Genomic DNA, 57,671 nt, shown 5'->3' on the forward strand with positions numbered 1-57,671 from the left:
GCCGGTGCCGGTGCAGCGGCGGCCGGGGCCACCGGGGGCGTGACGGGCGCCGCGGCCGGTGCCGGTACGGCAGCCGCCTCCTTCCACAAGTTCAGCATGGCGTTGCCCGGCCCGACCTGGCGCGCGTCCGTCACGCCCAGCCGGCGCAGCGTCATCAGCGTATCCCACCAGCGCACGCCGCTGCTCAGCTGGCGCAGCAGCACCGGTTTCGGGTCCGCCGGGAACGGCTCGCCGGTGACGTTGGCCACCACCGGGATGCGCGGTGGTGCCAGCGTGACGGCGTCCAGTACGGCCGCGTACTGGCGTGCGGCATCGTGCATGTAGCGCGAATGGAAGGCGGCGCTGACCGCCAGCGGCACGACGCGCGCCGCCTTCGTTGCCCGGGCATGGGCGCCCAGCCGGTCGAGCGCGTCGAGCGCGCCGGCGACGACGGTCTGCGCCGGGGAGTTGATGTTGGCGATGTCCAGGTCGTCGGCGCAGCCCGCTTGCCGCAGCAGTTCGCGCACCGCGTCCGGCGCCAGGCCGATGACGGCGGCCATGCCGCCGCCCTGTGCCTGGCTCATCAGCCGGCTGCGCGCGACGACCAGGCGCAGGCCGGTGGCGAAGTCGAAGCAGCCCGCTACCTGCAGGGCGTTGTACTCACCCAGGCTGTGGCCGGCCAGCCAGTCCGGCACGGCGCCCGCGCGCAGGGCCCGGCACGCTTCCAGCGCATTCACCACATACAGCGCAGGCTGCGTGAACTGCGTACGCCCCAGCTGGCGATCCGGATCGTCCAGGCACAGCTGGGCGATCGAGTACCCCAGGATGGCATCGGCCTGCGCCACCATGTCGGCGAACTCGGCAAACAGCTCCTTGCCCCCCATGCCCTTGGATTGGGCCCCCTGGCCTGGAAACAGCCAGGCAGTAACGTCCTTGTGCGCCATGTGCAGCCTCGATTCAGTTGGAAGATACCTGCGCCATGGCAGCCGGTTCGTAGCGTTCCCACAAGCCGTCGAGCACGCGGCCGGGGCCGATCTGCGCGCCGTCGTGCACGCCCTGTGCACGCAGCCAGGCCATCGTCGCCACCCATTGCACCGGCTTCAGGATCTGCGCTTCGAGGATCGTGCGTACCGTGCCGGGCTCGTAGAGCCGTGCCGTGACGCTGGACACGACGGGATGGACCGGATCGTGCAGCTCGAACTGGTCCAGTTCCCGGTTGAAGCGCTGCGCCGCCTGCGCCGCATAGCTGGAGTGGAAGGCGCCCCCCACATGCAGGTGCACGGTACGCGCCAGTTCGCGTGCCTGGATCGCATCGTCGAGCAGGGTGATCTCGCGCTCCGGGCCGGACATCACGGTCTGCGTCGGCAGGTTGTAGTTGGCCACTTCCAGCGCGCCCAGGCCCAGTTCGTCGACCAGTGCCGTCAGCTGCGCGACTTCCAGGCCGATCACGGCCAGCATGGCGCCCGTGCCGGCCGTGGCCATGCACTGGGCCCGGCGGTGCACGATGCGCAGGCCCGTTTCGAAGTCGAAGGCGCCGGCGGCATACAGCGCGCTGTATTCGCCCAGGCTGTGGCCTGCCAGGTAACGTGGCCATGGCTCGCGGCGGCGGCGCTCCAGGAACATCAGGGCATTGACGACATACAAGGCCGGTTGGCAATACTCGGTGCGGCCGAGCCGGCCATCCGGGTCGCGCAGGCACAGCTCGCGCAGCGAATAGCCCAGGATCGCATCGGCCTTGGTCACCAGGCCGGGATACAGGTCGAAAACCTGCGCACCCATGCCGCGCCGTTGCGTCCCCTGGCCGGGAAAGAGCCAGCAGTTGCTCATGCTTTTCCTCCCGCGCCGCCCTGGGCTTCCCAGGGATAGCGCTGATGTTGGGCGAAGTCGGTAAGGCGCTGGCGCACTTCCGGCGCCGCCAGCAGGCTGTCGAGCTCCTGCAAGGCGTAGTTGCGCATCGGCTCGTTGATGATCCACAGGCCGTTCAGGTAACGCTTGGCCTTGCCGATCGCTTCCGGCGCCACCATGCGCAGGCGCTGCAGCAGCTGGGCCAGCGCGCGCTCGTCGGTGGAATCGACCAGGCCGGCCGCATGCGCCGCGACGGCGTCGATCGGCAGCGACGACAGCGTCAGCCGCTGGCATACCTGCACCCCGACGCGGCGGATCAGGAATGGTGCCACCACGCAGGGCAGCAGGCCCCACAGGATTTCCGGCAGGCTGAACTGGCTACGGGGCGTGGCGAACACAAAATCGCTGGCCGCGGCCAGGCCGACGCCGCCACCGCTGGCCTTGCCGTCGACGATGCTGATGACGACAACGGAACTGGTCGTCAGGCGCTGCAGCAAATCCATGAAACGGCGCCCGCCAGGGCCGCCGGTGCCGTCGCCGGCACCGCCACCTTCGGCGGCCGCGACCAGGTCCATGCCGTTGCTGAAGTAGCCGCCGGAGCCTTCGATGAGGAAGGCGCGCGCGGCGCAGTCGGCTTCGCAGGCCAGCAGCGCCGCCCACAGGCCTTCCACGATCTCGGGCGTCAGCTTGTTCTGGTTGTCGCCCGCGTTGAGCGTGGCGCGGTGCCAGCCCTGGCCCCGTTCGATGGACAGCCCCATGGTCATATCCGGCGTCATACCCAGCGGTATTCGCGGTGGAAGTTGCTGATGCCGGCGAGGACCAGCAGGCCGCTGCCCTCGTAGCGCGCGCGCAGGATGTGCGCATAAGCGCCCAGGTCCGGCCGCAGGTCCTGTACGCCCGCCATGCGCTGCAAGCTCAGGTTGCTGATCGCTTCGTACTCGTCCATGCTGAGCGGCCAGCGCTCGGCGACGTGCCGGGTCGTTTCCAGCGCACGGAATTGCCGCGCGCCGTCGGCGGTAATGACGCCGCTGTAGAACTCGGACGCGCAGCCGGAACCGTACGAGAACAGGCCGACCCGCTGCGCGCCAGCGATATCGCCATATTCCAGCAGCGAACACAGGGCAAGATACAGGGCGGCGGAATAGATATTGCCGATCGACTGGCACAGGCGGATCGACGGTTCGACGCGGCGGCCGAAATCGGCGTCGATATCACCGGGGGTCATGCCGGCCGTCTTGCGCAACAGGCGCCGGTGGGCCGATTTCACCATGCCGGCGAACGGCGTGTGCAGCACCAGATGGTCGAACGAGCGGTTCACGTCGACGCCTTCCACCACCTGGCAGTAATGGTCGTAGCTCGCTTCCAGGCAGGCCATGTACGAAAGGATCGACAGGTCGCTGTCGCCGGCCTCGAGGTCGGCGCGCGGACGCAGCGTGTCCATCACTTCGAAGCTGTGGTAGCCGTTCGCGCCGAAATCCACGGCCAGAAGGCGGGCGTCCTGGCCGACGATCATCGCCACGGCCCCGGCGCCCTGGGACGGTTCCCAGTAGGTATTGCGGGCGGCCACGCTGGAGGCATCGGCCGCGATCACGAGAGCCTTGACGGGACGCGGGCTGGCCTGGACAAACGACAGCGCCATCTGCAGGGCCGCCGTGCCGCCGTAGCAGGCATGCTTGACTTCGAAGGAGCGGCAGCGGCGCGACAGACCCAGATAATGCGCGATATAGGTGCTGATCGGCTTGCCGAAATCCAGCCCGGATTCCGTGCCGACGATCACCAGCTCGATCATGTCACGCTCGGCCTGGGATAATGCGTCGATCAGCGGCTTGGCCGCATTCACGGCATTAGTGACCGGATCTTCGATCGGGGCATTGACGGATTTACGATCCATCAGCAAATTGCCCATCCGGGAAGCTTCCAATTGACGCGCCGCGAATAACTCCGCCGCCCCAAGGGACATTCGTCCCACATAAGGACGAATCGCCTCTATCCCTAAAGCCATAGACTCTCCATAATTCTGATATTGCCGGCATCGACCCTGTTCGGGGACGCCGCTCAAAGCAGTTGAACCGATATCTCGTCGAAAAAACGACGACAATCCAGAAACACCACGATCAAAATGTATTACGAATACCCGCTACGCCAGGCCGGCGCAGTGTATGTCCACATCTACAGCTTTAGAGAAACACCGCGGACCGATCTGGTCCGCGGCGCTCTTATTCTTTTACAGCACGTCCTGTGCGCAGGCGGCGGTAGCGCCGACCACGTTGGTTGCTGCAACTGCGATACCTGCCGTTGCCAGCAGTGCGACCAGGACTACGGATGCGAGCTTTTTCATTTGAACTCCTGTTGTTTTCACTGATTACACCACCCAGACCAATTCCAGATGGCAAGAAAATATTATCAAGCATGAAATACGGCGTCAATCTCTATCGAAAATTATCATATCGATATACATAAATACAACAAGCGATAAAAATACGATGGAAAGGTGGATATGCGGAGGAAATGATGCTAGCCACGAGGTGGTAAAACGAAGGCGGGGATTTGAATGGAGAGCCGGCCCTGATAATATTATCAGGGTCCAGCGCTAATAGCGGCCGCGAATAATGATTCGCGTCCGTGCGGGGATAACCCACATAATTTTTTACCCCAATACCCGCCCGCTCCGTTCGCCTGCGGACGGCGACGGAACCAGGCCCGGGATTGGCGCCAGCGCTAGCTGTGCGTGCGGCGCGCCGCGCGCATGGCCGGCACGACACCGCCAGCGATGCCCGTCAATACACCCAATACGACGGACAGCATGACGATCTGCGCGGTCGGGTGGAAGCCGACGACGACTTGCGACCACGTATTAATATTGAGAATCGAAAGTTTCACCTCACCCATCAGCATGCATGCCGCGATGCCTGCCAGCGTGCCGGCAAGGGCGACAATCAGCGATTCGAATAAAAATGAAACGAATATTGCCCACCGGGTAAACCCCAGCTTTTTCAGCATGGCGATCTCGGGCCCCCGTCGTTCGATGGTCGATGAAATCATGATCGCCGTGCCGATAATCGCCGCCAGCGACACGAAGCCGCCGATCACGCCCCCCAGCGCCGCGATCATCTGTTTCGGCTTGGTGGCCTGCGAATCGTTGAATTCACTCTCCCGATACACGCCCAGCGGCAGTTTGCTGGCCGCCAGGGCGCGCCGCAGCGTGGCGTAGGCCTCGTTGTCCGTCGCGCTCAGCCGGGCCCGCACCGTCGAGAAGATGCCTGGCCGGCTGAACAGTTCACGCAACACCGTCAGGTCACCCCACACTTCCGATTCGAACGCCGTGCCTTCCGCTTCGAAGATCCCGACCACATGCATATCGCCGGTCTTGCCGATACGGAATCGATCACCCACGTTCAGGTTGGCGAACCGGCTCGAGGCACGGATGCCCGCCAGCACTTCCTGCGTTCCGGCCACGGGCATCCGCCCCTCGACCAGGCGGAACTCAGGCCGCAACGCGGGCCCGTTCGGCGGCATGGCGCGCAATTGCAGGCTGCCGCCGCCGGGCGCGCCCAGCTTGTCGAACAGCTTGATGATGACGAATTCCTCGACGACGCTGGCGGGAACGATGCCCGGCAGGCCTTTCAAGACGGGCAGCATGTCTTCCGTCATCATGCTCGTCATCTCGCTGCTGGCCCCCAGGCTGCGGAAGATTACCGTGTCGGCCCGGCCTGTGTGGGCCACCACCTGGTTGACGCCGGCGTGCAGCATCTGCACCAGTGTGATGACGAAGATGAAGACGGCAATGCCGAGGAAGGCAGAGATGGTCGTCGTGCGGCGGGCCAGCAGGCTTTTCAGGTTATAGACCAGTGGCACCATGTCAGTCGACTCCTCTCAAGGTATGGACAATATTGCCGCGCAGTGCCTGGAGCGTGGGCACGGTAGCAGCCGCCATGGCGATCAGGGCTGGCAGCGCGATGCCGGCCAGTGCGGCGGACGGCGGGATATTGAACGATGGGAACAGGGTGCCCATGCTCGCTTCGACATCGCCGGCGACGCCGAAATCGATCAGTGCATAGGCCACCATGACGCCGAGCAGCCCGCCCAGCGCGCCGACGATGGCCGCTTCCCACAGTGCCATCTGGACGATGGCGCCGTTGCCGAAGCCCAGCGCGCGCAGCACACCAAGCTGGAACGTGCGCTCGCGGACCGTCACGATCACGGCGTTACCCAGGATTAATGCCGCGATTGCCAGCAGGACGAGGGAAATGAAGTTGATCGCGTCGAGCGCGCTGGCGAAGTTGGCCATGAACATGCCGACCATGCTTTTCTCCGTCATCGACTGCGTTTCCACGCTGTACGGAGCGAAGTGGGCGTCGATGGCCTTGGCGATTTCCTTGCTGCGGTCGTAGTCGACCAGGCTCATCATCCAGCTGATCTGGTCCTTGCGGGGATCGCCCGCCGGCAGACCGTTGTTCAGATAGTCCCAGTGCAGCAGGAAAACATTGTCAGCGAAGGTCTTGACGTCGGAGCGGTAGATGCCGCTGATGCGGACCTTCCACGTGCCGGGGAAGTTGCGGCCCTCCAATGTCAACAGGTCGCCCACCTTGTAGTTGAGCGTTTTCGACAGTTTTTCCGAGATCAGCGCACCCTGGCGATCTGCCTTCCACTGGCGCAACTGCTCCGGGTCGACCTTGGCCTCGGGGTAGACGTCGAAATATGCATCGTCCACCGCCAGCTTGGGATAGCCCTGCAGATTTTCGGCCAGGTTGACGTCATGGGATTCGAAAAACACCGAATAGGTGGTGGCCTTGATGCCATCCATGCGCTTGAGCTCGTCGACATAGCTCTTCGGCAGCGTCAGCGCATAGGTGGTCTTGTTCCACACGGCGACCCGGTCGTCGCGCCGTTCTTCCATCGAGGCAGCCCACGCTGCCGACACGGTACGCAGTACCAGCAGGCAGATGATGACGAGCGCGACGGCCAGTACCGTCCAGAACACGCGCCGCGCCTTGTGCCGCAGGTTCTGGAACACGAGCAGGGCGATGCTCATGCAAATACCCCTTTGTCGATATAGCGTGTATGGCTTGCATGGCGGGCTGCCGCCGGATCGTGCGTGACCAGCAGGATGGTCTTGCCCGATTCCTTGTTGAGCCGGTCGAACAGGCGTAGTACTTCGTCCGCGTTTTCCCGGTCGAGACTACCGGTGGGTTCGTCGGCGACGATCAGCGCAGGGTTGTGCACGATGGCCCGGGCGATGGCGACCCGCTGCTCCTCGCCGCCGGACAGCTCGCGTGGGTAATGTCCCATCCGCTCGCGCAGGCCGACCTGGCCCAACGCGGCCTGGACCAGCGCGCCGCGCTCCTTCTTGCCGACCTTGTTCAGGATCAGCGGCAGTTCCACATTCTGGTAGGCCGTCAACACGGGGACCAGGTTGTTGGACTGGAACACGAAGCCCACATTGCGCGCGCGCCAGGACGTCAGTGCGGCGTCGCGCATGCCCGCGATGTCGATACCATTGATAAAGATCTTGCCCCGGCTCGCGCGGTCGAGGCCGGCGATAATATTCAGCAAGGTCGTCTTGCCGGAACCGGACGGGCCCATCAGCGCGACGAAGTCGCCGGCGCCCACCTCAAGCGACAGCTCGCGCAGGACGCTGACAGTGCGCAGTTCGCTCGTGTATTCCTTGGAGACGCCTTCCAACTTGATGGTCAGGGCATTGAGCACGCCCGCATCGGTCCTGCTGTTCATGCACACCTCGGCTGTATAAACGGTTCGAAAAGGTCCGCGACAGCGGGCCGGTTGGATCAGAACTGGTCCTGCGCATGCAAGCTGCTGTCGCCGTGGCTGACCCGGGGCGGGTGCGGCCATTCACGGCGCGATACATTGACGGCGCGGTCGGCGGGCAAGCCGAGCGCCATTGCCTCGACGTGCTCTGCCGTCGCGTGCTGCACCAGCCACCAGGCAGGTCCCACGCCGGCCGGGCGGGAAACCAGGCGCGGCACGGGCCCGGCCTCGAAGGCCAGCTGGGCGAAGGGCAGATACAGGCCCAAGCCGACCGCCTTGGCGACGGCCTCCTTCAGGGTCCACAAGCGCATCAACCGATGCGCCTGCTGCGCCGATGGGGCGGACCGCACCCAATGCTGCTCTGTCACTGCGAGACACTCCTGCTGCAACAACGCTGTCTGCGCCCGCCCGCCCACCGCCTCGACGTCGATGCCGCAGTCCAGGCCGGTACTGACGACGCAATTGACGCGCGTGGCACAGTGAGAAATATTGAAGCGCAGGGCCGAGCCGAGCCGGTGATCCAGTTCAGGCCGGCCGTGCGCCCCGCTGACAAAGAACCAGTCAGCCGGCCCGTGCCCCGGGTCGTACGCACTCAGTGCATGGCGCAGCAGGCCGTGTGCGGCCAGATAGGCGCGCCGGTCCCGGGCAAAAACGAAGCGCTCCGCCCGCTCAAATTCCGCATTGCTGCAAACCTGGGCCAGTGCCGTGAATGTCGCCGGCTCCAGCGCGGCCAGGCCGACGCTCCACCAGAATACCCTGGGCACTTCGGGCATCAGGCCCTCCGCCACTCCAGCGTCAGGGTGGATTTCATCGGATCGGTGGCGTCGGCCGCGATCGTGCCGTTGCCGGAGGCGCCGGCGAAGGTCCCGGTAGGGCTGTCGGCAACGACCTGCACGGCGATCTCGGCACTGCCATTGTCGAACAGGCCTTCGTGACGCAGGACCACCGTGCCGCTCTGGCCGCCATACGACGCGTCGATGTGTTCATAGCCGACGAACGCGGCCTTGGAAGGGGTCAGGTAGAACATCGCGTACTCCACCGTCGAGCTGCCGGCCAGGGGGGCGGCATAGTCGTAGGTCACCACCGCGGTGGTCATCTTGCGGCCGCTGCCGTCCTCCTGCACCGTTGTTTCGTCCCAACTCTTCATCGTTCGCACAGCTTCGAGCAACTCAGCCATAAAAAACCTTTCGAGAAATCTTTATTGATTTAACGCATCAAACGCATGCCGCGTCAAAATGACAGGGAGCAACAATCCGAATTATTCTATCAGCAACTATCAAGTTGGCTACCTGTCATTTCTATTTGTTGTTTTTTTGAATACAGCTTGCCACGGCTGCCGATTTGTCCTCATTATGTGCGGTTGTGCGGGCGTGAATGCGCTCGAGTATGTGAGGTAAGTGCTTTATTTGGTGGAGGCACCGCCATTTGCGAAAACGGGCCGCCGCCAACGCTGTCGCCTCTCCATTTTGGGGGAGGCCCAAAAATCCTTGACTTTTCGATATTCGAAAAAGTACTATCGTCACGTTTCTTTTGTGTAGCAGCGCCTTACTGAATACCCGGCATCCGGGTAATGCGGATGTAATAATGCGAGAAGGATCGATGATGCGGGAGGAGCGATAATGCGCTATGCATGCATGCTGCGCGGAGTCAATGTCAGCGGGCAGCGCAAGCTGACGATGAAGGAGCTGGTCGCCTTCTGCACGCAAATTGGTTTTTCCAACGCCGAGAGTTATCTCCAGAGTGGGAATATCATCCTCGATTCGGATTTATCGGCGCACGAAGTGGAATCCAGGCTGGAACAGGGTATCTGCAGTCAATTCGGTTATGACGACGTGGATGTGCTGGCGTTGAATGCCCAGGAACTGGGCGCCGTCATTTCCAGCTTGCCGGCCGGATGGCAGGATTACGACACCTCGAAACTGCATTTCACTTTCGTGAAACGCGCGGCCGCTGCGCGATCGAAACCCGCAGGCAAGGATAATGATTTCGCCCCGGATGAATATATGCTGGGCCGCGATGTCGCTTACGTGCATTGCCCGAACGGTTATGGCCGAACCAAGCTCAATAACAGCTTCTTTGAACGGTTGTTGAACGCTCGTGCCACGACCCGCAACTGGAACACCACGCAAAAGCTGTACGAACTTGCCAGCGGCTAGCCGCGTTCCACCCAACCACCCGAGTTTCCCGATTTGCCGCTGCCCCGCTGGCGACGCCCCTCTATCGCCCGGATTTTTCCCGTGATTTAAGGATATCGCATGAATAAAGCACTGCAAGCCGAACTGCAAGGCGCCAACTGGTCGTTTGCCCCACCCGCGCTGGCCCAACTGGCCGACCCTGCCAACGTACTGCACTCGCTGAACGCGGGGATGCTGATCCATCGCGTCGCGCAGGTGAACTACGATTACATGGCCGAAGCGCGCAGCTTCTCGCTGGACCTGCAGGGCTACATGAACGCCAAGCTCAATCCGGATGCGACCGTGTTGGTGTACGAAGAGATCCTCGGCAACCAGGGCCGCATGCACTGGCTGCTGCACATGAAGCACCCCAGCGACTATGGGCGCCTGCTCCACCTGGTCGACCACGACAAGGCGTTCCAGGACATCTACCAGGGTGACCGCCTGCCGCAACGGGGCGGCGGCAACTGGGAGCGCATCTTCCTGCAGGGCAGCTTCCGCGAAAAGGTCATGGTGCCGCAGCATGGCCTGGCCCGCGAAGCGCTCGACGAAATTCCGCCCGGTCATTTCCTGCCGCCGGCCCGACACCAGATTTCGGACGCCAACGTGCCCTTCCTGGATTCGGCCAACGCCGGCGCGATCGTGCTGCGCAGCTTCCAGGCACGCTACGAATCGCGCGACCTGGCCCGGTACTTCCTGAACGAGTGGCAAAGCCATGTCAACCAGCGCCTGCCGGGCGCCGTCACCAGCGCGCAGTTCGAGGAAATGTGGGGCCGGCAGGACCAGCTGCACCTGCTGATCCATCTGCGCAACCTGGACAGCTACGCCGCCCTGCGCCAGCTGGAATTGACCGATACCGGGCTGCACGCCCTGATGCAAAAGCCGCGCGTCAACCTGGCCGGCCAGGACCTTGCCTGGGGCGGCCTGTTCGAAACGGGCTCCGTGCACGACACCGTGCTGCTGCCGGTCGCACCAAAAACCCCAACCCCATCACTTTCACAGCAGGAGCAGGCATGAGTACGGTAATCAACAGCGCGTTCACGATCACGGCATGGGATGAGCAGGAAAACGGCGACTGGGAAGGCGGCAAGCTGACGCGCACCCTGGCGACGAAGGACTTCAAGGGCGAACTGGTCGGCACTGCCGTGCTGGAAGCGGTGATGCTGCGCCTGGACGGCGACAAGGGCGTCATGTCGTACGTCGGCGTGGAACGCATCTCGGCCCAGATCGGCGAGCGCAAAGGCACGTTCATCATGACGCACAACGCCCAGGCCGCGGGCCAGGAGCGCAAGGCCGACTGGAAGGTACTGCCCGGTTCCGGCACCGGCGACCTGGCCGGCATCTCGGGCCACGGCGTGATCACGCCGGACCACAACTTCATCCTCACCTGCGAATTCGCCGCTTAAGTCATGGGCCCGCTCGATCCGATTCGCCGGCTTTACCGCAGCATGCGCGCCGGTCCTGCCGCCGCGCCGGACGTGTCAGCCCGCCAGGCGGCCATCGCCGTGGCGGCAGTGGAAGCACCCGCCGGCCCGGCCCCGGCAGCCGCGCCAGCCGGCTTGACCGTACCGCGGCTGCTTGACGCGCGCGCTGCCGCGATGCCGGACCACACACCGCTGGCCGTGCTGACCGAACCTGGACTGAGCTATGCGGACTGGCTGGCGAAATCGAGTGCGGCCGCCGCCGGACTTGCCGCCGCCGGTTGCGGCACCGGCACGCGCGTCGCGCTGCTGTATGACGGCCTCGACTGGCTCGACTACGCCATCGCCTACATGGCGGTGCTGCGCTGTGGCGCCACCGTGCTGCACATGAATGCGCACATGGCGGATGCGGAAATCCTGCGCCGCCTGGCCGAGTGCGAGTGCAGCTGGATCGTCCATTCGGCGTTCGTGGCCGCACCGGCCGGTTTCGCCGGCCGCGTGTCGACCGTGGCCGACTTGGCGGCTCGCGCAACGGGGAACTTTGTCGCACCCGCCATCGCGGCGGACGCGATCGCCGAAATCCGCTACACGTCGGGCACGACGGGGTCGGCCAAAGGCTACCTCGTGTCACACGCCAACCTGACCTACGGCCGCACGCTCGACACGATGCAGGAACTGGCACGCGCCTCGCGCATGCTGGTGCCGATGACCCTGGGCAGTTCCACCAGCGCGACGATCCTGACGATTGCGGCGACTTCGGCCGTGCAAATGGTGCTGTGCTCGCCATTGGACATCGAACGCATGGGCGAGCTGATCGAAAGCGAAAAGATCAGCGCGTTCATGCTGACGCCCCACATTGCCGGCGACGTTATCGAGAGCCGCCTGCATGAGCGCTATGACCTGTCGTCGGTCCGCCTGGTGGCATCGGCCTCATCCCTGTTGAGCCCACCGGTGGCCGAGGCGCTGCTGGCGATGATGCCGGGTGCGACCTTGCAGATTGCCTGCGCCCAGTCGGAAGCCAGCCCGGCACTGCTGACCCACACCTTCGACCCGGCCCGGCCGTTTTGCGTGGGCAAGCCAAGTCCGGCCACGGAAGCATGCATCGTCGGTGCGGACAATGCCGAACTGCCGCGCGGCCAGATCGGCGAACTGTGGCTGCGTACCCCGGCGCCGAAGCGCCTCTTCCTGGCCGCGCCTGCCGTCAATGCCCAGCTGCTGGAGGACGGCTGGTACCGTACCGGCGACCTGGCGCGAATGAACGAGGACGGCTCCGTGGAGTTCTTCGACCGCCGCGTCGACGCGCTGACGCGGGACGGCCACCTGATTTCGTCCATCCACATGGAATCGTCGTTCCGCCGCCAGCCCGGCGTGCGCGACGCAGCCATCGTGGCCGTGCCGGGCCGCGACGGTGCCGGCCGCATCGTCGCCTTCGTCGTGCTGCGCGATCCCAACGGCTTGCCGGCCCTGCGCGACAGCCTGCGCGAGGCACTGCCGCCGCAGCATTATCCCGACGCGTTTATCGCCGTGTCGGCACTACCCCGTACGCAGAATGGCAAGGTCCTGAAACGGCAGTTGCGCCTGCATTCGGGGATTCGCTGACACTCTTTCGAACAATCAACCTCACCGAGCCATGACATCCGAGACTTATGACCTGATCGTGGTGGGCGCGCGCGTGGCCGGGTCGTCGGCCGCGCTGCTGGCCGCGCGCGCCGGACTGAAGGTATTGCTGGTCGACCGGGCCGCCTTTCCGTCCGACACCCTGTCGACGAACTACATTCACCAGCCGGGCTGCGCGCGGCTGGCGCGCTGGGGTGTGCTCGATCGTGTCATTGCCTCGGGAGCGCCCGCGATCGCGCGAACCCGCTTCCAGGCCGAAGACATCGTCGTATGCGGCGGCATCAGCCCGGACTACGTCCAGCGCGAGGCCTACGCGCCGCGCCGTTTCGTGCTCGATCCGATCCTGCTGGAGGCCGCGCGCGAAGCAGGCGCCGAAGTACGGCAGAATTGCACCGTCCTGCAACTGATCGAACAGGACGGGCGGTGCAAGGGCGTGGTGCTGCGCGATCGCGACGGCGCCACGCGCGAGGAGCGGGCCAGGCTCGTGGTCGGTGCCGATGGGATGCGTTCCACCGTCGCCCGCCTGGCCGGCGCGGAAATCACCGTCGAACATCCCACGCTGACGTGTGCCTACTACAGCTTCTGGGAAGGCATGGCGCCCGACTACGAGCTCTACGAAGGCGACGACCTGTGGGTCGGTGCCGTGCCGACCAATGACGCCGTCCTTGTCGCGACCTATTTCCGGCAGGAGGAATTTGCCCGCATCCGCGCCGGGGCGATGGACGCCCACCTGCTGGCGGTGCAAACCTGCGCGCCCGCGCTGGCCGCCCGCATGCGCTCTTGCCGGCAGGCAGGGAAATTGTGGGGTACGGGCGAGCAGCGCAACTTCTTCCGCCGCGCCAGCGGACCGGGCTGGGCACTGATCGGCGACGCGGGCCATCACAAGGATTCCATCAGCGCGCGCGGCATCACCGATGCCCTGATCCAGGCCGAACTGCTGGTCGCCAAGATCGGCCGGCACATCGATTCGGACCAGGCACTGGACGCGGCGCTTGCCGGATTCGGCGCCGACCGCGACAGCCTGATGATGCCCGGCTACCTGGCCACGCTGGCCGTGGCCACGTCGTCCACGAAAGCGGGACGGCTGAACCTGCTGCGACAGGTGGCGCGCACACCGCAGGCGACCCATCTTTACTTCGATGTCGTGGCCGGCATCCGCGCCGGGACCGACCTGCAGGCCCTGCTGCAACGCGAACTGGCCCGCGCCGCCTGAGCCCCAGGCCGTGGCGCCACGGCGCCATGGCCGCGGCAGCCCCCGTGCCGTGCCACCCGACCGACCCGAATACTGGTATTATGTACAGTATTCGCGGGTCATGCCCTGTCTTGCCGAAATGCGCCGACGATGCCTTGAAATTGCGGCAGTTGGCATCAGTTGGAGGGATCGGGCGGCCGCCATGGGTCATGGCGGCACCACTTGTCGGAATCGAAACGCCGCCGTTCACGCACTGTATCCGACAGCATCGTTGTCCGAACCCCGCTATAGTTGCAGTCCGGCCGGCCCCGCCATCGTGGCATTGCTGGTTTTCTGGCTGACCCTCAGGATTACTCAAGGCACACATACATGGAAGAAATCCGCATCCGCGGCGCGCGTACGCATAATCTGAAGAACATCAATCTCGATCTGCCGCGCAACAAGCTCATCGTCATCACGGGCCTGTCCGGCTCGGGCAAGTCCTCGCTGGCGTTCGACACGCTGTACGCGGAAGGCCAGCGCCGCTATGTCGAGTCGCTGTCGGCTTACGCGCGCCAGTTCCTGCAGCTGATGGAAAAGCCGGATGTGGACCTGATCGAAGGTCTGTCCCCGGCCATTTCGATCGAGCAGAAGGCAACGTCGCACAATCCCCGCTCGACCGTCGGCACCGTCACCGAAATCCACGATTACCTGCGCCTGCTGTATGCCCGCGTCGGCACGCCGTATTGCATCAACCACCCGGACCATGCGCTGTCGGCGCAGTCCGTGTCGCAGATGGTCGATGCCGTGCTGGCCATGCCCGAAGGCACCAAGCTGATGATCATGGCGCCCGTCGTGGCCAACCGCAAGGGCGAGCACGTCGACCTGTTCGAAGGCATGCAGGCCCAGGGCTTCGTGCGCTTTCGCGTGCAGAGCGGCACGCACGACGCCAGGATCTACGAAGTGGACGACCTGCCGAAGCTGAAGAAGACGGAAAAGCACACGATCGACGTCGTCATCGACCGCATCAAGGTCACTCCCGACCTGAAGCAGCGCCTGGCCGAAAGCTTCGAGACGGCGCTGCGGCTGGCCGACGGCCGCGCCGTGGCCTATGAGATGGACACCGGTGTCGAGCACGTGTACTCGAACAAGTTCGCCTGCACGTCCTGCGGCTATTCGCTGCAGGAGCTGGAGCCGCGGCTGTTCTCGTTCAACAACCCGATGGGCGCCTGCCCCGAATGCGATGGCCTGGGCCATATCGAGTTCTTCGATCCGAAGCGCATCGTCGCCTTCCCCAACCTGTCGCTGGCCTCCGGTGCCGTGAAGGGCTGGGACCGGCGCAACCAGTTCTACTACCAGATGCTGTCCAGCCTGGCGAGCCATTACGAGTTCGACCTGGACAAGCCGTTCGACCAGCTGTCGGCCTCGGCGCAGAACGTGGTGCTGCACGGCTCGGGCAAGAACAGCGTGCCGTTCACCTATGTCAACGAGCGCGGTCGCACCATCGTCAAGGAGCACACCTTCGAAGGCGTCGTGAACAACCTGGCGCGGCGCTACCGGGAAACCGACTCGATGGCGGTGAAGGAAGAGCTGGCGAAGTTCATCAACGAGAAGAAGTGCCCCACCTGCGCAGGCGCGCGCCTGCGCGTGGAAGCGCGCCACGTCAAGGTCGGCACGGGCAAGCAGGAAAAGGCCATCTACGAGATCGCCGAGAAGCCCCTGCGCGATACGCTGTCCTTCTTCGAGCAGCTGAAACTGAAGGGCGCCAAGCGCGACATCGCCGACCGCATCGTCAAGGAAATCGTGTCGCGCCTGACCTTCCTGAACAACGTCGGCCTCGATTACCTGTCGCTGGACCGCTCCGCCGACACGCTTTCCGGTGGCGAGGCGCAGCGTATCCGCCTGGCCTCGCAGATCGGTTCCGGCCTGACGGGCGTCATGTACGTGCTGGACGAGCCGTCGATCGGCCTGCACCAGCGCGACAACGACCGCCTGATCGACACCTTGAAACACCTGCGCGACATCGGCAACAGCGTGCTGGTGGTGGAGCACGATGAAGACGCGATCCGCACCGCCGACTACATCGTCGACATGGGCAAGGGCGCCGGCGTGCACGGCGGCGACGTCATCGCGGCCGGTTCGCTGAAGGACATCCTGAAGAACAAGGAATCGCTGACGGCCCAGTACCTGAACGGCTCCTTGAAGATCGAGGTGCCGAAGAAGCGCCACCAGGCCGACCCGAACCGCCAGCTGGTGATCACGGGCGCCACCGGCAACAACCTGAAGAACCAGACCCTGACGGTGCCCGTCGGCCTGCTGACGTGCGTGACGGGCGTTTCCGGTTCCGGCAAGTCGACCCTGGTCAACGACACCTTGTACCCTGCCCTGTCGCGCCACCTGTACGGCTCGCAGACGGAACCGGCGCCGCACGACGCCATCAGCGGCCTGGAACACTTCGACAAGGTCATCGCCGTCGACCAGGCGCCGATCGGGCGCACGCCGCGCTCGAACCCGGCCACCTACACGGGCGTGTTCACGCCCATCCGCGACCTGTTCTCGACGGTGCCGACGGCGAAGGAACGGGGCTACAGCGCCGGACGCTTCTCGTTCAACGTCAAGGGCGGCCGCTGCGAAGCCTGCCAGGGCGACGGCGTACTGAAGGTGGAAATGCACTTCCTGCCGGACGTGTACGTGCCGTGCGACGTCTGCCACGGCAAGCGCTACAACCGCGAAACCCTGGAAGTGCACTACAAGGGCAAGAGCATCACGGAAGTGCTGAACATGACGGTGGAAGACGCCCACGAGTTCTTCAAGCCCGTGCCGACGATTGCGCGCAAGCTGCAGACCTTGCTGGACGTGGGCCTGGGCTACATCAAGCTGGGCCAGAGCGCCACTACCCTGTCCGGCGGCGAAGCGCAGCGCGTCAAGCTGTCGCTGGAACTGTCCAAGCGCGACACGGGCCGCACCCTGTATATCCTGGATGAGCCCACCACCGGCCTGCACTTCCACGATATCGACCTGCTGCTGAAGGTGATCCACCGCCTGCGCGACCAGGGCAACACGCTCGTCATCATCGAGCACAACCTGGACGTCATCAAGACGGCCGACTGGCTGGTCGACCTGGGTCCCGAAGGGGGCGCCGGCGGCGGCCGCATCATCGCCACCGGCACGCCGGAGGACGTGGCGAAGAACCCGGAAAGCGTCACCGGCAAGTACCTGGTGCCGCTGCTGGCGCCGCCTTCGAAGAAGAAGCAGGCCGCCGCGTAAGACCCCTCACGGCAGCAGGCCAATCGATGCCGGCATGGGAATGTCGGCATCGCTTACATGGGCCGCGCCGGCCCGCGTCGATGTCCCCGCCCGGCTGGTTCCAGCCCCTTCAAGCTCCTCGGTACGGTTATTGCAGAACCGGTTCCATGATGGCCACTCCGGTCATCGCGGAACGAGGAGGTTCGAATGAAAACACTGTTATGGCGATCGCTGCTGCTGATCGTCACCTTTCTGTGTGTACATGCGCAGGCATCGCCGATTCTTTACCTGCAACCGGAGCGGCAGACAGCGCAACCGGGCGCGCCGGTCGTCATGGGCCTGTGGATTCGCGATCTCGATTTTCCTGCCGACACGGTGGGCGCCTTCGATGTCGAACTGAATTACGACGACGATTTCCTGCGGCTGGCATCGGTGCGCTTCGGTCCTGCCCTGGGCGCGCCGTCCGAAAGGATCGAGCAGATCACCGTCGGTGTGCCTGGCGACGACCCCGCCAGCGTGCGCATGGTCGTCGTCTCGCTGCTGGAAGCGTCCCCCGACGACTGCTATTTTTGCCAACCCGGCCCTTACCTGGTGGATCTGCAGTCCGACATGTTCCAGCTGGCCACCCTGACCTTCGATTGGATTCACGCCGGTCCCGGCACGACCACCGTCGACTTCTCCTATGCCCTGCTGGCGGATGGCTACGGCGAAATACTGCCGGTGGCCGCCCTGATCCCCGCCCAGGTCGGCATCCCGGAGCCGGGCACGGCCATGCTGGTCGGGATGGGTTTGCTGGCAATGTTGTGCGGCCGCCGGCCTGGCGCCGGGACGCCGGTACGCCGGCGCCTGCCGGCACTGTGGGCCGTCGTGCTGTTGACTGTGGCGGGAACGGCCGGGGCCCAGCCGGTGCGGCCCGGCACCCACCAGCCTTTCCTGCTGGTGGCCACGAACACGCCGACGCTGGACGCCTATTTCATTCGCGGCGACGGTGCATATGACCGCGTCGCCGTCGGCGGCACGCCCAATGGCGCCAGGCTCGCCGAAATGGCGATCGCCGATTTCGATGGCGACGGCACGCTCGATTTCGTGGCCGCCAGCAACGAGAATCCTGCCCGGCTCTACCTCTTCCGCAGGACGGGTGCCCACAGCTTTACCCAGCCGATCCTGATCGGCAGCCTGGAGTATGACGAGAAAGCGGCGTATCAGATCCGGCGCCGCCGTCCGGAACTGGCGCCGGACTACGGCATGGGCCTGATGGCAGGGGACGTGGACGCCGATGACGACATCGATATCGTCGAGACCGTCAATGACAACCTCGGCAGCGCCACCCCCGGGATTGGCCACGGCAATGTATGGCTCAACGACGGCAGCGGCACCTTCACCCGAAAAGCGGGTGCTTTCGAATTTCCGTCCTTCGGCTACGCCCTCGGTATCAGCACGACGCTTGCCCACCTCGATGGCGACCGCTATCCGGACCTGCTCGTCAGCGAAGGGGATGGTGAAAGAACCTCGGATCTGTACGTACTACGTGGCAGTGCGTCGGGAACGTTCGGTGCGCCGGTCCGCCTGCTGGGCTTGCCCCACGCCGCCACCTTCCTCAGCGTCGGCAATATCGACGACGGCGGCGCGGATATCCTGGAAGGCATGGACGACGATGGCGATCCCGGCCAGATCTACGGCTTGCTGCGTTCCCGGGACGGCAGCCTCGATCCCACGCCTGTCGACATCGTTGACACGAGCCAGGTGGAAAGCGGCAACGACATGCCCGGCAGCGGCAGGTTCCAGCTCTACGATGTCAATGGCGACGGCGTGCTCGACATCGTCGCCGCCCCGGCGCTGGCCGGCCCCGTCGCCGACACCCTTGCCAGGGCAAGGCTCGAGTACTACCAGGGCCTGGGCGACGGCCGCTTCGGGCCGGCGCAGGTGATCGCGCCGGAAATACTCGTCAATACCGGCTTTACGGCGCCGGTGCAGCCGCTGGACCCGCCCTGGCCACGCTTCATGCTGGCGGCCAAGGGGCAACCGACGCTGGACGCCTATTTCACGCTCGACGGCACCCGGCTTGCCGCGCCCGTCGCGGTAGGCGAATCGCCCGCCGGCGCCGTGCTGGCCGAAACCGCGGTAGCCGATTTCGATGGCGACGGGCAGCTCGATTTCGTCGCCGCGGCCAATGAGCCGAACGGCGAGGTGTACCTGTATCGCAGGACGGGGCCGCTAACCTTTGCCGAACCGGTCCGTATCGGTGCCCTGGCGGACGATCCGAAAGTGAACTACCAGTTCGCCAGGGGGCGCCCCGACCTCGCGCCCGACTACGGCCTGGGCCTGATTCCCGTCGACCTGGACGACGATGGCGACGTCGATCTGCTGGAAGGGGTCAACCGCGACTTCGGCGAAAACCTCTACTGGATCGCCGGCGGCAATGCCTGGCTGAACGACGGCGCTGGCAACTTCACCGTCACGCAGGACACCTTCGACTTTTCATCGCTTTCCACCGGCTGGACGCTGGCCATGAGTGCCACCTTGGGCGACCTGAACGGAGACGGCAAGCCCGATATGCTCGTCAGCGAACAGTCCAGCGGCGGCGACGTGCGATCGCGCGTGTATGCATTGATGGGCGGTGGGGACGGCACCTTCGCTGCGCCCTCGCTCGTATTCACCACGCCGCATCCGGCCACGTTCATCAGCATGGGCGATGTCAACAATAACGGCACCACCGATGCGCTGGTCGGCATGGATGACGACGGCGACCCGGGACAGGTCTACGTTTACATCGGCTTCGGCGATGGCACTTTCTACGAGGAAGCGCAGGCGGCGTTCGATACCGCGCCGGCGACCGAAGGGGGCAGCGACGAAGCGGGCGGCGGCAAGTTCCAGCTGGTCGACCTGACCGGCGACGGCGTACTGGACGTGGTGGCAAGTCCCGCCCTCGAAGGGCCCGTCGACGACGTGCTGCCGCCGGCCTGGCTCCGGGTGTACCGCGGGCGCGGCAATGGCCGTTACGACCTGCTGACCCAGGCGCCCGGCACCATGCTGGTCAATACGGGCTTCTCGGCGCCGTATGCCCGTCCGGCACCGGGCTTCCTGCGTTTCGACTTGAATGGCGACGGCAATACCGACCTGCGCGACATGGCGTATCTGACGGGGCCGCGGCAGCCGGCGATACGCCCGTACGATCCGCTGGAAATGAACCACGACGGCTTCATCGACGTGGCCGATGCACGCCTGCTGGTACTGCGCTGCACGGCCCCGCGCTGCATCCGCTTGCCGCGGGATTGAGCACCAGTTCGGGAAGCCGCGCGGCAAGCACGGCTTCCCGCCCCGAACGCCGGCCGTCAGGCCGCCGTACGGCTGGCCCGCAGCCACCCTTCCAGCTGGTCGAACCGGTCGAAGCCCCAGAACGGTTCGCCATCGGCAAGCACGAACGGCACGCCGAACACGCCTTTCGCCAGCGCCGCATCGCACTCCCCTTTCAGCGCTTCCTTGATCGCCTCGCCGTGCATGCCCTGCACCAGCGCGTCGGGGTCCGCGCCCACTTCCGCGCCGATGCGCAGCACCGCTTCTTCCTTGCCGATATCGATGGCTTCGCTGTGATGGGCCGCCAGGCAGCGCCGCGCGAACGCCACCGCCATCGGCTCGCCATGTTCGCGCCGCAGCCACAGCATCGCGCGCGGTGCGGCCAGCAGCAGCTGCGGCGGCAGCTCCGGCATGCGGAACGGGATGCCGTGCAGGCGCGCCGTACGCGCCATGTCATGCACCATGTACGGCCCCAGCAGCGGGACGGTGGGACCGGGCCGGCCGCCCGTCACCTTGAAGAAGACGGCCAGCAGCACGGGATGCCAACGCACCGTGCGGCCGTGGCGGGCCGCCAGTGCGTCGATGCGCGTCGAGGCGAAGTAGGCGTACGGCGAAGCGAAATCGAAATAGAAATCGATGGGGGCGTTCATGAGCTCTCCTTGGTTGACAGCGGTATTACCAGCAGTGGCCGAAGTCGTCGTTCGACTCCGGAATGGCACGCAGCACGTCGGCTACGCGGTGACGCAACAGGAAATAGATACCGAATATGCCGAGACCGGCGGCGGCCGGCAGCGCCAGCCCTATCAGGATGTTCATCGCTCGCTCCATTTCGCACACCCGTGCGAAACAAGGTCCAAAAAACGGGATGGCGCACCATCCCCTCGTTGTTTCTGCCTATTACTCCAGTTCGTTGAAACTGCGATACGTGGAGATCAGCCGGTTGAACGCCCGCTGCATGCGCTTCGGTGCCGCCGCGTCGCGCAGGAAGCGCACGTCGTGCATCACGCCGATGATCAGGCTGTAGATCTCGAACACCAGCTGTTCGGGGTCCGTGTCCGGGCGCAGGTGGCCGGCATCCATGGCCTGCAGCACGGTGCGGCGCATCGACGCCCGCCAGCGCGACACGCCCTGCTCGACCCGGTCGCGCAGCGGCCCTTCCAGGTCGTCGAATTCGAAGGCACCCGCCGTGTACAGGCAGGAATTGCGCGTGCCTTCCTCGGTGACCTTCTTCAGCCACAGCTGCACCTGCTGCACCAGGCGCGGCAGGCCGGCCGGCTGCTGCAGGGCCGGCATGAAGACCTCCTGGGCGAAGCGGCGGTCGTATTCGTCCAGCACGGCGCCCTGCAGGCTTTCCAGCGAGCCCACGCGGGAAAACACGCCGCTCTTGCTGATACCGGTGCGCTTGGCCAGCTCGCCCAGGGACAGCTTGCCGATGCCGTCCTGCGCGGCCATGTCCATGGCGGCATCCATGATGGTGGCGTAGGTTGCTTCGCTTTTGGCCGAGGTGTTCATGCGTGAAACTTTAGCACAGGTGTGCGAAATAACAAGCATATTTTTGATTGCCAGGATGCGACAATGGCGCTTTTGCCTGCCGTACCCATGACGACTCCCTCTTCTACCGCACGCATCGTCTGGCCCCTCGTTATCGGCGTGCTGTATGGCATGTCGCTGCGTCTCGGCCTCGCCAGGGACCCCACCGGTCTGTGGAAGATCGTTTCGACCGCCTTCCTCATTGTCACGCCGTTCTCGCTGGGCGCGCTGGCGGTGCTGATGGCGGCGCGTGTGGGCCCGACGACGCCCCGGCGCGATGCCGGCGTGGCGGCCAAGGCGATGCTGCTGTTTCTCGTGACGATGTTCGTCTCCCTGCTGGAAGGACTGCTCTGCATCGTGCTGGTGCTGCCCGTCTTCATGCTGGCCTCCGTGCTGGGCGGCATGCTGGCCGGTTGGCTGCACCGCCACGCGCAAGCCGGCAAGGGGACGGTGTCGGCCATTGCCCTGCTGCCGCTGCTGTGCGGCCCGCTGGAAGCCTCCCTGCCGCCGGCGCAGAGCGAGCAGGTCGTCTCGACGAACCTGCATATCGACGCGCCGCCCGGCGTCGTGTTCGACCAGCTGGCCGACGTGCGCCGGATTCGGCACGATGAGCTGGGCTTTGCCTTTGTTCACCTGATCGGCTTGCCCAAGCCCATCGAGGCCGACATGCAGGGCAGCGGCCCCGGGGCCGTGCGTGTGTCGCGCTGGGAAAAGAACGTGCATTTCGAGGAGATCATCACCACGTGGGAGCGGCCCCGTGCAATGCACTACCGCTTCCACATTCCGCCCGGCGGCATTCCGCGCGATGCGCTGGACGAACATGTGGAATTGGGCGGCGCCTATTTCACCGTGCTCGATGGCGGCTACGATCTGGCGCCCGCGCCCGGCGGGGGCACCACGCTGACGTTGACGACGCGCTTCCTGAACAGATCACAGCTCAAGCTCTATGGCGACCTGTGGGGTCGCATGGTGCTGCAGGACTTCCACCGCGCCATCCTGGGCCTGATGCGCTCGCGCGCGGAAGCGGCAAAGGCGGTCGCGGCGGCTTGTGCGCCGGCCACGTCAAGCGCACCGTACACTTGTACTGCTCAACCGTTCCTTACACAACCATTTAAGGTGGCATCGCATATGCAGACCAGCACGCCGGCAGAGGCACGTTGATGGCGGCCATTGCGCCGTGGGCCCAGGCGGCCGGCTGGGGCCTGCTGGCCGGTGCCGCGCTGCTGCTGGGGGCCGCCGTGGGCTACTGGATCAAGGTGCCGCAGCGGCTGATCGCCGCCATCATGGCCTTCGGCAGCGGCGTGCTCATTTCCGCGCTGTCGTTCGAGCTGATGGACGAAGCGTTTGCCCAGGGCGGCTTCCAGTCCACCGCCATCGGCTTCCTCGGCGGCGCGCTGGTGTACACGGCGGCCAACCGCGTGCTGACCGCCCATGGCGCGAAGCACCGCAAGCGCTCGGGCGGCCACCAGCCCACCCAGGCCGACAACGCCCACAGCGGCACGGCCATCGCCATCGGCGCGCTGCTGGACGGCATACCGGAGTCGATCGTCATCGGCCTGTCGATGCTGAAAGGCGGCACCGTCAGCGCCGTCACGGTGGCGGCCATCTTCCTGTCGAATATCCCGGAGGGCCTGTCCAGCGCGGCAGGCATGAAGAAGGCCGGGCGCAGCATGGCCTACATCTTCGGCATCTGGGGCGGCATCACGCTGGCATCAGGCGCCGCCGCACTGGCCGGCTACACCCTGTTCAGTGGGCTGGCGCCGGAACTGATCGCCGCCACGACGGCCGTGGCCGCCGGCGCCATCCTGGCCATGCTGGCCGACACGATGATTCCCGAAGCCTTCGAGGAAGCCCACGATTTCGCCGGCCTGATCACCGTCGCCGGCTTCCTGTGCGCCTTCGCCCTCAGCAAGCTGGGCGGCTAAGCTCGGAAAATTCGGGGACTGTCCCCGAATTTTCCTAGGCCGGCGGGGCAGCAGCGCGTAGGTGCCGGCCGCGCCCAGGCGCCCGATCGTCTCTCGAAGGCGAATGCGACTAGAATGGGGTGATCCCACCGTTTGCACACGAGCGGTGCCTGCAGGGCCCATGCGAACGGAAGTTGAACGATGGAAAACCAGAGTTACTCCAGTTCTCCCCGCCCGGCGGATGCCGGCGCGAGGCAGCCTGCCCCGGCTCACCTTGGCGACATGCTTGATAGCCTGAGCGATGGCTTCATGTCCATGGACCGGTCGTGGCGCTTCACCTATCTCAACCATACGGCTGAACGCTACTTGCAGCAGAAGCGGGAAAATCTGCTCGACCGCGACATATGGCAGTGTTTCCCGGAGTTGGCAGACTCCGACTACGGCCGCGTTTATCGGCAGACGGCGGCAACTGGACAGCCCGGCCGGCACACTGACTATTACGCACCGCTCAAGACCTGGTTCGAGGTGCGCTCATTTGCCCACGACGAGGGCATCACCGTGCTCTTCCGCGACGTCACATGCGACCACCAGCACGAGGCGCAGCTGGAATTTGAAGCCAATCACGACTACCTGACCGGCCTGCCCAATCGGCGTAAGTGCATGGAAGTGCTGTCACACGCGGCCACCGAGGCTGCTTGTGCGGACTTGACCCGTGGCGTTTCCCTGGCGGTGCTGTTTATCGACCTGGACCATTTCAAGGAAGTCAACGACGCCTGCGGTCATGCAGTTGGCGACGGGCTGCTGCGCGACTTTGCGAACAGGCTGCTCGCGATGCTCGAACCTGCTGTCTTCGCCGCGCACGTGGGGGGCGATAAGTTTGTTCTCTTGTTGTCCAATACGACCGAAAGCGCCGCAGAAGCGTTAGGGCACGCGGTGCTCAGGGAGTTCGTCACGCCATTTGAAGCGGGCGGAAGAGTCGTGTCGCTGTCCGCCAGCATTGGCATCGCGCTGCTGAGAGAAGCATCGGAATCAGCCGAGACGCTGCTGAGTCACGCTGACACGGCCATGTATGCAGCGAAGTCATCTGGCCGGGCCCGGGTGCGCATGTTCGATGAAGCACTCGACCGGGGCATGCGTGATCGCCTTGCCTTGCGCATGGATCTTCGCGAGGCGTTCGCGGCGAAGCAGTTCGAGCTTCATTTTCAGCCCCAATTAGCACTCGCGGACGCAGCCCCGGTTGGCGCCGAGGCGCTACTTCGCTGGCGCCACCCTGAAAGAGGTCTGCTCGCGCCGGCCGCATTTCTGGAGGTATTACTCGACTCGACCTACGAACAAACCCTCGTCGACTGGCTGATCAATGCAGTTTGCGAGCAAATTGGCGCATGGCGGCGCCTGGGCGTATGCAATCTGCGGATCGGCTTCAATTTATCGGCTCGACAACTGCTGGCGACGGGACTTGTGGATAAAATACTCCGTATCGCGAGCGCACATGACGTCTCCCCTGCCATGCTCGACGTCGAAGTCACGGAGGACTCCCTGATTAGCGATATGGAAAAGGCCACGTCGGTTCTTGCCGCGTTGAAGCAGGCAGGCATATCCACATCGCTGGACGACTTCGGCTCCGGATACTCCAGTCTCGGCTACCTGGTCCGATTACCTATCGACACACTGAAGATCGACAGGTCGTTTGTCCAGGCACTCGTCGTTTCAGAGAAGGCATCGGCGGTCATCCGGGGCATTGTCGGCCTCGCCCGGTCCCTGGGCATGAAAACGGTCGCGGAAGGCGTCGAGACCGAGCGCCAGGCCGCAGAGCTGAAGGACGCCGGGTGCGATGTCATCCAGGGCTATCTAATCAGCCGCCCACTTCCATCGCATGCCCTTGCGGAATTCATGCAACTGTCGGCGGGACGTCGAATGCCTGGCTAGGCGCTAGGCCGGCGGGGCCAGCAGCGCGTAGGTGTCGGCCGCGCCCATCTTCTGCGCGGCCTGGGCGGCCGTGCTGCCGCTGGCGTCGACGGCTTCCGGGTTGGCGCCGCGCGCGAGCAGCAGTTGCGCCATCTCGACACGGTTGAACATGGCCGCGAACATCAGCGGCGTGCGGCCATCCGCGCCGGCCCCATCGACCTGGGCACCGTGTTCCAGCAGCAGGGTGGCAATCGCCAGGTCGCCCTTGAAGGCGGCGCCCATCAGCGGCGTCTGGCCGGCGTCGTTGCGCAGCTCGGGGTCGGCGCCATGTTCGAGCAACATGCGGGTGGTGTCGGCGTGGCCGTTGTAGCTGGCCAGCATCAGGAGGCTGTCGCCCCGCTCGTTGCGCAGATTGCGCGGCAGGCCTTTTTCCAGCAGCAGCGCCAGTTCGCCCGTCTCGCCGCTTCGGGCGTACTGGACGATCTTCTGCGCGAAGGCGAGGGTGGCTTCGTCGATTTCGGCGGCCGTGGGGGCGCCCGGTTCGTTCGCTTGCATGCGGTACTCCTTATGATGATGGAGCACAGCATAACGCCGATCGGGCGCCCTTGCCCGCACGATCTCAGCCGTCGATACGGATCGTCAGGCCCGTGGCGCTGTATTCCGGCGTGGCCTTGTACCCATCGACGACGATGGTGCCGTACACGCCACGGCGCGCGCCGGCCGACAGCACCGCATAGCTGCTGCCCACCTGCGGCTTGAAGCCGTTGCCGAACTTCAGGCGCAAGGTGCCGCCGGCAATGGTGGCCGTGCCACGGACGGCGATGAGGCCCGCATTGGCGCCATTCATCGTGATTTCCAAGGTGCTGCCGTTTAATTGGGCGTAGTTACCGCCGATGACGAGCTGGCCCGGCGCTACGCTGGCCAGCATGCCGCCGCCCACGTACACGTCGCCCGCGCCCAGCGCCGTGTTCGATGCCGCCTCCAGTGTGCCGCCATCGACCTGGGTGCCGCCGACCCAGCTGTTATTGCCATGCAGCGCCAGCCTGCCGCTGCCCTTCAAGGTCAGCTTGCCGCCGCCGCCGATATCGTTGCGCCAGGCGTCCATGGCGTAAAAGCCGCCCCGGGCGGCGTCCATCGCCACCACCACGTTGCCGGTGAAGGCGCCGTAGCCGTCGGCGGCGGCGAACAGGTTCAGCCGTCCCCACCCTTCCGGGTCGTCCATCACGGGGTAGCCGGAGGGCAGCGCGGTGCTGCGCAACACCGCGCGGCGCTGCATCGCATCCAGGTAGGGCAGGCGCGTTTCCAGGATCGCTTCAGCGCCCTTCGGCACGCTGGCCGCCACGTTGCCGGCCTTGATCTGCGGGAAGCCGTACGTCATGCGGCGCAGGTAGTTGGCGCGGTTGACGGTGCGGTCGGCATAGCGGTCGGCCGTCGATGGCGTGTGGGCGTAGGCATGCAAGGTGTTCGCGTTCGTGCCGGTCTGGGCCATGACCCATTTGTGGGCGTCGTCGTAGGCCTGCCGCTTCAGTGCGGCGTTCGCCGGGTCGTTCAGGTTGCCGGCGAAAATGGCCTGGGCCAGGATGCGCCCGCCCATTACATCCAGCGGCGAATGCATGCCCGACAGCACGCGGTTCTCGGCCAGTTCCGTGCCCCGCACCAGCATTTCCTGGAAGCGCTCGGGCATCGCATAAGCCATCGACAGCGCGTTCATGAAGCCGGCGTTCGAGTGGCCGCTGGGGAAGCCGCCGTCCGTCGACGGTGTCTGGCTTTTCGCCGGCACGAGGGCCGGGGCCACCAGCACGTCGGCCGACCAGCGCCACGGCCGTGGGTACTTGTAGTAGCGCTTCGACGGTTCGGTCGAGCCGTTGTTGCGCATCGCATTGATCATGCGTACGACGGCGCCGAACTCGGGCGTGTTCGGGTCGCCGGCGCCGTTGCCGCCGTCGTCGTACTTGACCGTCGTCGCGTCGGCCGGCACGCCGGTGATCGTCGTCGTCGCCTTCGAGCCGGCACGCCAGGCCGCCGTCAACGGGCCGAGGCCGTCGACGATGCTGTAGGCCTGGTTCTGGCGGTCGTCCATGTAGGCCGCCGTCGCCTGCGCGGCCGTGCGGCGGGTGGTGGCGTCGATGACGTACTGGATATTCTGGCGATGGATGGCATCGTTGAGCACCGTACCCTGGTCCGGCAGGCCGCTCCACGTGCTGACGTCCACCGTTTCCGTCACAGGCTTCCACAGCTCGCGGAAGCCCGCCAGGGTGCGCACGCCCACGTTCACGTCCATCGTCAGGAAACTCTGCTGGTTCGACGCGGCATTGTCGACGAAGGCGGCCGCGGCCGGCAGCGGCACGTTTTCCACGAAGCCCGGATCGACCGGCGCGGCGGGTGCACCCGAGACGGGGGAGACATCGACGCCGCCGCCACCGCCGCAGGCGGACAGCAGCAACAGCACGGCGGAGGACAGGACGGAACGGGACAAGGCAGCAGACATGGATACTTTCGGCAATGACATTGCAGCGCATTATTCCGCGCCGCTGTGACAAGCCGATGACGGCCCGATGACGTCAGTCCTCGTCGACCTCGCAAAAGCGCAGCCGGTTGCCGAAGGGGGCGGCGATTTCCATCTGCCGGCCCCATGGCACGGCGGTAACGGTGGGGTGGGCATAGCCATAGTTCTTCGCGGTCAGCTCCTGCTGCCAGGCGTCGATGCCATCGACGGGCACGAACACGGTGGAGCCGGGCGTGGCGTCGCCGTAATGCTCGGACAGGTGCAGCACCAGGCCGCTGCGGCTGACCTGCCGGTACAGCGGCATGCCGGGCGCGAAGCGGTGTTCCCAGTCCAAGGTGAAGCCGAGGAAATCCTGGTAGAACTCGCGCGCCTTGTCCTCGGCGAAGATGCGCAGGATGGGGATGGCGGGGGACAGGTTCCAGGACGGGGTGTTCATGTGTTCTCCTCGGTGCGTGGGAGGCACAGCATAGCGCAAGCGGCGGCCTTGACAACAAAAAAGCGCACCCGCAGGTGCGCTTTCCGGTTGCAAAACACCAGCCTTAGTTGGCCAGGCGCTGCTCCAGCTTGGCCTTGTTGTCGGTCAGTTCCTTCGGCAGGCGATAGGCCAGCTTGTCGAACAGTTCCGCATGCAGCTTCAGCTCTTCGCGCCAGGCGTCCTTGTCGATGGACGTGATGGTCTCGAACTCTTCCGGCGAGAACGGGATGCCGTCCCAGTGCAGGTCGCCGTAGCGCGGCGTCGTGCCGAACAGCGTCTCGATGCCGCCGGCCTGGCCTTCGATGCGTTCCAGCATCCACTTCAGCACGCGCATATTGTCGCCGAAGCCAGGCCACACGAAGTGACCTTGCTCGTCGGTGCGGAACCAGTTGACGCAGAAGATCTTAGGCAGCGCGGCCGGGTTCTGGGCCGTGATTTTCGAACCCAGGTCCAGCCAGTGCTGGAAGTACTCGCTCATGTTGTAGCCGATAAACGGCAGCATGGCGAACGGGTCGCGGCGCACGACGCCCATCTGGCCGGCGGCAGCAGCGGTGGTTTCCGAGCCCATCGTGGCGGCCATGTAGACGCCTTCGACCCAGTCACGCGCTTCCGTGACGAGCGGGACCGTGGTGGAGCGGCGGCCGCCGAAGATGAAGGCCGAGATCGGCACGCCGGCCGGATCGTCCCAGGCCGGGTCGATGACGGGGTTCTGCACGGCCGACACGGTGAAGCGCGCGTTCGGGTGCGCCGCCTTGGTGCCCGAGGCCGGCGTCCAGTCCTTGCCCTGCCAGTCGATCAGGTGGGCTGGCGCTTCCTTCGTCATGCCTTCCCACCACACGTCGCCGTCGTCGGTCAGCGCGACGTTGGTGAAGATGGTGTTCTCGCGCAGCGAGGCCATGCAGTTGAAGTTGGTCTTCTCGTTGGTGCCCGGCGCCACGCCGAAGTAGCCTGCTTCCGGGTTGATCGCATACAGGCGGCCATCGGCGCCCGGCTTGATCCAGGCGATATCGTCGCCGATGGTGGTGATTTTCCAGCCCTTGAACGACGCTGGGGGAATCAGCATGGCGAAGTTGGTCTTGCCGCAGGCCGAAGGGAAAGCAGCGGCGATGTAGTGCTTCTTGCCTTCGGGCGATTCCACGCCCAGGATCAGCATGTGCTCGGCCAGCCAGCCGGCGCCGCCCTGCTTGGCTTCCTGGTAGCCCATGTTCGAGGCGATGCGCAGCGCGAAGCATTTCTTGCCCAGCAGTGCGTTGCCGCCGTAACCGGAGCCGTAGGACCAGATTTCACGCGTTTCCGGGAAGTGGACGATGTATTTGGTGGCGTTGCAAGGCCACGGCACATCCTTCTGGCCGGCGGCCAGCGGCGCGCCGACGGTGTGGATGCACGGCACGAATTCGCCGTCTTCACCCAGCACGTCGTAGACGGCCTTGCCCATGCGCGTCATCGTGCGCATGTTCACGGCCACGTAAGGCGAGTCGGACAGTTCCACGCCGATATGGGCGATCGGCGAACCCAGCGGGCCCATCGAGAACGGCACGACGTACATCGTGCGGCCGGCCATGCAGCCGTCGAACAGGCCGTTCAGCGTGCCGCGCATTTCGGCGGGGTCGGTCCAGTTGTTGGTGGGGCCGGCGTCTTCCTTGTTGGCCGAGCAGATGAAGGTGCGGTCTTCGACGCGTGCCACGTCGGTGGGGTCCGAGCAGGCCAGGTAGGAATTCGGGCGCTTGGCTTCGTTCAGCTTCTTCATGGTGCCGGCCGCAACCATCTCGCCGCACAGGCGATCGTATTCTTCTTGCGAGCCGTCGCACCAGTAGATGCGGTCCGGCTTCGTCAACGCGGCCACCTCGGCCACCCAGTTGATCAGCTTTTGCTGTTTAATGTAAGCTGGTGCGTTCATCGTTGCAACGCCTCCCATAAGGGGCTGATTCATAGTACCTCCAATGCCAATTAAGAATTCGTTTCTCGGCAGGATCGTCGTCAGCTTGTGGCTTGCGCTCGGAGTAGCATTCGAAATGCTTCGGCACGGAATACGGCGGTTCTGTCGCTGCGCCGTCGCCGGCGCGCTTCCGGCCGGATAGGCGGAAGTTGGAACACAATCGAGGGAAGATGGGCGGCACTGCCGAGATATAGCGTTAAAAGCGCTGACTGATGACGTTGACCGCGCGCGGCTCGGGCGAGCCCGTGGCGCTGCTTTTGCAGCGCACGCGGGCCAGGGCTGGATCGCGCTGCGGGTCTCGACGTGCTCAGCCGTCTACTTCCCCGATCCGGCCGATTGTACACCTGCACCCGAACCTTTCAGACAAAAATGTAGGAAAAATGGTTGACCAATGTAGTAGGCTATTCGAGATATTCACGATCCTGTTATTTCCCTACCAATTAATCACGAAACCTGGCTATCTGACATGAAAATTGCAATTCTCGACGACCATCAGGACGCTGTCCGCGAGCTGGAATGCTTCGGTCTGCTGGACGATCATGACGTCAAGGTCTTCAACAATTCCATCCGCGGCGCCGGCCAGCTGGTGGCCCGGCTGACGCCGTTCGACGCCATTGTGCTGATCCGCGAGCGCACGGAACTGTCCCGCGCCCTGCTGTCGAGGTTGCCCAACCTCAAGCTGATTTCCCAAACGGGCAAGGTCAGCGGCCATATCGACGTGGCCGCCGCCACCGGGCTGGGCATCGCCATCGCGGAAGGCGTCGGCTCACCGGTTGCCCCGGCCGAGCTGGCCTGGGCCCTGATCATGGCGGCCCAGCGCAAGATCGTGCCCTACGCCGCCAATTTGAAGGGCGGCTTGTGGCAGACGGTATCGACCAGCCAGCCCTTCAACACGCTGGGCACGGTGCTGCGGGGGCGCACCCTGGGTATCTGGAGCTATGGCAAGATCGGCAAGCTGGTGGCCGGCTACGGTCGCGCCTTCGGCATGGACGTGATGGTGTGGGGTGGCGACGCCAGCCGCGCTGCCGCCGTGGCCGACGGCTACCGGGCCGCGCCGTCGCGCGAAGCGTTCTTCGAGGAAGCGGACGTGCTGACCCTGCACCTGCGCCTGGCCGACGCCACCCGTGGCATCGTCACGGCCGAGGACTTGGCACGGATGAAGCCGGACGCCCTGTTCGTCAACACCAGCCGGGCCGAACTGGTGGAAGACGGCGCCCTGGAAAGCGCCCTGCGTGCGGGCAAGCCGGGTGCCGCGGCGCTCGATGTCTTCACCAGCGAACCCCTGCCGGAAGATTCCCCGCTGCTGCGCATGCCGCAAGTGCTGGCCACGCCCCACCTGGGCTACGTCGAACGTGACAGCTACGAGCTGTACTTCCGCCACGCCTTCCAGAACCTGGTCGACTTCACCAACGGCAACTGCAAGACCATCCTGAACCCCGACTACGTCCAGCACGTCAAGGCGCTTTAACGGCTCAGCCTGTGTCCACCCTGGGGTCAGACCCCGACGTAGACATGACCTCAACCGCAATTTACAGCTGTGTTCGTGTCCGTGTCGGGGTCTGACCCTATGGTGGACACGACCTCAACCGTAAATTACAGCTGTGTCCGTGTCCGGGTCCGAACAGGGCAATTGCCGCTATGCGATTGCCCGCTTTGCAGCAAGGAGCAGGGCTCCTTGAAACCCTGCTTCGCGCCCACGGTGGGCAGGAGCACAGCCGTACAGGGGGAGCTTGCGGATTTACGCTTCGGGAATGCCGGTGAGATTGATACGGCGGGCGGGCATGGCGTGGACTTTCGACCACAGGCCGGCCCAGCCGGGTGGCCAGCCGATGTCCGGGCCGTTGTAGACGGGCAGGCCGGCGCGGACGGGGATGACGGGAACGGGCGGCATCTCCGTCAGCGGGGCGCCGTGCGGGCGCTGCATGTCCAGGCTGTACATATAGCCCGGCAGCAAGAGGTCGCACACCTGGGCGAACCAGGCCGTATGGTCCTCGTCGCGGCCCAGGGCCTGGGCCAGGCCCTGCGGGTCGAACTTCGCCAGCGCATGCACCAGCTCTTCCGTCGTGGCGGCGGGATTGTCGCCCCAGCCCATTACGGGGTTGACGTTGTAGTCCGCGCCCGAGCCGTACCACCCTTCGCGCCAGGAACGCTGCATCCAGTCGCGCGTGCCGGTAAACAAATGCCAGCGCCAGTGCAGCCCGGACGGCTTCGGCCACGAATACAAATACAGCTTCTGGTAACCGGCCTGGTGCAGCGCACGCACCATCGCCATCAGCCGCGCGTGGGGCATGCGGTCCGGCGGTGCGCGGCGGAACAGGATCGCTTCGCCGTCGGCAAACTGCACCTCGTCGGTGGACAAGTTCAAATCCAGGGTGCGTGACTCGCTGCCGAAGCGGGCCGCGATCCAGCCCGTCAGCAGGTTGACGGCCGTGATCACGCCGTAGCCGCGATGACGGTGAAAAATGACGGTGCCGGGAGCGAGCGCTTTCATGATTGTTGCAGAGAGACTTCCAACGTGATACGGGGAAATGGTTCAAACGTGGCCGACTGTCGCCGCGGGGCCAAGCTCATTGCAATAGTTTTCTAGTGTACTCAACGTGCCCGCAAGACGCCAGATGAGCGCGGACAAAGTTTTGGTGGTTCCGTCCCCGCCACGCAGGCTATCATTGGGCATTTCTGCAACTACTTATCTGTACGACCATGACACTGCGCATCATCGCCACCGGCGGCACTTTCGACAAGCATTACAACGAACTGAACGGCACCCTGGGCTTCGCCGACAGCCACCTGCCGGCCGCGCTGGCCCGGGCCCGGCTGACCGTCGACGTGCAGCTGGAGCTGCTGCCCCTGCTCGACTCGCTCGACATGCAGGATGCCGACCGCGCCCGCGTGCTGGCCGCGTGCCAGGGTGCCGCCGAGCGCGCCATCGTCATCGTTCACGGTACGGACACGATGCCGGAGACGGCGGCCGTGCTGGGCGCTGCCGGCCTGGACAAGACGATCGTCCTGACGGGCGCCATGATCCCTTACGAGATCGCCAACTCCGACGCCCTGTTCAACCTGGGCTTTGCCTGCGGCGTGGCGCAAGCCCTGCCGCCGGGCGTGCACGTGGCGATGAACGGGCGCATCTTCGCCTGGGATAACGTGCAGAAGAACCGCGCAGCTGGAGTCTTCCAACCCAAGTAACGTTTGAAAGGAACGTCAATGCCCGACTGGACTGCCGGCTATGTTGCCGACATTGGTTATACTTACGGCACCTATGCCGAACTGAATCCCCAACGTATCCGCCTGGCCTTCCTGATGGCGGGGCTGGTACCACCCGAAACCGGTACCGCCTGCGAACTCGGTTTTGGTCAGGGCATGAGCGTCAACATCCACGCCGCCGCGTCGACCACGACGTGGTACGGCACCGATTTCAATCCATCCCAGGCCGGGTTCGCGCGCGAGCTGGCGGTGGCCTCCGGCGCCGATGCCCACCTGTATGACCAGTCCTTCGAACAGTTCTGTTCGCGCACGGACCTGCCCGACTTCGACTACATCGCCCTGCACGGCATCTTCAGCTGGATTTCCGACGAGAACCGCGCCATCGTCGTCGACTTCATTCGCCGCAAGCTGAAGGTCGGCGGCGTGCTCTACATCAGCTACAACACCCAACCCGGCTGGGCCGCCATGGCGCCGCTGCGCGACCTGATGGCCGAGCACGCCAACGTGATGGCGGCGCCCGGCGTCGGCAGCACGGCCCGGGTCGAACAGAGCCTGACGTTTGTCGAGCGGCTGCTGGCCACGGAACCGCGCTACCTGCGCGCCAATCCCATGGCCAAGGCCCGTTTCGAGAAAAGCAGGAGCCAGGACCCGGCCTACCTGGCCCATGAATTCTTCAATCGCGACTGGCTGCCTGTGACGTTCTCGCAGCTGGCGCGCTGGCTGGAACCGGCCAAGCTCAACTTTGCCTGCTCGGCCAATTACCTGGACCACCTCGATTTCATCAACCTGACGGCGGAACAACGCCAGCTGATGGCCGACATCGACGACCCCGTGTTTGCCCAGACGACGCGCGACATCATCGTCAACCAGTCGTTCCGCCGCGACTACTGGGTACGCGGTGCGCGCAAGCTCGATACCATCGCGCTGGACGAGCAGATCTTCCAATGTCGCGTGATGCTGCTCACGAACCGCGAAGCCGTGCCGCTGAAGGCCACCGGCACGCTGGGCGAAGTGAGCCTGAACGAAGAGGTGTATGGGCCGCTCCTGGACCGGATGGCGGGGCATGAGGCCTTGAGCATCGGCGACCTGATGGCATATGGCAATACCATCAAGCTGAGCCGGTCGAAGGTACTGCAGGCAGTTTTCGTGCTGGTGGGAATCGGTGTGGTGGGCATGTTGCAGGACCAGCACACAATCGACCGGGCGACGCCGCAGGCGCAGAAGCTCAACCTGCACCTGTGTGCGCTTGCAAGGGGCGGCAGCCAGGTACAACACCTGGCTGTGCCGGCAACGGGCGGGCCGTTGAAGGTGGATCGCTTCCACCAGCTGTTCATCCTGGCGCGCTCGATGGGCAGCCGCGACGCGCAGGACTGGGCCGCTTATGCAATGTCGGTGCTGAGCAGGATGGGCCATCGCTTGACGGTCGACGGCAAGCCCATGGAGTCTGACACGGAACAGCTGGAGGATCTCCTAAACCGGGCCACGGTGTTCCGTGACAAGATCCTGCCGATCCTGGTGAAACTGGGCGTCGTGGCGTGACCGGCCGGCGGCGTGCAGGCACGCCGCCGGGACATCAGGCCTTCGCTTCGCCACCCAGGGCGTCGACCACGTCCTGCAGCAGCTTGGACAGTTCGCCCGTCATCAGCATGAAATCGCCGTCGAAGCGCTCTTCATCGTTGCGGGTAACGGCATCGTTTTCCTTCAGCACGTCGAGCGGCTTGACGCTCTTGATGGCCAGCGCCTCGGTCAGCACGAAGGAAATCTTGCTGTCCCACGTCATCGCCAGGCGCGTGCACTGCTTGCCGGCCGCGATATGGCGGCGCACTTCCTCCGGCTCCAGCGTGTGGCGCACATAGCGCACGGCAGCCTTGCTTTCGCCGGTGGCGCGCAGTTCCGTGTCCATGTCGACGGTGAAACCGGCCGGGGCTTCGTCGTCCTGCAGCCAGGCCGTCATCACGCCCACGGGCGAGCGCTGCACGCGCAGGCTTTCCAGCGGCATGCGGTCGACTGCCTTCAACAGCAGCTTGATGACTTCATCGGCCTTGGCCGGGCTGGCGGCATCGACGACGAGCCAGCCGTTGACGGGGTCGATCCACGTGAAGATATTGCCGCGGATGGTGAAGGCGCGCGGCAGCAGTTCGTCGTGCACGCGCTCCTTCAGTTCCTTCATGGCTTTCTTGCCGGGAGCGAAACCTTGCTGTTCCTCCATCTCGGCCGCGCGGGCCTTGGCGACCTGGTTGACGACGGTCGACGGCAGCAGTTTTTTCTCGGTGCCCAGCAGGATCAGCATCTGCTTGTTGACGACATGCACCAGCGACTCATTGCCGCGCGGCGAGTCCCAACCCTGGCGCATCATTTCATTGCTGCTGGCGGGCGTGAACGCGTGTGGACGGAGCGCTTCTTCAAGTTGTTCGGGAGTAAATGCCCATGGCGCGGGCAGGCGGTAGATCTGGAGATTCTTGAACCACATATGCTCTGATGACCTTGTTCAGCTCGTTGCAAAGCGTCACATTTTACACCCGGCCCGGTTGCCGGGCCATCGGCATATTTCAGTGCCATGGCACGAAAACGCTTGCCAACACGGCCGCGGGCAGCTCCAATCCCCCGTCATCCCGATTTGGTGTCAGACACCCAGTCTGTCACCCATGTTGCTCAACAACCGGTCGGTCCGCCGCAGCGGTCAGACACCGGTTTTTGAGCAACATGATGCCTGGGAATTCGGTGTCCGATACCGAATCGGACGTCGGATGGGTGGCGCGGTGGCTCACGCCGGAAACAGCTCGCCCTGCTGCCCCATGCTGGGCTGGTTCGCTTCCTCCAGCGGCACCAAGGCGCTGACGCGCACGCCCAGCAGGCGCAAGCGCTGGTCCAGCGGCACGCGGCGCAGGCATTCGCCGGCGGCGCGCCGGATCGTGGCCGCGTCCGCTGTCGGCAGCGGCAAGGTGACGTCGCGCGTGACGGTGCGAAAGTCCGCATAGCGCAGCTTGATGCCCACGGTGCGGCCGGCATAGCCCTTGCGCGTCAGGTCTTCCGACAGGCGCGTGCACAAGCGCGTAAAAATCTCGGACAGCGCGGTGCGGTCGTGCCGGGCGTGCAGGTCGCGCTCGAAGGTCGTCTCGCGGCTGATGCCTTTCGGCTCGGAACTGGTGACGACGGGGCGGCTGTCCTGGCCGTGCGAAACGTCGCGCAGCCACTGGGCCGTGTTCAGGCCGAAGTGATCCTGCAGCAGGGTCGGCTGCGCCGCCGCCAGTTGCCCCACCGTCTCGATGCCCAGGGAAATCAGCCGGGCGCTGGCCTTCGGTCCGATGCCGTTGACCTTGCGCACCGGCAGCGGCCAGATGCGTTGCGGCACATCGTCCAGCGACACCACCGTCAGCCCGTTCGGCTTTTCCAGGTCCGAGCAGATCTTCGCGAGCAGCTTGTTCGGCGCCACGCCGATCGAACAGGACAGGCCCGTCGCATCGCGCACCGCATCCTTGATGCGCTGGGCCAGCACGCGCGTCTCGTCGGGATGGTCGGACAGGTCGATATAGATTTCGTCGATGCCGCGGTCTTCGATATGGGGGGCGATGGCGGCGACGGCGGCCTTGAACAGGCGCGAATAGCGGCGGTAGGAATCGAAGTCGGTGGGCAGCAGCACGGCGTCCGGCGCCAGCGCCGCCGCCTTCATCATGCCCATCGCGGAAAACACGCCCAGCGCACGCGCTTCGTACGTGGACGTGGTGACGACGCCTCTTCCCGCATAATCGCGCAGCAGGGAAAACGCGCGCGTGCCGTCCGGGCGCAGCACGGGCTGGTGGTTCGAGCGCCCGCCGATCACCACCGGCGTGCCGCGCAATTCCGGATAGCGCAGCAGTTCCACGGAGGCGTAGAACGCATCCATGTCGAGGTGGGCAATGCGGCGCTGCGGCAGCTGGGACATAGGTTGAAAGGCACGGCGGGGATACTGTAATTATATCCAGTAATCAAGTAGCGGCGCCAGCCATTCCACGCCGCGCCGCAGCAAATTTCCACCAGCTGATTTGATCGCTTTTTTGCAACAACAACACAGGTTTTGGCAGGGATTACTATTACGCCGGTATCAAGTGGGCGTACCATGAATTTTTCCAACCACTGTTTATGCCATGACAAAATTGAGCTCAACCCGCCGGGTGTCAATCCTGGTTTCGCTGCTGCTGGGCGCCTTCGCTTGCGCGCCCGTGTCGGCCCAATCCAACGTCACCGTCATGGGCGGCGTCGATGCTTTTGCCGGTTCGCTGAAAAACAGCGGCGACCGGCAGCACACCACCGTGCTGGGTAGCGGCGGCATGACGACGTCGTGGTTCGGTTTCAAGGGCTCCGAGGACCTGGGCGGCGGCCTGCGCGCCGAGTTCTACCTGACGGGCTTCTTCCAGACGGACACGGGCGCTTCCGGCCGCTTCGCCGGCGACAATATGTTCTCGCGCGATGCCAACGTCGCCCTGGCCGGCAACTTCGGCCGCATCCAGGTGGGCCGCGCCTCCGCGCCCAGCTTCCTGCCCAACATCCTGTTCAACCCCTTCGGCGACTCGTTCACGTTCTCGCCGCTGGTGTTGCATTCCTACGTGCCTACGGGTCAGTTCGGCGCGCGCACCTGGGCTTCGACCAACGCCGGCGACAGCGGCTGGAGCAACCACGTGGTCTACACGACGCCCGGCTGGAACGGCCTGCGCGCCAGCGTTCACTACCAGGCCGGCGAGAAGGCCGGCGATTCGGACAAGAACAACGTCGCCATCAGCGCCCTGTACAGCAAGGACAAGCTCGCCCTGAGCGCCTTCGTCCACCGCGTGCGCGACAGCAACCCGAATCCGGGCGGCCCCATCATTGACGCCACCCGCGCGCCCGTGAATTACGCGTCGCTCGACGAACAGCGCGCCTGGTTTTTGGGAGCCAGCTATGATTTCAAGGTGATCAAGCTGTACGGCACGTGGCAGCGCACCGTCAACGAGGCCGCTGGCGTGGAAGGCTTGCGCGACCGCACCGCCAGTGCCGGTTTCGCCATTCCTGCCGGTCCCGGCGCGATCCTGTTCGACGTGGCCGATACGCGCCGCAGCGGCACCGTGTTCGGCGCGCAGCGTTCGCGCCGCACCGCGTCGCTGGGCTACGACTATCGCCTGTCGAAGCGCACCGACCTGTATTCGGTGGCGATGGGCGACCGAATCACGGGCCTGCCGACCGCCATGAGTTACGGCCTGGGAGTACGCCACTCCTTCTGACCTTCATCTGATAAAGGGAACGCAACGTGAACCTGTCCAATATGAAAATCGGTGCGCGCCTGGCGCTGGGGTTCGCGTTGACCATCCTGATCATGCTGGTGATGTCGCTGATCGGCATCAGCCGCGTGCAGCAGATGGACGATCTGGCGGAAAAGATCGTCGATGACCGCTATGCGAAGATTTCGCTGGTCAACGACATGCGCAGCTATGCCAACCGGGGCGCCCAGGCGGTGCGCAACTTCATGCTGGCGCCCGATCCGGCCACCGGCATGAAGTTCCTGGAGGGCCTGGCCGATGCCGACCGCATCGGCACCGAGAAATCGCAGGAGCTGGAAAAGATCATCGTGCTGGAACGGACGAAGCAGCAGCTGGAAGACCAGCGCGTCGCCTTCGCGACCTACCGCGACCTGCGCGACAAGGCCATTGCCCAGGCCAAGGGGGGCGACCGCGAAGGCGCCGTACAGGCCCTGTTCGGTACTGTCGTGCCGGCCCAGAACGCCTATTTCGGCAAGCTCGACGTGCTGCTGAAGGACCAGCGCGAAATGATGGATGCGGACGGCAAGGCCACCCGCGATGCCGCCAACTCTGCCACCACCTTGATGATCGCGCTGCTGATCGTGGCCACCCTGGTCTCGGTCGGCGCCGGCTACCTGATCACCCGCTCCGTCACCGTGCCCATCCTCGATGCCGTGCATGTGGCCGAAACGGTGGCCGCGGGCGACCTGACCGCCACTATCGACACGAGCCGCAAGGATGAAACAGGGCGCCTGCTGGCGGCCCTGCAGGAAATGATGCACGGCCTGTCGCGCACCGTGCGGGCCGTGCGCGACAGCACGGACACCATCAACACGGCGTCGGCGGAAATCGCCACCGGCAACATGGACCTGTCCGGCCGCACCGAGCAGCAGGCGGCCAGCCTGGAAGAGACGGCCTCGTCGATGGAGGAACTGACGTCCACCGTGCGCCAGAATGCCGACAATGCACGCCAGGCCAATGTGCTCGTCACGTCGGCCGCCACCCATGCGAACGAAGGCGGCCAGGTGGTCAGCCAGGTGGTACAGACCATGGGCTCGATCAAGGAGAGCTCGGGCAAGATCGTCGACATCATCGGCGTCATCGACGGCATTGCCTTCCAGACCAATATCCTGGCCCTGAATGCCGCCGTCGAAGCGGCGCGGGCCGGCGAGCAGGGACGGGGCTTCGCCGTCGTCGCCAGCGAGGTGCGCAACCTGGCGCAACGGTCGGCCACGGCCGCGCGCGAGATCAAGGAACTGATCAACGACTCGGTGGAGAAAGTGGATGCGGGCGGGCGCCTCGTCGACGAAGCGGGTGCGTCCATGGGACGCATCGTCGCCTCGGTGCAGCAGGTTGCCGCCATCATGAACGAGATCGCCTCGGCAAGCCAGGAACAGAGCGCCGGCATCGAGCAGATCAACACCACCATCGTGTCGATGGACAACACCACGCAGCAGAATGCCGCGCTGGTGGAAGAGGCGGCAGCGGCGGCGGCCAGCCTGCGCGAACAGGCCGAACGGCTGGCCGTGGCGATTGCCGTCTTCCGCATCGACAATACGCGTCCGGCCGTGCCGGCCGCCGCGCCCGCATTCACGCCCGCAGTCACGCCCGCCCCGGCGGCGGCGCCGCTGCAACTGGCCAAGCCAAAGGCCGCCAAGCCCGTCGTTCCCGAACGGCGCGGCACCACGCCACCGCCCGTCAAGCCTGCCGCGAAAGCGCCGCAGGGCGACGAGTGGGAAGAGTTCTAAACCACCCTCGTACGGAACCAGTTCGCACTGGCCTCGTCGGCCGGGAAAAACGATTCGATGCGCAGCTCGTGCACGGTGACGTCATGCGGCGTGCCCAGGGTGGCAATGGTCGTGAACAGGTTCAGCTCCGTGTCTCCCTTGCGGAAGCGTACCGGCAGGAACGGCAAGGCACGGCGTTCCAGGTTCGGCGCCTCCGTCGTCGTTGCCACGCCGGGTAGTACCGACAGCTCGCGCAGCAGCGCGGTCGCCTCGCTGCCGGGGCCGTCGCTCATGGCCTCGCGCTGCAGCCACAGCAACTGATCGGCCGCCACCTCATCCCAGTTGACGATGCAGGGCCGCAGCGCTTCCAGGGTCAGGCGGATGACGTTGACGGAGCCGTCGCGGGGAATCGGTGCGTGGGCCGGCATGTCCAGCAGGAAGCGCATCAGCGCCGCCGCCGGCTCGTTGGCCATCACCAGGTTCCACAGGCGGTCCACCACCAGCGCCGGATACGGCGCCGCCTGCGCCAGCATGAATTCCAGCGCCCGGCGCACGGCGTCCAGTTCCGGATCGGACAGGTCGCGTTCCTGGTAGGCCGGCGCGAAGCCGGCCGCCAGCAGCATGGCGTTACGCTGGCGCAGCGGCACATCCAGCACGAGGCCCAGTTTCAGGATCAGTTCGCGGCTGGGCTGGGCACGGCCGCCTTCCAGGAAACTCAGGTGGCGCTGCGATACCTGCGCCGCCAGCGACAGGGCCAGCTGGCTCAGGCCCCGCTTGCCGCGCCAGTAGCGCAGGGCCTGGGAGAAATCGCTGAAGTAGTGATCGCGCGCCGCAGTGTCCATGCCAGCTCCTTGTCGGGTCGTTCAGGCATTGTCGAGGAAACCTGCCACGCTGGCCAGCCGGCCGTCGCCGCCGAGGTGGGCGACATCCGTGCCCTGCGCCACGGCCGCACCGTCCGGCCCCGCCAGGCGCCACGAAAAGCGCAACACGTCGTGGTGACCCTGCGGCGTGCCGTGCAGCGCGAATACGTGGCCGGGGAAATGGGCCTGGGCCGCGGCGATCATCGTGTCGATGCCACCATGCCCTTCGCCTGCCATCATCGGATCGCGGTAGGTGGCGTCGAGCGTGAAGATGCCGGCCACCCGGGCGCGGCGCGCGGCGGCGTCGCGTTCGTTCCAGGCGGCGATGTATTGTTCGGCGATGGTGTGTGCGTTGTCCATGATGAGCCTCTCGGTAAATGGTTGGTGTCGAAGCCGACGAAACCATTCTCCCGCGTCGGGCCGGCACTGGCGATTACCTCCCACGTCATCAGAGGATTCGGGGACTGTCCCCGAATTTTCCTAGCGTGGCGTGCGCAGCACCAGCAAGGCGCCCGCCACCAGGCTGGCCGCCAGCAACGACATGCCGGCCGCCGTGCTGCCGGTGGCATCGCGGATGGCGCCCACAAGGTAGGGGCTGGCGAAGCCGGCCAGGTTGCCGACCGAGTTGATCAGGGCGATGCCGGCGGCCGCGGCCGTGCCACCCAGCAGGGCCGTCGGCAGGCTCCAGAAGATCGGGAAGGTGATCAGGATGCCGGCCGTGGCCAGCGACAATGCGGCCAGCGCGATGACGGTATTGTCCGCATACAGCACGGAGGCAACGAGACCGGCCGCGCCGGCGCAACCGGCCAGTGCCGTGTGCCAGCGCCGTTCGCCAAGGCGGTCCGAACGGCGCGCTACCAGCACCATGACGACGGCCGCGACACCATATGGAATGGCCGTCAGCAGGCCGATTTCCGCCACGTCGGCAACGCCGCTGTTCTTGACCAGCTGGGGCAGCCAGAAGCTGACGCCGTACAAGCCCATGACGAACAGGAAGTAGACCAGCGCCAGCTGCCACACGCGGCCACTGGTGAACACGGCCCGCAGCGGCAGCCGCGCCTGGGATGCAGCGTCCTGGGCCAGGGCCGTTTCAAGCACGGCCTTGTCGGCATCGGGCAGCCAGCGCGCGCTGCGGATGCCGTCGTCCAGGTAGAACCAGGTCCAGATGCCGAGTACGACGGACGGTATCCCTTCCAGCAGGAACAGCCATTGCCAACCGGCCAGGCCGCCGCTGCCGGCAAAGTGCTGCATGATCCAGCCGGACAGGGGGCCGCCCAGTACGCCGGCGACGGCCACGCCGCTCATGAACAGGGCGACGATGCGGGCACGGCGGTGCGCGGGGTACCAGTAGGTCAGGTACAGCACGACACCCGGGAAGAAGCCGGCCTCGGCCACACCAAGGAGGAAGCGCAGCGCATAGAAGCTGAGCGGACCGGTGGCGAACATCGTGGCGGCCGACACGATGCCCCAGCTGACCATGATGCGGGCGATCCAGCGCCGCGCGCCGACCTTTTCCAGCAGCAGGTTCGACGGCACCTCGAACAGAAAGTAGCCAAGAAAGAAGATGCCGGCGCCGATGCCGTAGACAGTGTCGGACAGGGCCAGGTCCGCCTGCATCTGTAGTTTGGCGAAGCCGACATTGACCCGGTCCAGGTAGGCTGCCACGTAGCAGAGGAACAGGAAGGGCAGCAGCCGGCGGCTGACCCTGGTATAAATCGCATCGTCGCGGGGTTCGGGCATGGGAAACAAGGGATGAACTCGATTCCCGCAGCGTAGCAGTTGAAGCGAACTCGGTCGCAAAAAATCGGCGATTTTGATTAAAAGCCCTTGCGGAATGCGGAAACCGCGCAGTAGAATACGGCCTCTTCTGAACGTTGTGACAAACGTTCGAAGTTCGAAGCTGGTGATTTGGGCGCTTAGCTCAGTTGGTAGAGCGGATCCCTTACAAGGATTAGGTCGGGAGTTCGAGCCTCTCAGCGCCCACCACGAACTTCATTGAAGACCTGGAGCGGTAGTTCAGTTGGTTAGAATACCGGCCTGTCACGCCGGGGGTCGCGGGTTCGAGTCCCGTCCGCTCCGCCAGGATTTCAGAAAATAGCGTGAGGCTGTTTTCAAGCAGTTTGTTGTATTTTTTGTGCCGCTTCACAGCGAAACAGAAAATGGAGCGGTAGTTCAGTTGGTTAGAATACCGGCCTGTCACGCCGGGGGTCGCGGGTTCGAGTCCCGTCCGCTCCGCCAATACCTGAAAAAGGCCCGATTCGTCGGGCCTTTTTCTATTGGCGCAGCGGAGCCCTCTCCCTGCGGAGTATTCTCCGCAGGAGAATACGATTGCTCCAAAGGAGCACACTCCTCCTGACTCGAAGGATTTCGCTTGCAAGCGAAACCGCGGCCCGCGGTACGTGGGCGAGTCCCGTCCGCTCCGCCAATACCTGAAAAAGGCCCGATTCGTCGGGCCTTTTTCCATTGGCGCAGCGGAGTGCTCCCACTGCGGCCAGCGGCGAGCAGATGTCGCATATTGCGGCTGAGCATCTGGGGACTGTCCCCGCATGCGGACTGTCCCCGGTTTTTTACCAGCATTAAGCATAGGCAGTTCCGAAGACAACTCACCCAGGCGCAAGAGCTGCAGGACTGTGCCCGCACCAAGCTGCCGCAACAAACGCAAAAAACCAGCAACAACCCCAAGCAGCGAACTCCCACCGTATTCCCCACACAACACCCCCCACACACCCCACGCACACCGCCCCACCACGCACAAAACCGGCGACAATGACAATGCATCCACTTGTTGTCCGCTCGGAGTCCCCGTGATCTTTGGTTTTCTGAAATCCCCTACCCTGTCGCCGCGCCTGCACCGGCTGCGCGAAACCGCCCTGCTCAACACCCTGACGCCGCTGGAGTTGAAGATCGTTGATGGGCTGATGCACGAACGGCGCTACCTGGCCGGCGAAATCATCTTTGACGAAGGCGAGGAAGGCCAGGCCCTGTACCTCGTCACGGCCGGCCACGTGCAGATCAGCCGCACCATCAATGGCGCGCCGGAAATCCTGACGGAGCTGTCGCCCGGCGCCTTCTTCGGCGACCTGGCGTTGCTGGACAACTCGCCCCGCAATGCCCAGGCCCGCGCGTGGGACAACTGCGAGCTGGCCGTGTTCTTCCGGGCCGACTTCATGGGCCTGATGGAAACCGATGCCGTGATCGGCTACAAGATCTCGCTGGCGCTGGCCCGCCATATCGCCAGCATGCTGCGCGAGGCCATGAATCCCGGACGGCCCCCGGTCGGAGCGCTGTGATGACGGAGCAGCAGCACTCCGGCCCCATCGTCTGGTCCGGCATCGTCGCCGCCACCTGCGTGCTGCTGTTCCTGATGCAGCAGGTGCTGTGGCTGTCGATTCCCTTCCTCTTGGGCATCATCCTGTACTACATGCTGCTCTCGCCCATGCAGCGGCTGCTGCGCATGGGGTATTCGCGCAATACGGCGGCCCTGATCGTCGGCTTCGGCTTCCTGCTGTTCGTGCTGCTGGCCGTGCTGGCCGGCGTGGCGTGGATTCCGGCGCCGTCGACGGCCTGGCATGAAATGCCGGGCCGCTACCTGGCCGCCGGCATGCGCTTCCTGCGCAATATGATGGGCGCGCTGGAGCAGCAGTTCCCCTTCCTGCAGCCCGCCCACCTGGTCGATTCGGTCGATGCCAGCCTGGCCAACTACACGCGCGGCTTCGTCGAGCGGCACCTGACGGACGTGCTGATGGCCGTCGCCGCCTGGGTGCCGTCGATGCTGCTGGCGCCCTTCCTGACCTTCTTCTTCCTGCGCGACGGCCGCCGCTTCAAGCGCTTCCTGGCCCGCGCAGTGCCGAACGCCTTCTTCGAAAAAACCCTGTACCTGCTGCACGAAGTGGACCAGACGGCGCGCCGCTACTTCCACGGCATGCTGAAACTCACCATCATCGACACGGTCGTGCTGTCGATCGGGCTGTGGGCCATCGGCCTGCAGTCTGCACTGCTGCTGGGATTCCTTGCGGCCGTGCTGGCGTGGGTGCCGTATGTCGGCTCCATCGTCGGCTGCCTGCTGGTTGTGCTGGTGGCATCGGCCGACGCACCGGACAACAATATGATGGCCTACAGCGCCATCTTCGTCTTCATCGCCGCGCGCCTGCTGGACGACTTCATCTTCATGCCCCTTACGCTGGGCCGCAGCCTGCGCATCCATCCGCTCGTCACCGTCTTGATGATCTTCATCGGCGGCGCACTGGCCGGCGTGACAGGCCTGATGCTGGTGCTGCCCCTGCTGGGCGTGACGATGGTGATCGGCGAAACCCTGGGCGTGCTGATCACCGACACGCGCCTGCAAGCCCGGCACCGCTACGCCCAGTCCCTGCGCGTCAAGCAAGCCAGCATCGACCTCAAATAGTTGCTTGAAAAATGGGGACGTACCCCATTTTCCGGGCAATGTTTCCATAAAAATGGGGTCTGTCCCCATTTTTTAGGCAATAAAAAACGGGAGCCGCGGCTCCCGTTCCGTTTGCTGCGGTGCTGCTTAGGCCGCGGCGGCGATCTTTTCCTGCTCCGCTTCCACTTCATCGTCGCCGGAGCGGATCAGGTGGTCGAATGCCGACAGGGCTGCCTTGGCGCCCTCGCCCACGGCGATGACGATCTGCTTGTATGGCACGGTCGTCACGTCGCCGGCGGCGAAGATGCCCGGGACCGACGTCTGGCCGCGTGGATCGATCTCGATCTCGCCATGCTTGGACAGGGCCACGGTGCCTTTCAGCCACTCCGTGTTCGGCACCAGGCCGATCTGCACGAACACGCCCTCCAGGTCGACCCGGTGGGTCTCGCCGGTGCCGCGGTCCTTGTACGACAGGCCGTCGACTTTCTTGCCGTCACCGTGAATCTCGGTGGTCTGGGCCGACAGGATCACCTTGACGTTCGGCAGCGAGCGCAGCTTGCGCTGCAGCACGGCGTCGGCGCGCAGTTCGTTGCCGAACTCGATCAGGGTGACGTGCTGGACGATACCGGCCAGGTCGATCGCCGCTTCCACGCCGGAGTTACCGCCGCCGATCACCGACACGCGCTTGCCCTTGAACAGGGGGCCATCGCAGTGCGGGCAGTAGGCCACGCCGTGGTTGCGGTATTCCTTCTCGCCCGGCACATTGATTTCGCGCCAGCGGGCACCCGTCGACAGGATCACCGTCTTGGCCTTCAGCACGGCACCGGTAGCGGTGTGCACTTCGGAAATCTTGCCCGGCACCAACTTGACGGCGCGCTGGGTGTTCATGATGTCGACTTCGTATTCCTTCACGTGCTGCTCCAGGGCGACAGCGAATTTCGGACCATCCGTCTCCTTGATCGACACGAAATTCTCGATCGCCAAGGTATCGAGGACCTGGCCGCCGAAACGCTCAGCCAGCACGCCGGTGTTGATGCCTTTGCGGGCAGCGTAAATCGCGGACGCCGCACCGGCAGGGCCACCGCCGACGATCAGCACGTCGAACACGTCTTTCTTGTTCAGTTCAGCTGCCTGGCGGGCACCGGCATTGGTGTCCAGCTTGGCCAGGATTTCTTCCACATTGGTTCGGCCTTGGCCGAAGTGCTGGCCGTTCAGGAACATCATCGGTACCGCCATGATCTGGCGCTCTTCGACTTCTTTCTGGAACACGCCGCCGTCGATCGTCGTGACCTTGATGCGCGGGTTAATCACCGACATCGCGTTCAGCGCCTGCACCACTTCCGGGCAGTTATGGCAGGACAGCGAGATGAAGGTCTCGAATTCGTAATCGCCGTCGAGGTTGCGGATCTGTTCGATCACGGCCTCGTCCAGCTTGATCGTGTGGCCGCCCACCTGCAGCAGGGCCAGCACCAGCGAGGTGAATTCATGGCCCATCGGGATGCCGGCGAAGCGTACGCCGACGTCGCTGCCGGCACGGTTGATCGAGAACGACGGCTTGCGCACATTGGCGGCGTTGTCCTCGATAACGGTAATCTTGTCGCTCAACGCTTCGATATCGCGGAGCAGTTCGTTCATTTCCCGCGCTTTGGCGGAGTCATCCAGCGATGCGACGATCTCAATCGGCTGCACCACTTTTTCCAGATAGGCTTTCAGTTGGGTTTTGAGATTTGCATCCAGCATGACGTTCTTCCTTTCGTTATTCGCTGCCGGACACATGCCCGGCAGCGTGCACTACTTATTTACTGCGATTACTGCTACTGCTTAGATCTTGCCGACCAGGTCCAGCGATGGGGTCAGGGTGGCAGCGCCTTCGGACCACTTGGCTGGGCACACTTCGCCTGGGTGGGAAGCGACGTACTGGGCAGCCTTCACTTTGCGCAGCAGTTCCGATGCGTCACGGCCGATGCCGTTGTCATGCACTTCCATGACCTTGATGAAGCCGTCAGGATTGATGACGAAGGTACCGCGCAGTGCCATGCCTTCTTCTTCGATCATGACCTGGAAATTACGCGACAGCAGACCGGTTGGGTCGCCGATCAGGGCGTAGTTCACTTTCTTGATGGCGTCCGACGTGTCGTGCCATGCCTTGTGAGCGAAATGGGAGTCGGTCGAAATACCGTACACTTCCACGCCCAGCTTCTGGAATTCTGCGTAGTTGTCGGCCAGGTCTTCCAGTTCGGTTGGGCACACGAACGTGAAGTCGGCTGGGTAGAACACGAAGACCGACCACTTGCCCTTCAGGGACTCTTCGCTCAGTTCAACGAACTTGCCAGCGTGGTAAGCGGTAGCCTTGAACGGTTTTACTTGGGTGTTGATCAGAGACATTTGTGTTTTCCTCGTGAGGTTGGTGAATCAAGAGACATCAGTTTAGCGAGTTCTCAGCTATTTGAAAAATTGATTGTTCCGATGATGTCAATTGAGTTTGACTATCGGAGACGATAGCGAGACCGTTATTATCCCCGTTCCTGCAGAAACGTGAATGTTGACTGAGTGATATGAAATCATCTGGCATGCAGCGCCCTGACCGCTCGGACGATAGTGTCTGCGGCCGTTTCCGGCTGCCAGAATCCGCGATGCCTGGGCATCGCTACTGGCAGCATGTCTATTTTCGCCGCGTTTTGCGCTTGGTCTTGCGCGCGCGACGATACATGCCCAGCTTGGGCTGATGGGCAACCGGCCGGCCGATGCGCGTTTCGAACGTCACCAGGCGCCGAATCAGCACGGCCTGCTTGGCAAGTACCTGGACGAAAAACGCCGAAATGGCGAACATCGGTACCGCCCAGATGACAATGCCCGCATCCGGACGGATATCGGTAATGCCGGCCCCGACCAGCATGAACACCAGCAGCGCGACAGCCAACAGCGGCTGAGCCGCCTCGGGCAGCCCGGGAACATACAGATCATGCCGAATGCCGAGCGGCCTGACGGCCATGTCCCAGTCCAGCTGATTAGTGGTGGCGTTGTAATGCTTGTCGAAGCTTCCATCACCGGATTGTGCCCACGCCGTCCTGACCTGCCGGATTCCATAGACGGCGTTCGCCGCCATCAAGGCAAGTCCTCCACCGGCCACGGCCAACTTCCGCGCGGCGCTGAGCTCCTCGATCAGGAAGATCGGGCAGAACATCGCCATCAGGAAAAAGATCAGCGAAATGCCTGCTGAGCTGGACGACAGCAACTGATACAGCAGCCGCGTCTTTGCGCGCCGCGCCAGCACGAATTGCAAGGCACCGATACTCAAGGCAAGCGCCACCGCCACCCAAACCACCGGCACGGCTGCCGCTTCGCCGACGAAGCGGTCGGTCATGGCGAAGGCGGCAATGGCGCAGATGAGGTTTGCTGCTGGGTAGATGAGGGGGTTTAAGGTCATTGCTGCGATCTAGGATGCGGCCTGCAAGGCGGGCGATAGCTCATCTGAATATGTCGTGATCATTTTTTTGAAAATCTTCATATGCCTTGTTCCACTCTTCAAATACACTAACGATCTTCATGCAGGAGTCTCATAGAAAGCCGATTTCTACTCCGAAACAATCCAAACTCCATAGTCATATTTTCTCCAAGTAGATCATTGCACGCTGCACGGTATAACTCTGCATACCCCCCGATATCATCTTCAGGTTGCCATATTTTATTTTCGGGAGCAGTTCTTGATGCGATCTCGTTGCTTTGTACATGCCGAAGGCCAAGAAATTCTGACGGCGCCTTTCAGAGTGTACGGCACATAAGCAAGATAGATCTAATCTTGATCTATAGACCAGTGCCAAATACTTTTACCATATTCTGCATCAGCTATTATCGGCATTACATCACCGGCCTTGAAAAACGCTCGGCTTGCGATTACTGCTGGCGTCTCCCAATATCCATCACGAGGGCAAATACTTCCTCCTTCTACTCGATCAGAGTCCCCGGAAATGCCTTCCTTGATTTTCTCCTCGTGACTTCGCGATTTCCGCGCGTAGTCAGCCAGATCCTTCGGGTAGACCATATTGGTTAAACCGCTATCATCAACGTCAAACACGAATGCAATAGCAGCTGCCTCAAAAGCCCAGTAACCATAATATGCTGCAGGGCCGTCAGAAACGTTATCCAGATGCGCGTTATACCATCGCGGATGAGGTGCCATAGCCTGGTACCAGGCATTCAAATAATCTTCAATTTCTTTTATGATTACACTGTCATCACTTTGGCGACATGCTGATGCCAACTGCTCATACGGCATGCCTAAGATACATTCATAGGCACTTGCCGCCGGTCCGCCACATATTTCCATTAACTCATCAAAAAGCGCATCCTTTCCAGAATGACTGCGAAGAACTTTCACGATCGCATTAAGCGACGCCCGATCACGCAGGAGTATTGCAATACTGAGCAATTGAAGCGTGTTTTGATAATCCGCCAAGTTTTCGAAATCCGGCGCAGCCATATATCGATAAGCGCCATCCTCGGGGAACTCTATGGCCAGTTGTTTAGCGAACGATTGGAAGGCTTCATTCCACACTACAAAATCGTTGACAATCTCTGAAAATCGCGGACTGATTTCATCAATGGGACATCCGGCTGTGTACTCCAACATCCAGAGCCAAAGCTTCTCCAGGTACACCATTTCCAATTCACCAGCATAATCATCGCTCCCTTCACAGAAAGAGAGTAGATTTTTTTCGGAAACCAGTATCAATTCACTCTGATTTTTGTTTGTTATTTGATACATTTGTTCGGTCAGGAACTGCTGGCGACGCAGCTCGGCGAATTTTTTGGATTCGATACTCATAGTCTCGGCCTTTTCCTGCCCGTGATATTTTTAGCTGGGCTTCTTATTCCTGTCATCGCTGTTCGAGTTTGTAGAGCGGGGATGTTTTTCATCGCGAGGTACCAAAGATTCAAGTACGTTATTACCTTGCCAATTATTTCGGAATCCTCGATCATGGACAAGGCCTCGGCAAGGTGCAGAAATCAGAAAAATCCGAAAATTTTTCAACATTCTTTTATGTTGCATCTAAATATCGCCAGACAGTAATGCCGTACGCCGCATCCGAAGCTTGCAATATCTCGCCGTACTTGAATTGGCGTTGTTGCGGAGGGATATCGAGTGTCTCCCATCTTCCCGCCTTAGGACATGGCTGTCCAGATTTCTCAGGCAATTCGACATTGTCCGCGAGATACCTGGAAGACTTGGGCGCATTGATACCACGAGCATAGTCCACTAAATCTACCGGGTTGAACATCGCATCTCTAAAACTGCTATCATCGATATCCAAAACAAACGTAATAGCTGCGGCCTCCCATGACCAGTAACCTGTAAAGACATCGCCTCTCATATGGCTGTTGTAGTACCCTTCACGCCTGCTAGCTTCATACCAGTCCTCTAGATACTCCTTCATGAGCGCCGGCCGCGCTGCCTGTGGAGCGTCAAATATCCTAATGGTCTTAAAGTAAGGCAAGTGTCTTGTACATTCGCTAGGCAACTCATCGCGATCTGGAAGAAAAATATGAAGTAGACGTTCAAGCATCCCGTCTCTGCATGGATTATTAAAATCGAGCATTCTGGGAATCTTATTTAGGAGCTTTGCCCACCCAGTCAGAATTGCCAAGCAAATAATCTGATTAGCGAAAACATATTCTGTCCCCATTAACGGCAAGATAGCCACACGGCTTCCGGCGCCCTGCTCCGATTGGTCCAGCGCAATCCAAGCATCGGAAAAGCTTTCCCAATATTGCAACACGGCAGGAAAAAATTTAGCCAGCTCTGCCACTTCATCACCACCGCTATATGCAGTCGCCAAAAAGTTCAAGCTATCCCATGCTCTTTGCTTTGCTGGAACTGATGCTTTGTATTTCCCAATCTCACCACTAATATAGTCCGGCCTCGATAAGGTTTTCCTTACCACCTCAAATCCTGTCAATAGGTCGTCGAAATTGTAATCATAAACCTCAAAATCGAGAAGCTTTTCACGCTTTTTTTTCCCAAATTTGTCGATGTCCAGCTTTTGCATGGTTTATTTTTCCAATATATTATCTGGCAAATCGATTATCAATTGCACTTCGTGTTTCACGCCCTTGGATTTGTGATGTTTTGATAACTGCCTTCCTGTGATCAAGGAAATCGAACGGCTACAGGGCTAGCTGTTGCTTTTTTCAGAATCACCTGCCCGTCGTAGTGAGCGAAGACTCCTCAATAGCGATACACCATTAGCAGTAAGATTTTCTCCGCTGAGTCTACTGTAAATCCACTCATGACTCATCTGCGTAGCCAATCCAGTGGGGTCCCCATCTTTGTCTTTACCAGGGGGGTGACGCTAGCGCGGATGCTGTCTTCTCGCTTCGTGCTGGCTTTTATCCTCACCACTTGATCTGCATGCGCATCCCGGCCCGCGCTCGAGTCCACATTCACTTGCTGGAACGGCCTGTAGTCGTAAGGGCAGAGCTTAGCTTGTACGATTTTATTCGCACTTGAGGCACCTTTATTGAGCTTTACTTGGATGGCTAACCAGATCAACGTACACATTTTTCTTCGTTTGGCAAGAAATTTCTCGTGGATAATGATAGTATATGAGCCAACCCCTGAAAATGAAGCCCATCGCCATCATATCTATGGGAATGGAAAAGACTGCGAGGAAAACGTGAACTAAAGGAAGACCGAATGCTGAGCGGATTTCCGTAGCAAAAAAGAGTGTGAGGAGGGCGGTCAATGTCGCCCCGATGAATAAATATATTGATGGGAAATGAAGCGATGCCTCCTTGCCTCCCATTAGCTTCTTATCGACTTTTTGCACATAGAACACTGTTTCTTCATCAACACGATACAACATCGATCTTTTTGTGACATCAGAATATACCGACTTATAATATGAACGAAAGCGCCATCCCCAGAATACTAGCGTTCCAATATAAACCGAAAATGCCAATATTCTGATGGAGAGAGGCAACACGCTGAAAAATAGTATACATAACCACGGAACTCCGCCAGTGAGCATGATACTTCCAAGAAAAAGGGTAGTCACACCAAAATGCTGAGCTCGCCATCCCCAGTTGAAAATTAGCGGAATGATCATCATTAAAGTAGAGAGGCCAAAAATAGCCGAACAAAATATCCAGACGGGATTTTCGATAACAGAGCCTTCCCAAGCTTCTGCCGCTAATACCATACCTATCGCGCTCAACATCATGGGTAAAGCTGCGGTAATTGGAACGAATATTCGGCCTTTTGTGTAAGGGGGGTTTAGATTTTCAAAATTGCTCAAAACAACAGCCCTTCATAACCCATAGGAATTTTTTAACTAGGTAGTCTTAAGACTCCCGTAGCTTCGCCGGCTTTTCTCATGTACGGGGCAATTGAAGCACTCGAACCATTAATATTATTTTTATCGCCTGTTACAGCTTTCCCAAACTTTTGTCGAAGGCTTTTACCATACAGCTTACCACACACTAAGGCTATAGCTATCGCTCCTATTATTATCACAGCAATAGATAACCTCAACTCGGCCATTACAGCAAGCGCGATCAGCGGCATTCAAAAACACATTTCACTAAATCCCGCAGGTAAGCAATATTAGTGATAAATTTATCGTCAATACCCAAGAGATAAGCCGCGGCCCCGGCGTCAAACGCCCAATACCCGTAATCAGGGACCCCACCGCTGGGCGAAAGACGAAGATGACCATACCAGCAGGATGTTTTTCATGGCGGGGTACCAAAGATTCAAGTACGTTTTTACCTTGCCAATTATTTCGGAATCCTCGATCATGGACAAGGCCTCGGCAAGGTGCAGAAATCAGAAAAATCCGAAAATTTTTCAACATTCTCTTATGTTGCATCTAAATATCGCCAGACAGTAATGCCGTACGCCGCATCCGAAGCTTGCAATATCTCACCGTATTTGAATTCGCGCTGTTGCGGTGGGATATCGAGTGTCTCCCACCTTCCTGCCTTAGGACATGGCCGTCCAGATTTCTCACGCAACTCGACACTGTCCGCTAGATCCCTGGAAGACTTGGGCGCATTGATACCACGAGCATAGTCCACTAAGTCTACTGGGTAGAACATCGCATCTCTATAACTGGCATCATCGATATCTAAAATATAAGTAATGGCTGCAGCCTCCCACGACCAATAACCGGTAAAAACATCGCCTCGCTTATGGCTATTGTAATAAACCTCGCGGCGACTGGCTTCGTACCAGTCTTCAAGGTATTCCTTCATCAGACTTGATCTATTTTCGTTAGGTGACGAAAATATCTTTAATGTCTTAAAATATGGCAAATGCCGTGTGCACTCATCCGGCGCTGGCGCGCGATCAGGCATAAAGGCTGACAATAGTCTTTCTAACATGCCGTCGCGAACCGGATTATTAAAATCGACGACATCTGCTGCTTGCCTGAGCAAGCCACTCCTGCCGAGAAGAATACTTAGGCAAACAATTTGGTTCGCACGGGAAAATGCCGTGTCCAGCAAAGGGATGGCTGCGACCGCAGTTTTCTCATCGCTGTCAAGCTCCTGCGTTTTTTTCCACGCATCGGTGTAGAAGCTCCAGTATTGAAGAATCGATGGATACAAAGCTGCAAGATCGGAAATTGAATGGCCGCCACTAAAGCAATTTATCAAAAATATTAGAGAGTCATATGCCCGTTGTTGAGATGGAATAGCCAGCTTATGGAAATTTTCGGGTTTATCCTGATATTGCGGCAGCATCTGTGTTTTTCTAACGATATCAAAACCGACAATCATTTCGTCGAAGTTATTTTCGTATACCGAGTATTCGAGCAGTTTTTCCCGCTTTAACGAAGAAAACTCATCCAATGTAAGCTTTTTCATAATTTACCTTTTCAAAATATTGTTGGGCAAATCCACTACTAATTGCACCTCGTGGATGGAGCCTCTTGACTTTTGATGTTTCGAAAGCTGTCTGCCGGTGACCAATGATATCCAGCGCTTATATGGGTAATCAGGAACTTCGTCACCAGCCAAGGAGAGACGCAAAAGTCTAAGCTGCTTCTTGAGCCTCAGACCTTCGGAAACAAGATTTTCTTCTTCAAGGCGGTCATTAATCCATTGGTGACTCATCTGCGTAGCCAATCCAGTGGGGTTCCCGTCTTTGTCTTTACCAGGGGGATTGACGCTAGCGCGGATGCTGTCTTCTCGCTTCGTGCTGGCTTTTATCCTCACCACTTGATCGGCATGCGCGTCCCGGGCAGCGCTATGGAAAGTGTTGGGCTGGCCGCCAGGAGTGGGATTGCTCGCTTCCTCACTTCGCAGCACTGCGAACTTCTCCGCCAGTGCGTTCGGCAACGCTGCTATCAGCGTCAATGAGTCAAAGAGCCGTGATTTGGTCTCGCCGACAACGAATGGCTTCACAGGGTTTCGCTCATTTGCCCAGAGGTGATCGATGCCCGTATGGGGATTAGAGTTCTCTTCGGTGAGGTTTCCGCCGTTGTTCACCTTGACAAAGGTTGCATGTTTGCGTTTGACGAAATAGTCTGTGATGTGCTCCCCAGGCACGCCGCTTTTCCATTTGCGTTTTTTGGGCCTTCCAGCCTTCTTGGTAGCATTGTTCGTTTTGTTAGTCTGAGCGCGTGCTGTCTTGACGTCTTTGTTGGCCTTCTCCAGCAAATTCGCCTCGGTTCGCACGCTCCTGGTTGCTTGCAGGGTTGTACGTTTCGCACTATCTTCGATGGCGTCCGGCATAATCCGACTGGTGCTGGGGGACACGGCAGCCGTATTGCCGGGCAGTTCGTGATTCAACATCTTTTTGTGTATCTGCTGTAGTTCTTGGAAAGCGCCATCGATCATCCTGGGTGCATTCTTTTCGATATCGCGCAGTTCTGAAATCACCTGCTGGATTTGGTCTCGCCCTGCGACTGCCTTCATTACCCAACTATCAAGGCCATCAATAAATGCTGTGATGGTCTTTGCAAACAAGCTCTTGCAGTCACTGGCCAGCACTGCCCAGTTTACGTTCTTGATGTATTTCTCGACGTTACCGCGAACTTTAGGAGAAACGCCTTCCATGACGCGACCGAGGTTGCCGCCTTGCTTCATTAACTTGAATCCGACCTTCAGTGCGTCACCAACCGCCGGCACACAGCCAATGAGCGTTATCGACAGTTCGACCCATACACCGATCGCGGCAGGGGTCCGTGAGACAGCGATAATACCGATGATCAGGTCGCGCACGTCCATTGCCTGCCCGATGCCAGGCACGACACCGAGGATGCCGGTGATGATGATGTGCGATGGCGAGCTGCCAGCCCCGCTGACGAGGTCACTCAACCACGTAGATATGGTGTCATCTGCCTTTTTGATGGCTCTGGCCGAGTGACCATTAAGGGGAATTTCTTTCATAGCTGCTGCGTTCATGCTTTACTCCGGCCGTCTTCCTCGTCATCGTTTTCGCCACCATCTTCACTGCCATCGTGCTTTTCGCGATAGGACTGATCTGCAGCAACGGCTTCCGGCTGCGCCTCATTGGCGTAGAGATAATCGTTATAGTGGAAGTCGTATTCAAGGGTGCTTTCACCGCCATCGTCCATGTCGCCTGTCATCTCTTCGATCTCGTCCGGGAAGAAATTTTCTTTGTAGTACGCATCCTCCTGGGCGAGGTAGGCGGTAAGGATTTGAGCTGCTTCGTCGTCGGTTGTAGCTTTCGCCCCGTACAGGGCATTTGCCTTGCGCGGCTTGCGCAGGACTGCCTCACGCTCATCTTCGCCGTAGGTCACGACGCCGCCGCTGGACGGGACGTTTTCGATGCGGGCAAATCCCTGGGCGTCGAGTTTTCCTTCGATGCTGGTCCCGTCATCGAACTGCACTTTATACGGAGCACCGACCATCGGCTGCATATCGTCCCAGCGGTAGTTCAGCTCCATGAAATTATCGATGTTCTCCGCCTTCGGCAAAGCCGGCAACGTCGGCGATGCACTGGCCGGCCCACCCAACTCCTTCATGCTCGCCTTGAACGTCATCGTTCCCGGCCCATGGATCATGATGTCCCCGCCCTCGAGCTTCAGGTAGGCCCCCTGGGCGGTCAGCATGACGTGTTCCTTGGCGGACAGGCTGACGCTCTTGCCGACACTGGCGACGGTGATGAGCTTGTCCGCGGTGACCTTGGCTACATCCGACTGGGCTTGCACGCTGACCTTGCCGCTGGCGGCATGCAGCTTCAGGCCCGTTTCCTGGTTCGGCTTTTCTGCCGCACCGGCTTTGCCATAGGTGAACAGGCTGATGCCGTCCTTCACCTGCTGATACGTACTGCCCTGCGCGGTGAAGTTGATGTCCTGTCCTGCCGCCAGGCTGGTCGTGGCACCGGCCGAAATCAGCGCCGATGCCGGCGTGGTGGCGGCGATGCCTGCTGGGCTCGACAGCTGTAGCTGTGGCTCACCAAAGGCCGTGGCATTGCCCTGGCCGCCAGTGTCGCCGGTGCCGCCAGCGGTG

Annotated in this window: 48 protein-coding genes, 3 tRNA genes and 1 pseudogene (1 of these 52 running past the window's edge); 20 read left to right on the forward strand and 32 right to left on the reverse strand. The window is 62.4% G+C overall.

Annotated features, from left to right (window positions below; all coding sequences use genetic code 11):
• The 9 genes from fabD (GM672_RS00005) to GM672_RS00045 form a co-directional block, all read right to left on the reverse strand.
• The coding region (gene fabD, locus GM672_RS00005; RefSeq protein WP_155468477.1) for an ACP S-malonyltransferase at positions 1-923 on the reverse strand (923 nt) is incomplete at its 3' end.
• A gap of 13 nt (positions 924-936) precedes the next feature.
• The gene (gene fabD, locus GM672_RS00010) at positions 937-1,806 is read right to left on the reverse strand and encodes an ACP S-malonyltransferase (protein WP_155468478.1); all 870 of its coding nucleotides are present in this window, start codon (positions 1,804-1,806) and stop codon (positions 937-939) included.
• Positions 1,803-2,582, reverse strand: coding sequence for an enoyl-CoA hydratase-related protein (locus GM672_RS00015; protein WP_170299871.1), 780 nt, complete (start codon positions 2,580-2,582; stop codon positions 1,803-1,805). Before GM672_RS00015 ends, fabD (GM672_RS00010) begins: the two co-directional genes overlap by 4 nt.
• A 14-nt stretch (positions 2,583-2,596) precedes the next feature.
• Positions 2,597-3,715 (reverse strand): hydroxymethylglutaryl-CoA synthase family protein, encoded by a 1,119-nt coding sequence (locus tag GM672_RS00020; RefSeq protein ID WP_211517320.1) that lies wholly within the window; start codon positions 3,713-3,715, stop codon positions 2,597-2,599.
• A gap of 827 nt (positions 3,716-4,542) precedes the next feature.
• Positions 4,543-5,682 carry an ABC transporter permease gene (locus tag GM672_RS00025; protein WP_155468480.1) on the reverse strand — a complete coding sequence of 380 codons (1,140 nt, stop codon included), beginning with the start codon at positions 5,680-5,682 and terminating at the stop codon, positions 4,543-4,545.
• A gap of 1 nt (position 5,683) precedes the next feature.
• Complete coding sequence (locus tag GM672_RS00030; protein WP_155468481.1) at positions 5,684-6,856, reverse strand: ABC transporter permease; 1,173 nt, start codon at positions 6,854-6,856, stop codon at positions 5,684-5,686.
• Complete coding sequence (locus tag GM672_RS00035; RefSeq protein ID WP_155468482.1) at positions 6,853-7,554, reverse strand: ABC transporter ATP-binding protein; 702 nt, start codon at positions 7,552-7,554, stop codon at positions 6,853-6,855. Before GM672_RS00035 ends, GM672_RS00030 begins: the two co-directional genes overlap by 4 nt.
• 56 nt (positions 7,555-7,610) lie before the next feature.
• Positions 7,611-8,363: a 4'-phosphopantetheinyl transferase family protein gene (locus tag GM672_RS00040; protein ID WP_155468483.1), complete on the reverse strand. Its 753-nt coding sequence runs from the start codon at positions 8,361-8,363 to the stop codon at positions 7,611-7,613.
• Positions 8,363-8,737: a DUF3224 domain-containing protein gene (locus GM672_RS00045; RefSeq protein ID WP_170299872.1), complete on the reverse strand. Its 375-nt coding sequence runs from the start codon at positions 8,735-8,737 to the stop codon at positions 8,363-8,365. Before GM672_RS00045 ends, GM672_RS00040 begins: the two co-directional genes overlap by 1 nt.
• Before the next feature lie 472 nt (positions 8,738-9,209).
• On the opposite strand from GM672_RS00045, the gene GM672_RS00050 reads away from it, so the two are divergent.
• The 7 genes from GM672_RS00050 (at position 9,210) to GM672_RS00080 (ending at position 20,495) form a co-directional block, all read left to right on the forward strand.
• Positions 9,210-9,746: a DUF1697 domain-containing protein gene (locus tag GM672_RS00050; protein WP_229417481.1), complete on the forward strand. Its 537-nt coding sequence runs from the start codon at positions 9,210-9,212 to the stop codon at positions 9,744-9,746.
• A 99-nt stretch (positions 9,747-9,845) separates the two neighbouring features.
• Entirely contained in the window at positions 9,846-10,781 is a 936-nt protein-coding gene (locus GM672_RS00055) for a DUF6039 family protein (protein ID WP_155468485.1), read from the forward strand.
• Positions 10,778-11,170: a DUF3224 domain-containing protein gene (locus tag GM672_RS00060; RefSeq protein ID WP_155468486.1), complete on the forward strand. Its 393-nt coding sequence runs from the start codon at positions 10,778-10,780 to the stop codon at positions 11,168-11,170. Before GM672_RS00055 ends, GM672_RS00060 begins: the two co-directional genes overlap by 4 nt.
• A 42-nt stretch (positions 11,171-11,212) precedes the next feature.
• Positions 11,213-12,784 carry a class I adenylate-forming enzyme family protein gene (locus GM672_RS00065; protein ID WP_170299873.1) on the forward strand — a complete coding sequence of 524 codons (1,572 nt, stop codon included), beginning with the start codon at positions 11,213-11,215 and terminating at the stop codon, positions 12,782-12,784.
• 31 nt (positions 12,785-12,815) lie between these two features.
• Positions 12,816-14,015: an NAD(P)/FAD-dependent oxidoreductase gene (locus GM672_RS00070; RefSeq protein ID WP_155468488.1), complete on the forward strand. Its 1,200-nt coding sequence runs from the start codon at positions 12,816-12,818 to the stop codon at positions 14,013-14,015.
• 348 nt (positions 14,016-14,363) lie between these two features.
• Entirely contained in the window at positions 14,364-17,240 is a 2,877-nt protein-coding gene (uvrA, locus tag GM672_RS00075) for an excinuclease ABC subunit UvrA (protein WP_155468489.1), read from the forward strand.
• Between the two features lie 186 nt (positions 17,241-17,426).
• Positions 17,427-20,495 (forward strand): FG-GAP repeat domain-containing protein, encoded by a 3,069-nt coding sequence (locus GM672_RS00080; RefSeq protein ID WP_155468490.1) that lies wholly within the window; start codon positions 17,427-17,429, stop codon positions 20,493-20,495.
• 56 nt (positions 20,496-20,551) lie between these two features.
• Here GM672_RS00080 and GM672_RS00085 read toward each other — a convergent pair whose 3' ends face one another.
• The 3 genes from GM672_RS00085 to GM672_RS00095 form a co-directional block, all read right to left on the reverse strand.
• Positions 20,552-21,163: a 2-hydroxychromene-2-carboxylate isomerase gene (locus tag GM672_RS00085; protein ID WP_155468491.1), complete on the reverse strand. Its 612-nt coding sequence runs from the start codon at positions 21,161-21,163 to the stop codon at positions 20,552-20,554.
• A gap of 25 nt (positions 21,164-21,188) precedes the next feature.
• Entirely contained in the window at positions 21,189-21,329 is a 141-nt protein-coding gene (locus GM672_RS00090) for a hypothetical protein (RefSeq protein WP_155468492.1), read from the reverse strand.
• An 81-nt stretch (positions 21,330-21,410) separates the two neighbouring features.
• Complete coding sequence (locus GM672_RS00095) at positions 21,411-22,025, reverse strand: TetR/AcrR family transcriptional regulator (protein ID WP_155468493.1); 615 nt, start codon at positions 22,023-22,025, stop codon at positions 21,411-21,413.
• 87 nt (positions 22,026-22,112) lie between these two features.
• Here GM672_RS00095 and GM672_RS00100 point away from each other — a divergent pair, with 87 nt between their 5' ends.
• The 3 genes from GM672_RS00100 (at position 22,113) to GM672_RS00110 (ending at position 25,873) form a co-directional block, all read left to right on the forward strand.
• Complete coding sequence (locus GM672_RS00100; RefSeq protein ID WP_155468494.1) at positions 22,113-23,204, forward strand: SRPBCC family protein; 1,092 nt, start codon at positions 22,113-22,115, stop codon at positions 23,202-23,204.
• Positions 23,204-23,968 carry a ZIP family metal transporter gene (locus GM672_RS00105; RefSeq protein WP_155468495.1) on the forward strand — a complete coding sequence of 255 codons (765 nt, stop codon included), beginning with the start codon at positions 23,204-23,206 and terminating at the stop codon, positions 23,966-23,968. The genes GM672_RS00100 and GM672_RS00105 overlap by 1 nt, the downstream gene beginning before the upstream one ends.
• A gap of 180 nt (positions 23,969-24,148) precedes the next feature.
• The gene (locus tag GM672_RS00110; protein ID WP_229417482.1) at positions 24,149-25,873 is read left to right on the forward strand and encodes a putative bifunctional diguanylate cyclase/phosphodiesterase; all 1,725 of its coding nucleotides are present in this window, start codon (positions 24,149-24,151) and stop codon (positions 25,871-25,873) included.
• Positions 25,874-25,876: 3 nt separating this feature from the next.
• On the opposite strand, the gene GM672_RS00115 is transcribed toward GM672_RS00110, so the two are convergent.
• The 4 genes from GM672_RS00115 to GM672_RS00130 form a co-directional block, all read right to left on the reverse strand.
• The gene (locus GM672_RS00115) at positions 25,877-26,407 is read right to left on the reverse strand and encodes an ankyrin repeat domain-containing protein (protein WP_155468496.1); all 531 of its coding nucleotides are present in this window, start codon (positions 26,405-26,407) and stop codon (positions 25,877-25,879) included.
• A gap of 64 nt (positions 26,408-26,471) precedes the next feature.
• Positions 26,472-28,340, reverse strand: coding sequence for an acid phosphatase (locus GM672_RS00120; protein ID WP_155468497.1), 1,869 nt, complete (start codon positions 28,338-28,340; stop codon positions 26,472-26,474).
• Positions 28,341-28,413: 73 nt separating this feature from the next.
• A complete protein-coding gene (locus GM672_RS00125) occupies positions 28,414-28,794 on the reverse strand; it encodes a glyoxalase superfamily protein (protein WP_155468498.1) in 381 nt (126 codons plus the stop codon).
• 103 nt (positions 28,795-28,897) lie between these two features.
• Positions 28,898-30,763, reverse strand: a complete 1,866-nt coding sequence (locus tag GM672_RS00130) for a phosphoenolpyruvate carboxykinase (GTP) (protein ID WP_155468499.1) — start codon at positions 30,761-30,763, stop codon at positions 28,898-28,900.
• Positions 30,764-31,235: 472 nt separating this feature from the next.
• Here GM672_RS00130 and GM672_RS00135 point away from each other — a divergent pair, with 472 nt between their 5' ends.
• A complete protein-coding gene (locus GM672_RS00135; protein WP_155468500.1) occupies positions 31,236-32,237 on the forward strand; it encodes a D-2-hydroxyacid dehydrogenase family protein in 1,002 nt (333 codons plus the stop codon).
• 270 nt (positions 32,238-32,507) lie between these two features.
• Here GM672_RS00135 and GM672_RS00140 read toward each other — a convergent pair whose 3' ends face one another.
• The gene (locus GM672_RS00140; RefSeq protein ID WP_155468501.1) at positions 32,508-33,260 is read right to left on the reverse strand and encodes an L-asparaginase; all 753 of its coding nucleotides are present in this window, start codon (positions 33,258-33,260) and stop codon (positions 32,508-32,510) included.
• 209 nt (positions 33,261-33,469) lie between these two features.
• On the opposite strand from GM672_RS00140, the gene GM672_RS00145 reads away from it, so the two are divergent.
• The gene (locus tag GM672_RS00145) at positions 33,470-33,955 is read left to right on the forward strand and encodes an asparaginase domain-containing protein (protein ID WP_155468502.1); all 486 of its coding nucleotides are present in this window, start codon (positions 33,470-33,472) and stop codon (positions 33,953-33,955) included.
• Positions 33,956-33,973: 18 nt separating this feature from the next.
• On the forward strand, positions 33,974-35,512 hold the full coding sequence (locus GM672_RS00150; RefSeq protein WP_155468503.1) for a methyltransferase regulatory domain-containing protein: 1,539 nt from the start codon (positions 33,974-33,976) through the stop codon (positions 35,510-35,512).
• A gap of 34 nt (positions 35,513-35,546) precedes the next feature.
• On the opposite strand, the gene GM672_RS00155 is transcribed toward GM672_RS00150, so the two are convergent.
• The gene (locus tag GM672_RS00155) at positions 35,547-36,443 is read right to left on the reverse strand and encodes a recombination-associated protein RdgC (protein WP_155468504.1); all 897 of its coding nucleotides are present in this window, start codon (positions 36,441-36,443) and stop codon (positions 35,547-35,549) included.
• A gap of 294 nt (positions 36,444-36,737) precedes the next feature.
• Entirely contained in the window at positions 36,738-37,895 is a 1,158-nt protein-coding gene (dinB, locus tag GM672_RS00160; RefSeq protein WP_155468505.1) for a DNA polymerase IV, read from the reverse strand.
• 229 nt (positions 37,896-38,124) lie between these two features.
• Between dinB and GM672_RS00165 the strand changes: the two genes are divergently transcribed.
• Positions 38,125-39,207 carry a porin gene (locus GM672_RS00165; RefSeq protein WP_229427693.1) on the forward strand — a complete coding sequence of 361 codons (1,083 nt, stop codon included), beginning with the start codon at positions 38,125-38,127 and terminating at the stop codon, positions 39,205-39,207.
• Positions 39,208-39,233: 26 nt separating this feature from the next.
• Positions 39,234-40,970 (forward strand): methyl-accepting chemotaxis protein, encoded by a 1,737-nt coding sequence (locus GM672_RS29695; RefSeq protein WP_308807485.1) that lies wholly within the window; start codon positions 39,234-39,236, stop codon positions 40,968-40,970.
• Here the strand turns inward: GM672_RS29695 and GM672_RS00175 are convergent.
• The 3 genes from GM672_RS00175 to GM672_RS00185 form a co-directional block, all read right to left on the reverse strand.
• Positions 40,967-41,791, reverse strand: coding sequence for a helix-turn-helix transcriptional regulator (locus GM672_RS00175; RefSeq protein ID WP_155468507.1), 825 nt, complete (start codon positions 41,789-41,791; stop codon positions 40,967-40,969). The two genes, GM672_RS29695 and GM672_RS00175, sit on opposite strands and share 4 nt — an antisense overlap.
• 21 nt (positions 41,792-41,812) lie before the next feature.
• Complete coding sequence (locus GM672_RS00180) at positions 41,813-42,169, reverse strand: nuclear transport factor 2 family protein (RefSeq protein ID WP_155468508.1); 357 nt, start codon at positions 42,167-42,169, stop codon at positions 41,813-41,815.
• Positions 42,170-42,289: 120 nt separating this feature from the next.
• Complete coding sequence (locus tag GM672_RS00185; protein WP_155468509.1) at positions 42,290-43,549, reverse strand: MFS transporter; 1,260 nt, start codon at positions 43,547-43,549, stop codon at positions 42,290-42,292.
• A gap of 170 nt (positions 43,550-43,719) precedes the next feature.
• Here GM672_RS00185 and GM672_RS00190 point away from each other — a divergent pair.
• The 5 genes from GM672_RS00190 to GM672_RS00210 all read left to right on the forward strand — a co-directional run bounded on the left by GM672_RS00190 (position 43,720) and on the right by GM672_RS00210 (position 46,214).
• Positions 43,720-43,795, forward strand: a tRNA-Val gene (locus GM672_RS00190).
• Between the two features lie 19 nt (positions 43,796-43,814).
• Positions 43,815-43,891: transfer RNA gene (locus tag GM672_RS00195), tRNA-Asp, on the forward strand.
• Between the two features lie 79 nt (positions 43,892-43,970).
• Positions 43,971-44,047: transfer RNA gene (locus GM672_RS00200), tRNA-Asp, on the forward strand.
• A 566-nt stretch (positions 44,048-44,613) separates the two neighbouring features.
• Positions 44,614-45,099, forward strand: coding sequence for a cyclic nucleotide-binding domain-containing protein (locus tag GM672_RS29070; RefSeq protein WP_170299874.1), 486 nt, complete (start codon positions 44,614-44,616; stop codon positions 45,097-45,099).
• The gene (locus GM672_RS00210) at positions 45,099-46,214 is read left to right on the forward strand and encodes an AI-2E family transporter (RefSeq protein ID WP_155468511.1); all 1,116 of its coding nucleotides are present in this window, start codon (positions 45,099-45,101) and stop codon (positions 46,212-46,214) included. Before GM672_RS29070 ends, GM672_RS00210 begins: the two co-directional genes overlap by 1 nt.
• Before the next feature lie 126 nt (positions 46,215-46,340).
• On the opposite strand, the gene ahpF is transcribed toward GM672_RS00210, so the two are convergent.
• From ahpF to GM672_RS00260, 10 genes and pseudogenes are all read right to left on the reverse strand, one after another.
• Positions 46,341-47,933 (reverse strand): alkyl hydroperoxide reductase subunit F, encoded by a 1,593-nt coding sequence (ahpF, locus tag GM672_RS00215; RefSeq protein WP_155468512.1) that lies wholly within the window; start codon positions 47,931-47,933, stop codon positions 46,341-46,343.
• An 81-nt stretch (positions 47,934-48,014) separates the two neighbouring features.
• Positions 48,015-48,578, reverse strand: coding sequence for an alkyl hydroperoxide reductase subunit C (gene ahpC, locus GM672_RS00220; RefSeq protein ID WP_155468513.1), 564 nt, complete (start codon positions 48,576-48,578; stop codon positions 48,015-48,017).
• A gap of 277 nt (positions 48,579-48,855) precedes the next feature.
• Positions 48,856-49,620: a hypothetical protein gene (locus tag GM672_RS00225; protein WP_155468514.1), complete on the reverse strand. Its 765-nt coding sequence runs from the start codon at positions 49,618-49,620 to the stop codon at positions 48,856-48,858.
• A gap of 366 nt (positions 49,621-49,986) precedes the next feature.
• A complete protein-coding gene (locus GM672_RS00230) occupies positions 49,987-51,018 on the reverse strand; it encodes a PoNe immunity protein domain-containing protein (RefSeq protein ID WP_155468515.1) in 1,032 nt (343 codons plus the stop codon).
• Between the two features lie 214 nt (positions 51,019-51,232).
• Positions 51,233-52,240 carry a PoNe immunity protein domain-containing protein gene (locus GM672_RS28860; protein WP_188915945.1) on the reverse strand — a complete coding sequence of 336 codons (1,008 nt, stop codon included), beginning with the start codon at positions 52,238-52,240 and terminating at the stop codon, positions 51,233-51,235.
• A 468-nt stretch (positions 52,241-52,708) separates the two neighbouring features.
• Positions 52,709-53,488 carry a hypothetical protein gene (locus GM672_RS00240; protein WP_155468516.1) on the reverse strand — a complete coding sequence of 260 codons (780 nt, stop codon included), beginning with the start codon at positions 53,486-53,488 and terminating at the stop codon, positions 52,709-52,711.
• 259 nt (positions 53,489-53,747) lie between these two features.
• Positions 53,748-53,855: pseudogene (locus tag GM672_RS29905) on the reverse strand (hypothetical protein); the annotation flags it as partial.
• 195 nt (positions 53,856-54,050) lie between these two features.
• Entirely contained in the window at positions 54,051-55,058 is a 1,008-nt protein-coding gene (locus GM672_RS28865; RefSeq protein WP_188915946.1) for a PoNe immunity protein domain-containing protein, read from the reverse strand.
• Between the two features lie 3 nt (positions 55,059-55,061).
• Complete coding sequence (locus GM672_RS00255; protein ID WP_155468517.1) at positions 55,062-56,600, reverse strand: hypothetical protein; 1,539 nt, start codon at positions 56,598-56,600, stop codon at positions 55,062-55,064.
• Positions 56,597-57,671: the final stretch of a type VI secretion system Vgr family protein gene (locus tag GM672_RS00260; RefSeq protein ID WP_155468518.1), read on the reverse strand. Its footprint extends 2,141 nt past the window's final position; 1,075 of the gene's 3,216 nt are visible here — the last part of the coding sequence; its start codon lies beyond the right edge, outside the window — the gene reads right to left on this strand; it ends in the stop codon at positions 56,597-56,599. Before GM672_RS00260 ends, GM672_RS00255 begins: the two co-directional genes overlap by 4 nt.

The sequence above is a fragment of the Pseudoduganella buxea genome, assembly GCF_009720835.1.
GTDB classification, from domain to species: domain Bacteria; phylum Pseudomonadota; class Gammaproteobacteria; order Burkholderiales; family Burkholderiaceae_D; genus Rugamonas; species Rugamonas buxea.

What these genes read in the sequence shown, in the direction of transcription:
- fabD (WP_155468478.1), bottom strand. Translation starts at nt 1,806, where the DNA reads ATGAGCAACTGCTGGCTCTTTCCCGGCCAGGGGACGCAACGGCGCGGC.
- GM672_RS00015 (WP_170299871.1), bottom strand. Translation starts at nt 2,582, where the DNA reads ATGGGGCTGTCCATCGAACGGGGCCAGGGCTGGCACCGCGCCACGCTC.
- GM672_RS00020 (WP_211517320.1), bottom strand. Translation starts at nt 3,715, where the DNA reads ATGGATCGTAAATCCGTCAATGCCCCGATCGAAGATCCGGTCACTAAT.
- GM672_RS00025 (WP_155468480.1), bottom strand. Translation starts at nt 5,682, where the DNA reads ATGGTGCCACTGGTCTATAACCTGAAAAGCCTGCTGGCCCGCCGCACG.
- GM672_RS00030 (WP_155468481.1), bottom strand. Translation starts at nt 6,856, where the DNA reads ATGAGCATCGCCCTGCTCGTGTTCCAGAACCTGCGGCACAAGGCGCGG.
- GM672_RS00035 (WP_155468482.1), bottom strand. Translation starts at nt 7,554, where the DNA reads ATGAACAGCAGGACCGATGCGGGCGTGCTCAATGCCCTGACCATCAAG.
- GM672_RS00040 (WP_155468483.1), bottom strand. Translation starts at nt 8,363, where the DNA reads ATGCCCGAAGTGCCCAGGGTATTCTGGTGGAGCGTCGGCCTGGCCGCG.
- GM672_RS00045 (WP_170299872.1), bottom strand. Translation starts at nt 8,737, where the DNA reads ATGAAGAGTTGGGACGAAACAACGGTGCAGGAGGACGGCAGCGGCCGC.
- GM672_RS00050 (WP_229417481.1), top strand. Translation starts at nt 9,210, where the DNA reads ATGCGCTATGCATGCATGCTGCGCGGAGTCAATGTCAGCGGGCAGCGC.
- GM672_RS00055 (WP_155468485.1), top strand. Translation starts at nt 9,846, where the DNA reads ATGAATAAAGCACTGCAAGCCGAACTGCAAGGCGCCAACTGGTCGTTT.
- GM672_RS00060 (WP_155468486.1), top strand. Translation starts at nt 10,778, where the DNA reads ATGAGTACGGTAATCAACAGCGCGTTCACGATCACGGCATGGGATGAG.
- GM672_RS00065 (WP_170299873.1), top strand. Translation starts at nt 11,213, where the DNA reads ATGCGCGCCGGTCCTGCCGCCGCGCCGGACGTGTCAGCCCGCCAGGCG.
- GM672_RS00070 (WP_155468488.1), top strand. Translation starts at nt 12,816, where the DNA reads ATGACATCCGAGACTTATGACCTGATCGTGGTGGGCGCGCGCGTGGCC.
- uvrA (WP_155468489.1), top strand. Translation starts at nt 14,364, where the DNA reads ATGGAAGAAATCCGCATCCGCGGCGCGCGTACGCATAATCTGAAGAAC.
- GM672_RS00080 (WP_155468490.1), top strand. Translation starts at nt 17,427, where the DNA reads ATGAAAACACTGTTATGGCGATCGCTGCTGCTGATCGTCACCTTTCTG.
- GM672_RS00085 (WP_155468491.1), bottom strand. Translation starts at nt 21,163, where the DNA reads ATGAACGCCCCCATCGATTTCTATTTCGATTTCGCTTCGCCGTACGCC.
- GM672_RS00090 (WP_155468492.1), bottom strand. Translation starts at nt 21,329, where the DNA reads ATGAACATCCTGATAGGGCTGGCGCTGCCGGCCGCCGCCGGTCTCGGC.
- GM672_RS00095 (WP_155468493.1), bottom strand. Translation starts at nt 22,025, where the DNA reads ATGAACACCTCGGCCAAAAGCGAAGCAACCTACGCCACCATCATGGAT.
- GM672_RS00100 (WP_155468494.1), top strand. Translation starts at nt 22,113, where the DNA reads ATGACGACTCCCTCTTCTACCGCACGCATCGTCTGGCCCCTCGTTATC.
- GM672_RS00105 (WP_155468495.1), top strand. Translation starts at nt 23,204, where the DNA reads ATGGCGGCCATTGCGCCGTGGGCCCAGGCGGCCGGCTGGGGCCTGCTG.
- GM672_RS00110 (WP_229417482.1), top strand. Translation starts at nt 24,149, where the DNA reads ATGGAAAACCAGAGTTACTCCAGTTCTCCCCGCCCGGCGGATGCCGGC.
- GM672_RS00115 (WP_155468496.1), bottom strand. Translation starts at nt 26,407, where the DNA reads ATGCAAGCGAACGAACCGGGCGCCCCCACGGCCGCCGAAATCGACGAA.
- GM672_RS00120 (WP_155468497.1), bottom strand. Translation starts at nt 28,340, where the DNA reads ATGTCTGCTGCCTTGTCCCGTTCCGTCCTGTCCTCCGCCGTGCTGTTG.
- GM672_RS00125 (WP_155468498.1), bottom strand. Translation starts at nt 28,794, where the DNA reads ATGAACACCCCGTCCTGGAACCTGTCCCCCGCCATCCCCATCCTGCGC.
- GM672_RS00130 (WP_155468499.1), bottom strand. Translation starts at nt 30,763, where the DNA reads ATGAATCAGCCCCTTATGGGAGGCGTTGCAACGATGAACGCACCAGCT.
- GM672_RS00135 (WP_155468500.1), top strand. Translation starts at nt 31,236, where the DNA reads ATGAAAATTGCAATTCTCGACGACCATCAGGACGCTGTCCGCGAGCTG.
- GM672_RS00140 (WP_155468501.1), bottom strand. Translation starts at nt 33,260, where the DNA reads ATGAAAGCGCTCGCTCCCGGCACCGTCATTTTTCACCGTCATCGCGGC.
- GM672_RS00145 (WP_155468502.1), top strand. Translation starts at nt 33,470, where the DNA reads ATGACACTGCGCATCATCGCCACCGGCGGCACTTTCGACAAGCATTAC.
- GM672_RS00150 (WP_155468503.1), top strand. Translation starts at nt 33,974, where the DNA reads ATGCCCGACTGGACTGCCGGCTATGTTGCCGACATTGGTTATACTTAC.
- GM672_RS00155 (WP_155468504.1), bottom strand. Translation starts at nt 36,443, where the DNA reads ATGTGGTTCAAGAATCTCCAGATCTACCGCCTGCCCGCGCCATGGGCA.
- dinB (WP_155468505.1), bottom strand. Translation starts at nt 37,895, where the DNA reads ATGTCCCAGCTGCCGCAGCGCCGCATTGCCCACCTCGACATGGATGCG.
- GM672_RS00175 (WP_155468507.1), bottom strand. Translation starts at nt 41,791, where the DNA reads ATGGACACTGCGGCGCGCGATCACTACTTCAGCGATTTCTCCCAGGCC.
- GM672_RS00180 (WP_155468508.1), bottom strand. Translation starts at nt 42,169, where the DNA reads ATGGACAACGCACACACCATCGCCGAACAATACATCGCCGCCTGGAAC.
- GM672_RS00185 (WP_155468509.1), bottom strand. Translation starts at nt 43,549, where the DNA reads ATGCCCGAACCCCGCGACGATGCGATTTATACCAGGGTCAGCCGCCGG.
- GM672_RS00210 (WP_155468511.1), top strand. Translation starts at nt 45,099, where the DNA reads ATGACGGAGCAGCAGCACTCCGGCCCCATCGTCTGGTCCGGCATCGTC.
- ahpF (WP_155468512.1), bottom strand. Translation starts at nt 47,933, where the DNA reads ATGCTGGATGCAAATCTCAAAACCCAACTGAAAGCCTATCTGGAAAAA.
- ahpC (WP_155468513.1), bottom strand. Translation starts at nt 48,578, where the DNA reads ATGTCTCTGATCAACACCCAAGTAAAACCGTTCAAGGCTACCGCTTAC.
- GM672_RS00225 (WP_155468514.1), bottom strand. Translation starts at nt 49,620, where the DNA reads ATGACCTTAAACCCCCTCATCTACCCAGCAGCAAACCTCATCTGCGCC.
- GM672_RS00230 (WP_155468515.1), bottom strand. Translation starts at nt 51,018, where the DNA reads ATGAGTATCGAATCCAAAAAATTCGCCGAGCTGCGTCGCCAGCAGTTC.
- GM672_RS28860 (WP_188915945.1), bottom strand. Translation starts at nt 52,240, where the DNA reads ATGCAAAAGCTGGACATCGACAAATTTGGGAAAAAAAAGCGTGAAAAG.
- GM672_RS28865 (WP_188915946.1), bottom strand. Translation starts at nt 55,058, where the DNA reads ATGAAAAAGCTTACATTGGATGAGTTTTCTTCGTTAAAGCGGGAAAAA.
- GM672_RS00255 (WP_155468517.1), bottom strand. Translation starts at nt 56,600, where the DNA reads ATGAACGCAGCAGCTATGAAAGAAATTCCCCTTAATGGTCACTCGGCC.